The sequence below is a fragment of the Burkholderia sp. Bp8963 genome (assembly GCF_003854275.1).
In the GTDB taxonomy this organism is placed as follows: domain Bacteria; phylum Pseudomonadota; class Gammaproteobacteria; order Burkholderiales; family Burkholderiaceae; genus Burkholderia.
The window spans coordinates 1-56981 of the sequence record NZ_QTQP01000042.1; the positions used below are offsets into that span (position 1 = coordinate 1).

Sequence of the window (56981 nt, forward strand, 5' to 3'; positions counted from 1 at the left end):
CGCCGGGCGACCTGGACCTGATGGAAATCAACGAGGCGTTCGCGGCGCAGGCGCTGGCGGTGCACAAGCAGATGGGCTGGGACACGTCGAAGGTGAACGTGAACGGCGGGGCGATCGCGATCGGTCACCCGATCGGCGCGTCGGGCTGCCGGATCCTGGTGACGCTGCTGCACGAGATGGTCAAGCGCGATGCGAAGCGCGGCCTCGCGTCGCTGTGCATCGGCGGCGGGATGGGCGTCGCACTCGCGGTCGAACGTCCGTAATTCGTCTCTCGACGCCTGCCGGGCGTGCGTCCGGCAGGTGTCGCGTATAGTCAGAGGGCGCCGCTCGGCAACTCTCGAAACCAAGAAAATGGAGTGAGATTTATGTCTCAGCGAATTGCTTACGTAACGGGCGGGATGGGCGGCATCGGCACCAGCATCTGCCAGCGTCTGTTGAAGGACGGCTTCAAGGTGGTCGCGGGCTGCGGCCCGAATTCGCCGCGCCGCGTGAAGTGGCTCGAGGACCAGAAGGCGCTCGGGTACGACTTCGTCGCGTCGGAGGGCAACGTCGGCGACTGGGATTCGACCAAGGAAGCGTTCGACAAGGTCAAGGCGGAAGTCGGCGAGATCGACGTGCTGGTCAACAACGCGGGTATCACGCGCGATGTCGTGTTCCGCAAGATGACGCGCGAGGACTGGACCGCGGTCATCGACACGAACCTGACGAGCCTGTTCAACGTGACGAAACAGGTGATCGACGGGATGGTCGAGCGCGGCTGGGGCCGCATCATCAACATCTCGTCGGTGAACGGTCAGAAGGGGCAGTTCGGCCAGACCAACTACTCGACCGCGAAGGCCGGCATCCACGGGTTCACGATGGCGCTCGCGCAGGAAGTCGCGACGAAGGGCGTAACGGTCAACACCGTGTCGCCGGGCTACATCGGCACCGACATGGTCAAGGCGATCCGTCCGGACGTGCTCGAGAAGATTGTCGCGACGATTCCGGTGCGTCGCCTCGGCGCGCCGGAGGAGATCGGCTCGATCGTCGCGTGGCTCGCGTCGAACGAATCGGGCTTCTCGACGGGCGCCGACTTCTCGCTGAACGGCGGCCTGCACATGGGCTGAGCTCCCGGACCCGCGCGGGCCGGGCGGCCGCGCGGTCTGGCGTTTCCGAAAAGGGGCCCCGCCACCCGTCTTTCGGGCGGCGGGGGTTCGTCACTGCGCTACGCTGGCATTGAAAGGCGTTACATGTCTACTACAAAGAAAACGGCCGAGCGGCTCATCAAGAAGTATCCGAACCGCCGGCTCTACGATACCGAGACAAGCACGTACATCACGCTCACCGACGTGAAGCAGCTCGTGCTGGACCAGGAAGATTTCAAGGTCGTCGATGCGAAATCCAGCGAAGACCTGACCCGCAGCATCCTGCTGCAGATCATCCTCGAAGAGGAAAGCGGCGGCGTGCCGATGTTCTCGTCGTCGATGCTGTCGCAGATCATCCGTTTCTACGGGCATGCGATGCAGGGGATGATGGGCACCTACCTGGAAAAGAACATCCAGGCGTTCATCGACATCCAGAACAAGCTCGCGGACCAGTCGAAGAACCTGTATGAGAACAACGCGATGAATCCGGAGATCTGGTCGCAGTTCATGAACATGCAGGCGCCGATGATGCAGGGAATGATGACGAGCTACATCGAGCAGTCGAAGAACATGTTCGTGCAGATGCAGGAGCAGATGCAGAACCAGGCGAAGTCGATGTTCAGCACGTTCCCGTTCAAGCAACCGGGGTCGGAGCCCGAGAAGAAGTAACAGCGGGGCCCGGGCGGGAGAACGGCCGGGGTTCGCGCGGTACAATACCGGGTTGTCTCGGTCGGCGGCGTCTGCGTGCCGGCCGGCCGACGCGCTGCGTGACGCACCCGCCTGGGGGCCGCGCGCGGGTCATCCGATTGTCGTCACTCGCCGGATCATTGCTATGCCGCAAACTCCCACCGCCGCCGCGCCGAAAGTCGGCTTTGTCAGTCTTGGCTGCCCGAAAGCCCTCGTAGACTCCGAACAGATCATCACCCAGCTGCGCGCCGAAGGCTATGAAATCTCCGGCACCTACGACGGCGCCGACCTCGTCGTCGTCAACACCTGCGGCTTCATCGACGAAGCCGTGCAGGAAAGCCTCGACGCGATCGGCGAGGCGCTGACCGAGAACGGCAAGGTGATCGTCACCGGGTGTCTGGGCGCGAAGGCGAGCGCGAGCGGCTCGAACCTGATCGAGGAAGTCCACCCGAAGGTGCTCGCCGTCACCGGCCCGCACGCAGTCGGCGAGGTGATGCAGGCGGTTCATTCGCACCTGCCGAAGCCGCACGATCCGTTCGTCGATCTCGTGCCCGCGGCCGGCATCAAGCTCACGCCGCGCCACTACGCGTACCTGAAGATTTCCGAAGGCTGCAACCACCGTTGCACGTTCTGCATCATCCCGTCGATGCGCGGCGATCTCGTGTCGCGCCCCGTCGCCGAAGTGATGCTCGAGGCCGAAAACCTGTTCAAGTCGGGCGTCAAGGAACTGCTCGTGATCTCGCAGGACACGAGCGCCTACGGCGTCGACGTCAAGTACCGCACGGGCTTCTGGAACGGCAAGCCGATCAAGACGCGCATGACCGACCTGGTCGCCGCGCTCGGTGAGCTCGCCGCGCAGTACGGCGCATGGGTGCGCCTGCATTACGTGTATCCGTATCCGAGCGTCGACGAAGTCATTCCGCTGATGGCCGAAGGTCCGTTCAAGGGCCACGTGCTGCCGTATCTCGACGTGCCGTTCCAGCACGCACACCCTGAAGTGCTGAAGCGGATGAAGCGCCCGGCGAACGCCGAGAAGGTGCTCGAGCGCGTGCAGAAGTGGCGCGAGATCTGCCCGGACCTGACGATCCGCAGCACGTTCATCGCGGGGTTCCCCGGCGAGACGGAGGAACAGTTCGAGACGCTGCTCGACTTCATCCGCGAGGCGGAGCTCGATCGCGTCGGCTGCTTCGCGTATTCGCCGGTCGAAGGCGCGACCGCGAATGAGCTCGACGGCGCGCTGCCCGACGAGGTGCGCGAGGAGCGTCGCGCGCGCTTCATGGAAGTCGCCGAGGAGGTGTCGGCGAAGCGCATCGCGCGCAAGGTCGGCAAGACGCTCAAGGTGCTGATCGACGAAGTGAGCGACGAGGGCGGCATCGGCCGCACGGCCGCGGATGCGCCGGAAATCGACGGCGTCGTCTATGTCGAGCCCGCGCAGAAGGCGTCGAAGCGCTACAAGGTCGGCGATTTCGTGTCGGTGAAGATCACGGGCGCCGACGGCCACGATCTGTGGGGCGAGGTGTAAGCGATGACCGCGCAGTTTCCGGAGATCCTCGCGCTCGGCGAGGCAATGGTCGAATTCAATCAGTCGCGGCCCGGGCATCCGGAATTCCTGCAGGGCTTTGGTGGCGACACGTCGAACTTCTGCATCGCGGCCGCGCGCCAGGGCGCGTTCACCGGCTTCGTGTCGGCGGTCGGCAACGATCAGTTCGGCCGGCTGCTGACCGACCTGTGGCGCAGCGAAGGCGTCGACACCACGTACGTGCACATCGACCGCGCGGCGCCGACCGGCGTGTATTTCGTCACGCACGGCCCCGACGGCCACCAGTTCGACTATCTGCGCGCGGGCTCGGCCGCGAGCCGCTATGCGGCGGGCGACCTGCCGCTCGACGCGCTGGCCGCCGCGAAGGCCGTGCATCTGTCGGGCATCAGCCTCGCGATCGGCACGGCCGCGTGCGACGCCGCGTTCGCGGCGATCGAACACGCGCGCAAGCACGGCGCAAAGGTCAGCTTCGATACGAACCTGCGCCTGAAGCTGTGGCCGCTGCCGCGCGCTCGCGCGGTGATGCGCGAAGCGTTGTGCCAGACGGACATCTGCCTGCCCAGTTGGGACGATGTCACGGCGCTCACGGGCGCGGATGATCGCGATGCGATCGTCGACGCGATGCTCGAACTCGGGCCGCAGGTCGTCGCGCTGAAGCTCGGCAAGGAAGGCGCATATGTCGCGACGCCGCACGAGCGGCGCGTCGTGCCGGGCTTCACGGTCGAGGCGATCGACGCGACGGGCGCGGGCGACTGCTTCGGCGGCGCGTTCGTCGCGCGGATCGTCGCCGGTGACGATCCGTTTGCCGCGGCGCGCTACGCGAACGCGGCGGCGGCGCTGTCGACGACGGGCTATGGCGCGGTCGCGCCGATCCCGCGCCGCGACGCGGTGGAGCGGATGATGCAGGGCGCTCCATGAGTTGCAGTGCGTCGGCGGCCGCTATGCGCGCGTGACGATGTGTTTCGGCGGCGGGCACGGCATCGCCGCGATTTTCGAGCGAATCTGAAACAGGGAGTACATGTTGGTGGGTCGATATTCGGGATGGCAACGGGCGCTCGTCGTCGCATGCGCACTGGCTGCGGGCGTCGCAACACATGGCGCGTTAGCCGCACAGGCGGTCACGCCGGATGCGCAGCAGGTCGTGCAGCAGGACATGCCGCAGGACGATGCGGCGCCCGCACGACCGCTCAAGCCGAACCCCGAGTTCGACCGGCTGCCGCGCTACGAGGGCACGCTCGGCGATCGGCCGATCGTCGTGCATCTCGGCCCGAAGGAGAACGAAGCAGGCGTGCACGGCGAATACCAGTACACGGACACCGGAGAGGTGATCCTGCTCGCGGGCGATCGTGATGGCGACACGCTCGAGATCGAGGAATCCAGCGACGGCACCAATATCACCGGCGTGTGGATCGGCCGCTTCGACGCGTCGGGCGGCCTCAAGGCCGACCGGATGAACGCGGACGAATCGGATCCGCAGCCGGTCGTGCTGCGGCCGGCCCGCGGCACGCGCGCGGCACTCCAGGTGCGCAACGGCCGCGTGCAGCAGATCGAGACGGTAGGCGGCGCCGTCAACCTGCGCGCCGGCGACTGAGCCCGGCGCTGGCTCGGTGCGCGCGGCGCGCATTGTACCGGGCCAAACACGGCGGTTTTGGCTATGCTGACGGTTTGTTCCGCAACCGATCGGCCGTTTGTCCGGCCACATCGTCATGACTGCATCCCATTCCAAGCGCGCGCTGCAAACCCGTATCGTTCAACCGGACGACGTCATTCCGGAAGGCTACCGTTCGTTCGTCACGCCGGTCGAGCGTGCGTCGACGGTCGTATTCCCCGATCTCGCGACGATGCGCAATCTCGACTGGCGCCAGGACGGCCAGTGGCGCTACGGCCTGCACGCGACGCCGACCTCGCTCGCGCTCGCGCAGCGGCTCGCCGAGATCGAAGGCGGCACGCACGCGCTGCTGCAGCCGTCGGGTCTGTCGTCGATCATGAACGTCTACTTCGGCCTGGTGAAGGCCGGCGACGACGTGCTGATCCCGCACAACGTGTACGGCCCGAACGCCGATTTCGGCAACTGGCTCGCGAAGGATTTCGGCATCACCGCGCGGTTCTACGATCCGCTCATTGGCGCCGGCATCGCTGACCTGATCCAGCCGAACACGCGCCTGATCTGGATCGAGGCGCCCGGCTCGGTGACGATGGAAGTGCCGGACGTGGCGGCGATCACGGCGGTCGCGAAGGCGCGCGGCGTCGTCACCGCGATCGACAACACCTATTCGGCCGGGCTCGCGTTCAAGCCGTTCGAGCACGGCGTCGACATCTCCGTGCAGGCGCTCACGAAGTACCAGTCGGGCGGCAGCGACCTGCTGATGGGCGCGACGATCACGGCCGACGCGGCACTGCACGCGCACCTGAAGCTCGCGCGGATGCGCTGCGGGATCGGCGTGTCGGCCGACGACTGCTCGCTCGTGCTGCGCAGCCTGCCGAGCATGCAGGCGCGCTTCGATGCGCACAGCAAGAGCGCGCTTGCGCTCGCGCACTGGCTGAAGGCGCGGCCGGAAATTGCCGCGGTGCTGCATCCGCAGTTGCCGGATTGCCCGGGGCATGCGTCGTTCGTTCGCGATTTCACGGCGGCAGGCGGCCTGTTCTCGGTGATCTTCGACGAGCGTTACAGCGCGGAGCAGGTCGACCGTTTCGTCGAGGCACTGGAGCTGTTCGCGATCGGCTGGAGCTGGGGCGGTGCATGCAGCCTCGCGATGCCGTACGACGTCGCGTCGATGCGTCCCGAGTGGCCGCATCGCGGCACGCTGGTGCGGTTCTATGTCGGCCTCGAGGATGAAGCCGACCTGCGCGCGGATATCGAGCGCGCGATGCGCGCGACGCTCGGCTGAGCACCGCGCACGCGAGCAGCACGCCGGCACGACGCAAGGTCGTGCCGGCGTTTTTGTTTCAGAACAGGTGCAGCAGGCCGTCGAGGCCGACGTGATCGAACGCGACCGTTGCGGCTTCGCGCACGACCGGCTTCGCGTGGAACGCGACCGACAGGCCGGCTTCCGCCATCATCTTCAGGTCGTTCGAGCCGTCGCCCATCGCGATCGCCTGGCTCGGTGCGATGCCGAGCGCCACGCATGTGTCGCGCAGCGTGCGCGCCTTCACGTCCGCGTTGACGATCTCGCCGATCACCTTGCCGGTCAGCTTGCCGTCGACGATCTCGAGCGTGTTCGCGTGCGTGAAATCGAGGCCGAGCCGGGCCTTCAGCCGCTCGGTGAAGAACGTGAAGCCGCCCGACACGAGCAGCGTCTTGAGGCCTGCGGCCTTCGCGCCGGCGAGCATCGTTTCCGCGCCCGGCGACAGCCGCAGCCGTTCCTCGTACACGCGCTCGAGCGCCTGGGCGTCGAGCCCGGCGAGCAGCGCGACGCGGCGTGTCAGGCTTTCGTTGAAATCGCGGATCTCGCCGCGCATCGATGCTTCGGTGATGGCCGCGACCTCCGCCTTCAGGCCGCAGAAATCCGCGATCTCGTCGATGCATTCGATCGTGATCAGCGTCGAATCCATATCCATCACGACGAGCCCGAAGTCGCCGAGCTTGCGGTCCGCGTCGACGAACGCGAAGTCGAGTGCGTGCGTGCCGCAGTACGCGTCGATGTCGAGCCGCTGCGCCGGATTGGCGTCCTCGATGCGCAGCACGCTTTCGTCGACCTGCACGACGCGGGCGCCGCGTGCGAGCGCGAGCAGCGGTTTGTGATGCGCGTCCGACAGCGGCGCGAGGCTCTGGATGACGAGATTCTGGGTCATGGCGGGTTGGTAGCGATGCGATTGGAATGCGTGGGCGGCCGGGGCGCGGCCGCCTGCTGGCGCGGCACCGGGCCGTTTGCGGCGGCGGCGGGCGGTGGCGCCGCAGACGCGACATTGTAGCCGGTCGGGTTCCGCTGGGGGCGGGCAGCGGCGGCGATCGGATCGCCGCAGGCGGCCCGATCGCAGTCGGCAATGCTGGTTACTTCGCGTCGATGCGGTCCCAATATGGCGGATCGCCGAAATGCTCGGCGAGAAACGCAATGAACGCGAGCGTCTTCAGCGGCACATGCGCGCGGCTCGGATAGACGGCCCAGATCGCGACCTCGTCCGCGAGCGGATAGTCGTCGAGCACGCTGACGAGTGCGCCGCTCGCGAGGAGCGGGCCGACGTCCCAGGTCGACTTGATCGCGATCCCGAAGCCGTCGACGAGCGCCTCGCGGATCGCCTCACCGTTGCTCGCGACGAGCCGGCCGCCGACGCGTAACGTGAGCGGCCCTTGCGGCGTGACGAACGACCAGTCCCGCTGGTCGCCGAGGATCACGCATTCGTGCTGGGCGAGATCGGCCGGATGGCGCGGCGTGCCATGCTCAGCGAGATAGCGGGGCGAGCAGCAGACGACGCGCCGGTTCACGGCGAGCCTGCGCGCGACGAGCGTCGAATCCTTCAGCGCGCCGAGGCGGATCGCGACGTCGAAGCCTTCGTCGACCAGGTCGACGATTTCGTCGGACAGCCGCAGGTCGAGCGACACCGACGGATAGCGGCGCAGGAACGCAGGAATCACCGGCGCGACATGCTGACGGCCGAACGACGACGACATCGACACCTTGAGCCGCCCGTATGGCTCGGTGCGCCCTCGGCCGACCGACGCGCGCGCGGCATCGGCGGCCGTTAGCAGCGCTTCGGCCCGGGCCATGAAGATTTCGCCATCCTGCGTGAGGCTGATGCGGCGCGTGGTGCGATGCAGCAAACGGGCGCCGAGCTGGCGTTCGAGTTGTGCGATGCGTGCACTCGCGACCGCGGCCGACACGCCGAACTCCCGGCCCGCGGCCGTCACGTTTGCGAGCAGCGCTGCGCGGACGAACAGGCCGACGTCGAGCAGGTCGAGCGGCTTGTCGGGACCGGGGATCAGGGCGGGAATCTGGCCGGGGATTGTGGCGAAAATCGGGTCGGAAATCGGGGCGGAAAGCGGGCCGGGCGGCGTGGTATCGGACGACATTGTTCGGAAATTCAAGAGAATGTTTCAGGAAATATAGCGGTTTTCACAAATGATCGTGAGGCCTACGATGCGGTGTCACGGGGCCGCGGTCGCGACCCGATTGAATCCCTGCAAGGAGCCGAATGATGAAAGCCGTTGGACTGACCCGTTACCTGCCGATCGACGATCCGCAGGCGCTCGTCGACGTGGAACTGCCGCAGCCCGTGCCCGGTCCGCGCGATCTGCTCGTCAAGGTCGAAGCGATTTCCGTGAATCCCGTCGATACCAAGGTGCGGGCGCCGAAGCCGCAGATCGAGACGGCGCCGCGCGTGCTCGGCTGGGATGCGGCCGGCACCGTCGTTGCGGCGGGTCCCGACGTGACGCTGTTCCGGCCCGGCGACGAAGTGTTCTACGCGGGCAGCATCACGCGGCCGGGTGCGAACAGCGAGTATCACGTGGTCGACGAGCGCATCGTCGCGCTTAAGCCGCGCACGCTCGACTTCGCGGCCGCTGCCGCGCTGCCGCTCACGGCGCTGACTGCGTGGGAGGCGCTGTTCGACCGTTTGCGCGTGTCGCCGCAGGGCGCGGATGCCGGCAAGTCGGTGCTGATCGTCGGCGGCGCGGGCGGCGTCGGTTCGATCGCGATCCAGCTCGCGAAGCGGCTCGGCAAGCTGCACGTGATTGCCACCGCGTCGCGGCCCGAGTCCGCGCAGTGGGTGCGCACGCTTGGCGCCGACCAGGTGGTCGACCACTTCGGCGATCTGGCCGCGCAACTGCGCGACGCGGGGCATGCGCAAGTCGACTATGTGCTGATCTTCAACGACACGGACCGGCACTTCCCGGCAGCGGCCGACGTGATCCGGCCGCAGGGCGGCATCTGCACGATCGTCGAGAACGCGCAGCCGGTGCCGGTCGAGTTGCTGAAGGTGAAGAGCGCGGCGTTTCACTGGGAATTCATGTTCACGCGCGCGATGTTCGAGACGCCCGACATGATCGAGCAGCACAAGATCCTGACCGAAGTCGCGCGGCTCGTCGACGGCGGCGCGCTGCGCACGACGCTCGGCGAGCACCTCGGCGCGATCAACGCGGAGAACGTGCGGCACGCGCATCGGCTGCTCGAGGCGGGGCGGGCGATCGGCAAGCTGGTGCTGGCCGGCTTCTGAGCGCCGCGCGCGGCATGCGCGGCGCCGCGAAAGCAAGCGGGGTAACACCCGATGCGATCGGGACACATCGCGCGCCGCTTGGCGGTAGACTGACAACGCGTCATGCATCGAAAACCGCGCGGTGCGCGCCAGCGCCGCCGCATTACAAGGAGGTCAGCATGAGCCAACGCAGCTTGTCGGTTGCCGTGTCGTGGTCGGTCGCGCTCGCGGCGGCGTGCGTCAGCGCGGGCGTATTCGCGGCGCCGCCGGTCAAGGGCAGCCTGAAGGGCGGCGGCACGGGACAGCTCGAGTACACCGTCAAGGTCGACTCGAAGACGTTCGGCAATACGCAGGAGACGCGCAAGATCCGCTCGGGCGAGACGGACGACTTCAACTGGAAGTCGGTGCCGCCCGAAGGCGCGATTGCGATGCCGGATGCGTGCCCGAACGCCGACAACCTGCCGCGCGACGCGAACGGCGCGATGGTCCGCCAGACGCAGGTCCGGCTCGCGCCGTCGATCGACGCGAAGGGCATCGCGAACGTGCAGATGAGCTTCCAGGCGGCCGCGCCGAAAGGCACGCGCAGCGTGACGGTCGGCGGCAAGTCGCTGGAGTGTCCGAACGTCGTGTCGGTGAGCCAGGTGAAGTGGCTGACGATCTCGACGAACGGCGGATCGAAGGCCGTCACGATGAGCGACGGCACGAAGGTATCGGTGTCGATCAAGCGCTGAGCGGGGCGCGCCGCGCTTGAACGGTCCGGCGCGCGCGACGCAGCGGCGCGCGGCCGGATGACCGGAGGCGGTGGTGCGGTCGATGCGGCCACGCATACGCGCGCCGAGGCCGGGCATCCGCGTGATTCGACGCCACACGGAACGTGGCATCGGCGTGACGCCACGCAAGCGTCACGCTATCCTGCGCGGCATCAGCCACTCTCCCGAACGGAATTCCCATGAACGACCGGATGCGCGTGCTGCTCGCCGCCGCAGTGCTCGTCACGTCGTCCGCACGCGCGGCCGACGATTGCAGCTTCACGAAGAAAGTCGACCTGCCGTCGCGCCAGCAGGCGATCGTCGTGTCGAGCGGCGCGCTCGAACCGTGCTCGACCGGCAGCTATGCGGTGCGCGTCTATTCGACCGCGCACACGGCGCCCGGCTTCGACACCGATGACTATGTGACGGGCATCCTGCATGCGCGCGATGGCACCGTCGCCGACGCATTCACGGCCGACCTCGGCACGCGTGCGCCGCAGGCGCTCGTCGTGACGACGCGCTCGGCGGGCAGCGGCGGGTATCTCGGCGCCCAGGCCTATGTGACGGCGCCGCGCACCGTGCGGCTCGTCGCGTCGGTCGACGGGCTCGCGCCCGACACCGACATCACGGCCGCGCTGCGGCAGGCGCTCGGCAAGCGCCGCGCACGCTAGGGCACGCTCCCGAAACGCAAAAGACATTCTTTGGGCCAGCGCAAGCACGCCATTCGCAGGAACAGGCGCTCGCTACGCGAAGCGGCAGTCCGCGCGCGGCGCCGGCCGCACGTCAATGCGCGCGCTCCTCGAGCCGCGCGGCGAGAAAGCGGTGATCGGCGGAGAACAGCCGGCGATAGGTCAGCAGCACCGCGCCGACCGTGCCGAGCGCGGACGCCGCGGCGATCAGGAACATGATGACGATCTGATAGCGCACGGCCTGCAGCGGCGACTGGCCGGCCAGCACCTGGCCCGTCATCATGCCCGGCAGGCTGACGACGCCGACGACGGCCATCTGGTTGAGCGTCGGCAGCATCCCCGCGCGCACGGCCTGGCGCGCGGCATCCTGCGCGGCTTCCCAGCGCGTCGCGCCGAGCGCGAGCGCAGTCTCGACGCGGTCGCGCCGCGCGGTGAGTTCCTCGGTCATCCGCTCGACGCCGAGCGACACGCCCGTCAGCGTATTGCCCAGAATCATGCCGAGGATCGGGATCGCGTACTGCGGCGCATACCACGGATGGATGCGGATCACGACGAACAGGCCGATCGCCGCGACGAACCAGCTGCTGAACCAGATCGACAGGATGCTGTCGACGCGCTGTCCGCGATACGTGCGCTTGCCGCGCCCGGCACCCGCGAAGCCGGCGATCAACGTCATCAGCGCGGTGAGCGGCAGCACGACGTACCAATGCGCGTGGCCGAACACCCAGCCGAGCACGTAGCCGATCGCGAGCAACTGCACGACGGTGCGCACGGCCGCGAGTGCGAGCTTGCGGCCGAGCCCGAGCGACAGCGCGGCCGAGATCGCGCCGTTGACCGCGACGAGCGCGGCCGCGATGCCGACGTCGACGAGGCTCAAATCCTGCAGTACCGAGTTCATCGCACGACCTCCGCGGCCGGTGCCGTGCTCAGCACGCCGGCCTGCATCGTCATCCGCGACGTACTGATGCGCGCGGCCTGCGCGGGATCGTGCGAGATCCACATGCAGGCGCGCGCATCGGGCGATGCGTCGAACCACGCGCCGACGAGCGTTTCGATCGCGCGCGTCGATTCGGGGTCGAGCGCGGACGTCGGCTCGTCGAGCAGCAGCACGTCGGGATCGAGCTGCAGCACGCGCAGCAGCGCGGCGATCTGTGCCTCGCCGCCTGACAGCTCGCTCGAGCGCCTGTCGAGGAAGTCGGCGCCGCGGCCCGCGCGCGCAGCGAACTGCTCGGCGCGCGCGCGATCGAACGTCAGGTCGCGATAGACCGCGAGCGTGTACGGATAGCGCAGTTGCGATTCGACGGTGCCGTCCATTTGCGCGGGACGCTGGCGGACATATGCGATGCTGCGCCGGTAGCGCGGAATCGCGCTGCGCCGGATCGGCTTGCCGCGCCAGAGCACGTGGCCGCCGTCGAGCGGATCGAGCAGCGCAAGCGCACGCAGCAGCATGCTCTTGCCGGATCCCGACGGTCCCGTAATGGCAATGCGTGCGCCTGCGGGCAGGCTGAAATCGGTCGGCGCCAGCAGGATCCTGCCGCTGCTGGCGTCCCGCCGGGTCATACCCCGCGCGTCGATGAGGCCGATGGCTGTCATGTCACAAATGAAAAAAAGCGTTAATGGCGCCGAAGCGACGCGGAAGCGTGCGTCATAATAACCAGTGAAAAGCTCGCGCGGGTGTCGTGCGCCGTTCGTCCACGCAACACGCAAGCGGCCCGGCATGGCGCGACTAGCATCGAGAACAACAACGGAACCGCCATGACGCTTACCCGAGCCATCGGCAAATCGGCTGCTTGGATCGTCGGTGTCGTCGCGGTCGTGATCGCGGCGGCCGGCGTGTTTGTCTTCACGTTCGACTGGAACCACGTGAAACCGTGGGTCAACGAACAGGTGAGTGCGGCGCTCGGCCGCCCATTCGCGATCAACGGCGACCTCAAGGTCGACTGGCGTCGCCCGGACGGCGAAACCGGCTGGCGCGCGTGGGTGCCGTGGCCGAGCCTCTCCGCGACGCGGATCGAGATCGGCAACCCCGATTGGGCGAAAACCCCCAAGTTCGTCACGCTCGACGCCGCGCACTTCGATCTCGCGATCCTGCCGCTGCTTGCGCATGAAATCGTCATTCCGTCGATCGACGTCGTCAATCCCGCTGTGGATCTCGAACGGCTCGCCGACGGCCGCAATACGTGGACCTTCCAGTTCAAGCAGTCGAACCAGCCGTCGCCGTGGAAGGTGCGGCTCGACAGCTTCGGATTCGGTAACGGTACCGTCACGTACCGCGATGCGATCGCGAACGCTGATCTCACGATCGCAATCGATACGCTCGGCCAGTCGATTCCGCTCGGCGACGTGATGAAGGAGCAGGAAGAAACGTCGCGCGCCGCGTCCGAGCAGCGTGTCGGCAAGCGCGGCGCCGCGCAGTTGAGCGCGAAGGCAAGCGCCGAGGCGGCGTCGAGCGCGTCGGCCGCGCAGGCGGCGAGTGCTGCTAGCGCTGCTAGTGCGACGAGTGCGACGGGTGCGACGGGTGCGACGGGTGCGGCAGGCGCAGCAAGTGCAACGGTTACGTCTGCATCGTCGGCGCGTTCGGCGCCGGCGGCAATTCCTGCGTCAGGTGCGCGCGCGGCCACCGCCACCGGCACCGCGAAGGCGGCCGGCCCGACCTACGCATTCGGCCTCAAGGTCGCCGGCAGCTACAAGAACGTGCCGATCTCGGGCACCGGCAAGCTCGGCGGCGTGCTCGCGCTCGAGGACGCATCGCGGCCGTTCCCGCTGCAGGCCGACGTGAAGGCGGGCGACACGCGGCTCGCGATCGTCGGCACGCTGACCGACCCGCGCCAGCTCGCCGCGATCGACCTGCGGCTGTGGCTGCAGGGTACGACGATGTCGCACCTGTACGCGCTGACCGGCATCACGTTGCCCGACACGCCGCCGTATGCGACCGAAGGGCGCCTGATCGGCAACTTCAAGCCGCACGCGAGCACGTTCCGTTACGAGAATTTCAACGGGCGGGTTGGCAGCAGCGACCTGAGCGGCACGCTGGCGTATGCGCAGCGCGAGCCGCGTCCGCTGCTGTCGGGCGAGCTCGTGTCGAACCTGCTGCGCTTCTCCGATCTCGCGCCGGTGATCGGTGCGGATACGGCCGCCAGCAAGGCGCAGCGCGGCGACACGACGCGCCAGCCACCGGGCCGTGTGCTGCCGGTCGAGACGTTCCGTACCGATCGCTGGCGCGCGCTCGACACCGACGTCAAGTTCACCGGCCGCAAGCTGCTCAAGAGCGCGAACCTGCCGATCACCGACCTGTACACGCATATCGTGATGCAGGACGGCGTGCTGTCGCTCGAGCCGCTGAAGTTCGGCGTCGCGGGCGGGTCGCTCGCGACCACCGCGCATCTCGACGGCAGCGGCACGCCGCTCAAGGGCCGCTTCACGGTTGCCGCGCGGCACCTGAAGCTCAAGCAACTGTTCCCGACGCAGAAAGTGATGCAGTCGACGCTCGGCGAGATCAACGGCGATGCGTCGCTGTCGGCGACCGGCAACTCGCCGGCCGCGCTCGCCGCGACGTCGAACGGCGAAGTGAAGGCGATCGTGACCGACGGCGCGATCAGCCGGCTGCTGATGGAAGCGGCCGGCCTGAACGTCGCGAACGTCGTCTATGAGAAGATGTTCGGCAATCGCGACGTGAAGATCAATTGCGCGGCGGTCGATTTCCAGGCGACCAACGGCGTGCTCGACACGAAGGTATTCGCGTTCGACACCGACGACGCGCTGATCAACGTCGACGGCCCGATCAGCCTGCGCGACGAGTCGATGAACCTGAAGATCCACCCGCACACGAAGGGCTTCCGAATCTTCTCGCTGCGCTCGCCGCTGTACGTGAAGGGCACGTTCAAGAACCCGGACGTCGGCGTCGATGCGGGCGCGCTCGCGCTGCGCGCGGGCGCGATGGTCGGCCTCGGGCTGCTCAACCCGTTCGCGGCGCTGATTCCGCTGATCGCGCCGAGCAACAACAAGGACGTGCCGTGTTCGGAGCTGTTCGCGCAGCTGAAGGCACCGGCGAAGATCCCGGTCAAGGCCGGCCGGTGACGCGGCCGCGGGGGCTTGCGGCCCGCGTGGGCCACCCGAGGGCCGCCCGAGGGCCGCCCGAGGGCCGCCCGAGGGCCGCGTGCGGCACTGCTGCGCGGCTTCGGTGAAAGTGCGATTCGCCCCCGTTTATCGGCGTGCCGAACGTGGCGTAGCCCAGCAATTCACCGACTCCTGCTAAAATACCCGGTTTTCCGTCGATCTATCTCCTAACGGGATCTGCCGTGCTTTCTACTGCCAACATCACGATGCAATTCGGGCCGAAGCCCCTGTTCGAGAATATCTCGGTCAAATTCGGCGAGGGCAACCGCTATGGTCTGATTGGCGCGAACGGTTGCGGCAAGTCGACGTTCATGAAGATCCTGGGCGGCGACCTGGAGCCGAGCGGCGGCAATGTCGCGCTCGAGCCGAACGTGCGCCTCGGCAAGCTGCGCCAGGACCAGTTCGCGTACGAAGACGTGCGCGTGCTCGACGTCGTCATGATGGGCCACACCGAAATGTGGGCCGCGATGAGCGAGCGTGACGCGATCTACGCGAACCCCGAAGCGACCGACGACGACTACATGCACGCGGCCGAACTCGAGGCGAAGTTCGCCGAGTACGGCGGCTATGACGCCGAAGCGCGCGCGGGCGCGCTGCTGCTCGGCATCGGCATCGAAGAGAAATTCCACAGCGGCACGATGAGCGACGTCGCGCCGGGCTGGAAGCTGCGCGTGCTGCTCGCACAGGCGCTGTTCTCGAAGCCGGACGTGCTGCTGCTCGACGAACCGACCAACAACCTCGACATCAACTCGATCCGTTGGCTCGAAGACACGCTCAACGAGTACAACTCGACGATGATCATCATCTCGCACGATCGTCACTTCCTGAACTCGGTGTGCACGCACATGGCCGACATGGACTTCGGCACGCTGAAGGTCTGGCCGGGCAACTACGACGACTACATGCTCGCGTCCGCGCAGGCCCGCGAGCGCCAGGCCGCCGCGAACGCGCGCGCGAAGGAGCGCGTTGCCGAGCTGCAGGACTTCGTGCGCCGCTTCTCGGCGAACAAGTCGAAGGCCCGCCAGGCGACGAGCCGCGCGAAGCAGATCGACAAGATCAAGATCGAGGAATTCAAGCCGTCGTCGCGCCAGAACCCGTTCATCCGCTTCGAGTACGAGAAGAAGCTGCACAACGTCGCGGTCGTCGCGGAGGAGATCACGAAGAAGTACGAGCGCACGATCTTCCAGAACTTCAACCTGTCGGTGCAGCCGGGCGAGCGGATCGCGATCATCGGCGAGAACGGCGCGGGCAAGACGACGCTGCTGCGTTCGCTGCTGGGCAACCTGGCTCTCGAGCACGGCACCGTGAAGTGGGCCGAGAACGCGAACGTCGGCTACATGCCGCAGGATACCTACGAAGAGTTCCCGAACGACATCACGCTGATGGACTGGATCGACCAGTACCGCAAGGACGGCGACGACGAGACGATGGTGCGCGGCACGCTCGGCCGCCTGCTGTTCTCGGCGGACGACATCAAGAAGTCGGTGAAGGTGCTGTCGGGCGGCGAGAAGGGCCGCATGATCTGGGGCAAGCTGATGCTCGGCCGCCACAACGTGCTGCTGATGGACGAGCCGACCAACCACATGGACATGGAATCGATCGAGTCGCTGCAGATCGCGCTCGAGAAGTTCGAAGGCACGCTGATCTTTGTTTCGCACGACCGTGAATTCGTCAGCGGCCTCGCGAACCGGATCATCGAAGTGACCACGCACGGCACGCTGAACGACTTCGGCGGCAACTACGAGGAATTCCTCGCGAGCCAGGGTCAGGCGTAAGCGGGGCAGGCGTAAGCATTACGCGCCGTTCCAGGCCAGCGTGTCGAAAAAGCCCATCCGGGGTGTCCCCGGATGGGCTTTTTGTCGTATCGGGATTCTTGGATGACGACCGATCCGGCATCCGTCGGCGCGCGGTCGCGCACCACTGAGGCGGGCGATCGCAATACGCGACCGCCCGCCGACCTGCATATCACGCACATCACGCGATGGCGACGCGTTCCTCCTGCGTCCGGTATGCGTCGAGCAGGCGCGCCCGCTTGCTCGCGACCGCCGCGATGTTCCGTTCCTTCACATGACCGAAGCCGCGGATCTCGTCCGGCAATCCGGCCAGTTGCACGGCGGCGGGCAGGCGTGCTGCATTGAGCGTCGCGCAGAACTCGTCGACGAGCGCGACATAGTCGGCGATAAGCTGCCGCTCGCCGCGTCGTTCCGCCGTTTTGCCGAACGGGTCCAGCGACGTGCCGCGCAGCCCCTTCAGGCGGGCTAGCATCCTGAACGCCGGCAGCACCCACGGACCGAAGCGTGCCTTGCGCAAATGGCCATGTTCGTCGCGTTTCGCGAACATCGGCGGCGCGAGATGGAAGCTCAGCGTGTAGTCCCGGCCCGGCTCGCCTTCGAACTGCTGCCTTAGCTTGTCGAGATAGGCCGGATCCGCATAGAGGCGGGCGACTTCGTATTCGTCCTTGTACGCCATCAGCTTCGCGAGGTTCGCGGCGACTGCGCGCGTCAGCGGCAGTGCCGGATCGCCGCCGAGCTGCGCTTCCTTCGCGCGGATCCGGTCGACCGTGCGGCGATAGGCGTGCGCGTAGCCGTCGTTCTGGTACGCGCTCAGCAGCGCTTCCCGCGCGGCGATCAGCGTGTCGAGCGGTTCGGCAGCCGGCGCGGCCGTCGGCTGCGGCGCGGCAGCGGGCCGCGCAAATGCCTGGACCGACGCTGCGCCGTGATGCGCGATGTGGCGGCCCCAGTGGAACGCGAGCCGGTTCTTGTCGACCGCGACCCCGTTGAGTTCGATCGCGCGCAGCAGCGCCGGCAGCCCGAGCGGCAGCCAGCCTTTCTGCCACGCGAAACCGAGCAGCAGCGGGTTGCTGTAGATCGTGTCGCCGAGCAGCGCGAGCGCGAGCGCATTGGCGTCGACGAACGAGCAGCCGTCGCCGATGCTGTCCAGCAATGCGGCTTCCGTTTGCACGCCCGGGAACGTCCATTTCGGGTTCTTCACGAAATCCGCGGTGGGTGTTTCGCCGCTGTTGATCGCGGCAACCGTCACGCCACGCTGCGTGCGCGACAGCACGTCGGCGGACGCCGACACGATCGCGTCGCAGCCGATCACGAGCCGGGCTTCGCCCGTCGCGATGCGGGTCGCATGCAGCGCGTCGGGCGCGGCGGCGATCTGCACGTGGCTCAGCACCGCGCCGCCTTTCTGCGCGAGGCCTGCCATGTCGAGCACGGTGACGCCCTTGCCCTCGAGGTGCGCGGCCATCCCGATCAGGCCGCCGATCGTCACGACGCCCGTTCCGCCGACGCCGGTGACGAGCACGCCATACGGCCTCGCGATTTCAGGTAGCGACGGGATCGGCAACGCGTCGGCATCCGGGCCGCCGGAGCCGGCGGTGCCGACGGTGCGTGCGGCTTGCGGCTTGCGCAGCTGCGCGCCTTCGGCGATCACGAAGCTCGGACAGAAGCCGTTCACGCACGAGAAGTCCTTGTTGCAGGACGACTGGTTGATCTTCCGCTTGGTGCCAAGCGGGGTCGGCAGCGGCTCCACGGACAGGCAATTCGACTGCACCGAGCAATCGCCGCATCCCTCGCACACCGCGTCGTTGATGAACGCGCGCCGCGCCGGGTCGGGATAGGTGCCGCGCTTGCGGCGGCGGCGCTTCTCGGTCGCGCAGGTCTGGTCGTAGATCAGGACGGTCGTGCCGGGCGTGTCGCGCAACATGCGCTGGATTTCATCGAGCCGGTCGCGATGGTGAACGTCGACGCCCGCCGGCAACACGACGCCGGCATCGTACTTGTGTGGCTCGTCGGTCACGATGACGATCCGCTTCGCGCCCTCGGCATGCACCTGATGCGCGATCTGCGGGACGGTCAGCACGCCGTCGACGGGCTGGCCGCCCGTCATCGCGACGGCGTCGTTATAGAGGATCTTGTACGTGATGTTCGCGTCGGCGGCGATCGCCGCGCGGATCGCCAGCAGCCCGGAGTGAAAATAGGTGCCGTCGCCGAGGTTCACGAACACGTGCCGGTCGCCGGAGAAGTGCATCTGGCCGATCCACGCGACGCCTTCGCCACCCATCTGGCTGAACGTCTCGGTGTTGCGGTCCATCCACATCGACATGTAGTGGCAGCCGATGCCCGCCAGGGCGCGCGAGCCTTCCGGAACGCGGGTGGACGTGTTGTGCGGGCAGCCGGAGCAGAACCACGGCTTGCGTTCGACCGACACGCGCGGCTTCGACGCTTCCCGTTCCTTAGCTTCGATGACGGCGACGCGCGCGAGCATGCGCGCGCGCACGTCGTCGGGCAGGTCCGCACGCATCAGGCGGCGGGCGATGGCTTTCGCGATCAGCGCGGGCGACAGCTCGTAATGCGCGGGCAACAGCCAGTTGCCGCGCGGCACCGACCATTCGCCGCCTTCGTTGTCGCGCTCGTCGAACTTGCCGTAGATCTTCGGGCGAACGTCCTCGCGCCAGTTGTACAGCTCCTCCTTCAGCGCGTACTCGAGAATCTGCCGCTTCTCCTCGACGACCAGGATCTCTTCCAGCCCCGTCGCGAACGCACGCGCATCCTGTGCATCCAGCGGCCACACACAGCCCACTTTCAGCACGCGCACGCCGATCTGCGCACAGATGTCGTCGTCGAGGCCGAGGTCGCTGAGCGCCTGGCGCACGTCCAGATATGCCTTGCCCGCCGTGATGATGCCGAAGCGCGGCGTCGGCGAGTCGATCACCACGCGATTGAGCTTGTTCGCGCGCACGTAGGCGAGCGCCGCATACCATTTCTCGTCGAGCAGCCGCGCTTCCTGCGCGAGCGGCGCATCGGGCCAGCGGATATTGAGGCCGCCGGCCGGCAGCGCATGGTCGGCCGGCGTGACGATCTGCACGCGGTCCGGATCGAGATCGACCGACGCGGTCGATTCGATCACGTCGGTCACGCACTTCATCGCGACCCACAGGCCCGAGTAGCGGCTCATCGCCCAGCCGTGCAGCCCGTAGTCGAGGTATTCCTGCACGTTCGCCGGATACAGCACGGGCATGCCCGCCGCGATGAACGCGTGCTCGGACTGGTGGGCGACCGATGACGACTTGGCCGCATGATCGTCGCCGGCAAGGACGAGCACGCCGCCGCGCGCGTCGCTGCCCGCGGAGTTCGCGTGCTTGAACACGTCGCCGGTCCGGTCGACGCCCGGCCCCTTGCCGTACCACATGCCGAACACGCCGTCGCGCTTGGCGCCCGGCCACAGGTTGATCTGCTGCGTTCCCCATACGGCGGTTGCGGCCAGGTCCTCGTTGACGCCGGGCTGGAACACGACATCGTTGGCCTCGAGGTGCTTCTTCGCCTTCCACAGCGACTGGTCGAGCGCGCCGAGCGGGGAGCCGCGGTAGCCGGAGATGAACCCGGCGGTATCGAGCCCGGCCTTGCGGTCGCGTGCCTTCTGCAGCATCGGCAGCCGCACGAGGGCCTGCGTGCCGCTGATATAGACGCGGCCTTTTTCCAGCGTGTACTTGTCGTCGAGGGATACGGCGGCGTCGTGCAGCGCGGACGCGGCAGCGACGCTCGGGGCGGGGGCGTTCATGGCGATCTGTCTCCGGTCGTACTATTTTTCGCCGAGTATAGGAAGCCGATTTGCTATCGTAAAATCACAAATAGCAAACTCTGGTATGCGAAAAACAGATGGCATTCGATCTCACGCTCCGGCAGCTCCGGTACTTCGTGGCCGCCGCACAAACCGGGCAGTTCTCGATGGCGGCGGCCAACGAGCACGTATCGCAGTCCGCGATCACGAACGCGGTGCTCGCGCTGGAAAACGGGCTCGGCATGCGCTTGTTCGAGCGATTGCCGCAGGGTGTCGCGCTGACGCCCGACGGCCAGGATTTCTACAACCACGCACGGCGCGTGCTGGATGCCGCGCGCGATGCCGTGCACAAGCCGCCGTTCCGTTCGCACGACCTGCGCGGCACGGTGCGGATCGCGGCGTCGTACACGCTGCTCGGCTATTTCCTGCCGGAACTGCTCGCGCGCTTTCGTACGACCTATCCGTACATCGAGTTCGACCTGCGCGACATGGAACGGGCGGATATCGAGGCGGCGGTCCTCGATGACGCGGTCGACATGGGGGTCGTGCTGCTGTCGAACGTCGAGCGGCCGGGCCGGTTCGACAGCCAGGTGCTGATCCGGTCGCGGCGGCAGCTGTGGGTCGCGCCGTCGCATCCGCTCGCGCAGCTGCGGGCACCGTCGCTGGCGGATATCGCCGGCTATCCGTACATCCTGATTACCGTCGACGAAGGCGAGCAGTCGACGCTACGGTACTGGCGGGAGGCCGGCGTCGCGCCGAACATCGCGTTTCGCACGTCGTCGATGGAAGCGCTGCGCGGACTCGTCGCGCACGGCTTCGGCGTGACGATCCTGTCGGACATGGTGTTTCGCCCGTGGTCGCTCGAGGGCAAGCGCATCGAAGCGCGGCCCGTGCACGACGCGGTCCCGCAAATGGACGCGGGCATGATCTGGCGGAAGAAGGGCAAGCTCCCGGAGCCGGCGATGGCGTTGCAGCAGTTCCTGATCCACGCGTGCGGGACCTGAAGCACGGGACCGGAAGCACGCGCGGCGGCCCGCGCTCGTCAATCCGTCGTCAATCGGCGAGCCGCTGGTCCGCGAGCGCCTTGCAGCAGTCCTCGTACACCCACTGCACGAGCTTCGCCTGATAGTTCAGGTCGTCGGTATCGACGATTTCCTCGACCGCGTCGCGCGCCCAGGACGCGTCGACGAACCCTGCATGGCGCTTCGCGATGTCCTGTGCGATTGCCGACAGCTTCGCGATCGCGAGCCAGTCAGCCTGCCGATGGTGGCGGTCGAGCCAGCGATGCGCGGCCTGGACCGCGAACGCCGCATCCGGCCACGCTTCGTTCAGGTAAAACGCGCCGAGATTGCCGCAGGTGAGCCAGCAAAGGAGTTCGAGGCGGTCGTGCGAACTGAGGGTAGGGTGTGCGTCAGTCATGGCAGCGCTCGCGAAATGCGTCGATTCCGGGTGGCGCCGGGCGCAACGGGCCGGTGCCGATAATAAAAACATAGCACGATGCGGGCCATGTCGCGCACCCGGGCTGTTGCGGATCCCGCCGCGTCGCGCGTGCCGGACGGGAAAGCGTGCGGGCCGTCACGCTTTGCCGTGCACTCGCTAAAATGTCCGCTTCCATGGAGACGGAACACGACGATGAAAACCTACGAGCAGTTCTATATCGACGGCGCGTGGCGCCAGCCGGCGGGCGCCGGCACGATCGACGTGATCGACTCGGGCACCGAAGCCGTGATCGGCCGGATTCCGGAAGGCCAGCCCGCTGACGCGCAGGCAGCGATCCGCGCGGCGCGCACCGCATTCGACAGCTGGGCGGCGACCCCGCCCGCAACCCGCGCCGCTTACCTGCGCAAGATCGCCGAGCACCTGCAGGCGCGCAGCGAGGACCTGGCCCAGGCGATCACGGGCGAAGTCGGGATGCCGATCAAGCTGTCGCGCGCGATCCAGGTCGGCGGGCCGATCTACAACTGGAACGCCTACGCGAAGCTCGCGGAGTCGTTCGAATTCGAGGCGAAAGTCGGCAACTCGCTCGTCGTGCGCGAGCCGGTCGGCGTCGTCGCGGCGATCACGCCGTGGAACTACCCGCTCAACCAGGTCACGCTGAAGGTCGCGCCGGCGCTCGCGGCCGGCTGCACGGTCGTCCTCAAGCCGTCGGAAGTCGCGCCGCTCAACGCGTTCATGCTCGCCGAAGCGATCCATGAGGCAGGGCTGCCGGCCGGCGTGTTCAACCTCGTGTGCGGCTACGGGCCGGTCGTCGGCGAAGTGCTCGCGACCGATCCCGACGTCGACATGGTGTCGTTCACGGGCTCGACGCGCGCGGGCAAGCGCGTGGCCGAGCTGGCCGCGGCGAGCGTGAAGCGCGTCGCGCTCGAACTCGGCGGCAAGTCGGCATCGGTGATCCTCGACGACGCCGACTTCGCGGCGGCGGTGAAGGGCACGGTCAACGCGTGCTACCTGAACGCCGGCCAGACCTGCTCCGCGCACACGCGGATGCTCGTGCCGGAAGCGCGCTATGACGAGGCGCGCGCGCTCGCGAAGAGCGCGGCCGAAGCGTATGTCGCGGGCGACCCGCGCGAGGACGCGACGCGCCTCGGCGCGCTCGCGTCGGCGGTGCAGCAGCAGCGCGTGCAGGCATACATCCAGCGCGGCATCGACGAAGGCGCCGAACTCGTGACGGGCGGGGTCGGCCTGCCGGACGGCATCGCGAAGGGCTTCTTCGTGAAGCCGACCGTGTTCGGCCGCGTCGATCCGAAATCGACGATCGCGCAGGAGGAAATCTTCGGGCCCGTGCTGTCGATCATCACGTATCGCGACGAGGACGAAGCGGTGCGCATCGCGAACGATTCGCCGTACGGCCTCGGCGGCGCGGTCTGGGCCGGCAGCGACGAGCATGCGATGGCCGTCGCGCGGCGCATCCGCACCGGGCAGGTCGACATCAACGGCGGCACGTGGAACATGGCCGCGCCGTTCGGCGGGTTCAAGCAGTCGGGGCACGGCCGCGAGAACGGCGTGTACGGGCTCGAGGAATACCTCGAATACAAGTCGCTGCAGCTCAAGACGCAAAAGCAGGCCTGAGCGGCTCGCCGCGGCGCACTCGGAACGGCACGCATTGCGCGTGCCGTTTTTTTTATTGACGCCGCGCAAGGTGCGCGCCAGCGGATCGTCGATCATCGCGGTTCCCGCCGTTCGATGAGGTTTCCGATGTCCGCACGCTGTTCCTTTCCGCCGCTCGTGATCCGCGGCCGTTCGTTGCTGCCGATCGTGCAAGGCGGCATGGGCGTGGGCATTTCCGCGCACCGTCTCGCGGGCAGCGTCGCGCGCGAAGGCGCAATCGGCACGATCGCGAGCATCGACCTGCGCCATCACCACGCGGACCTGCTCGCGCGCTGCCGCGCGCAACCGGACCGCGCGACGCTCGAAGCCGCGAACCTCGACGCGCTCGCGCGCGAGATCCGTCTCGCGAAGACCTACGGCGAAGGGCGCGGGATGATCGCCGTCAACGTGATGAAGGCAGTCAGCGCGCACGCGGACTACGTGCGCGTTGCGTGCGACGAGGGCGCGGACGCGATCGTGATGGGCGCGGGGCTGCCGCTCGACCTGCCGGATCTGACGCACGGGCACGACATCGCACTGATTCCGATCCTGTCGGACAGCCGCGGCATCGCGCTCGTGTTGAAGAAATGGATGAAGAAGGGCCGCTTGCCGGACGCGATCGTGATCGAGCATCCCGCGCACGCGGGCGGCCATCTCGGCGTCACGCAGCTCGACGACATGCACGACGCGCGCTTCGATTTCGCGCGCGTGCTCGACGAGACGTCACAGGTGATCGCGTCGCTCGGGCTCGCGCGCGAGCAGATCCCGCTGATCGTCGCCGGCGGGATCAACAGCCATCACGCGGTGCGCGATGCGCTCGCCGCCGGCGCGAATGGCGTGCAGGTCGGCACACCGTTCGCCGTGACCGAGGAGGGCGACGCGCATCCGAATTTCAAGCGCGTGCTCGCCGATGCGCAGCCCGACGACATCGTCGAGTTCGTCAGCGTGACGGGCCTGCCGGCGCGCGCGGTGAACACGCCGTGGCTCGCGCGCTATCTGCGCAACGAGAAGCGCATTCGCGACAAGCTCGGCGCGCTGAAGCAACGCTGTCCGACCGCGCTCGAATGCCTGAGCGTATGCGGGTTGCGCGACGGCATCGAAAAATTCGGCCACTTCTGCATCGATACGCGTCTCGCCGCCGCATTGCGTGGCGAGGTGTCGAACGGCCTGTTCTTCCGTGGTCGTGAAGCGCTGCCGTTCGGCCGCGCGATCCGCAGCGTGCGCGATCTGCTCGACCTGCTGCTGACGGGCAACGCAGCCGAGCCTGCGACAAACCGTCCTGCGTTTACGCTGGCTTGACGGATATCAAGATGCGGGAAAGACCCTACATACAAAATGGAGTCCATTCATTGGGGGTCCATAAGATGCAAGACACGATTCGAAAATTTGTCACTGCCGCGGCGTGCGCCGCAAGTCTCGTTGCGATGCCGTCGCTGTCGCACGCGGCGTCGCCGGGCGACGGGATCAACCAGGGCGATGTGCTCGTGCGGCTGCGCGCGATCAGCATCCAGCCGAACGAGCGCGCCAGCGACACGCTCGGCGCGCTCAACGTCGGCGTGAACAACGCGATCGTGCCCGAGCTCGATTTCACGTACATGATTCGCGACTATCTCGGCGTCGAACTGATTCTCGGCACGTCGCGGCACCAGCTCACGTCGAGCCTCGGCAATCTTGGCGGCGTGAACGTGCTGCCGCCGACGCTGCTGCTGCAATACCACTTCAACCATGCCGGCAAGGTGCGTCCGTATGTCGGCGCAGGCCTGAACTACACGTACTTCTACAACAACGGGATCAACGTCGGCGGCGAAGGCGTGTCGATCAACAAGAGCAGCTTCGGTCCCGCGCTGCAGTTCGGCGTCGACGTGCAACTGACGAAGCGGACGTTCGTGAACTTCGACATCAAGAAGCTCTGGATGAGCACCGATGCGACGCTCGGCGACAAGGGCATCGGCACGCTGCACATCGATCCGCTGATCGTCGGTGTGGGCGTCGGGATGAAGTTCTGAACGCGCAATAGAACAGAGTTGGGGTTGGGCGGCATGGCGGTACGCATGCCGCTTTTTTTTGCCCGGCGGATTTACAGCTTGTCGTACTGAAAGCGCATTGCCGTGCCTTCGCGGGTGATGCGTTCCCACACCGCGCGCTTTTCGTCTTCGCTCAGGAACACCCAGTTCGAGACTTCGCCGGCCGTGCGGCCGCAACCCTTGCAGACTTCGTCGAAGAGGGTCGAGCAGACGCCGATGCAGGGGCTGTCGGGGAGGTCGTGGAGATTGGAGGCCATCGGGAAGGTTCGCACGGGAAAAACGTCAGGCGCCCATTTTAATGCAATGCGGCCCGTGACTTCCGGCAGCTTGCATCCGCGGGCCGGCACCCGTCCATTTTTCCGCATTTTCCGGATGGACACGCGCGAATTACCCGATAGAATTTCCCCCGGAATGCCCCGCAGCGCAGGCCGCCACGACGCCGGACGAAAGGAATCTGTTCCGTTTGCGCGACATCGGCATGATTTTTTTGTGACGGACGGCGAATAGTGGTAGCGTTCGGGGTTTTCGAGGGGCGGAGCGGGCCAACACGCGCCGCCATGGCGAGGCAGACGACAGCCGGACAAGGGTTCCGGCCGGATGGGGAGAACGGGATGAAAGCAAAAGTGGCGGGCCGGTTCGCGGCGCTCGCGCTGTGCGTGGGCGCATCGGCGGCAGCAGCGAAGGATACGCAACTCAATGTTTACAACTGGTCGGACTACATTGCGAAGGACACGATCCCGAACTTCGAGAAGCAGACCGGCATCAAGGTCCGCTACGACAACTACGACAGCGACGACACGCTGCAGGCGAAGCTGCTGACGGGCAGCTCGGGCTACGACATCGTCGTGCCGACCAGCAACTACGCCGGCAAGCAGATCGCGGCCGGCATCTTCACGCCGCTCGACAAGTCGAAGCTGCCGAACCTCAAGTATCTCGACCCGCAGCTGATGGCGCTCGTCGCCGGCGCCGATCCGGGCAACAAGTTCGCGGTGCCCTGGGCGTACGGCACGACGGGTCTCGCTTACAACGTCAACAAGGCACAGCAGGTCCTCGGCAAGGTGCCGCTCGACAACTGGGACATCCTGTTCAAGCCGGAAAACATCTCGAAGCTGAAGACCTGCGGCGTGTCGGTGCTCGACGCGCCGGACCAGATGTTCGCGGCGGCGCTGCACTACATCGGCAAGGATCCGATGAGCACGAACCCGGCCGACTACCAGGCCGCGATGCAGGTGCTGAAGAAGATCCGCCCGTACATCACGCAGTTCAACTCGTCGGGCTACATCAACGACCTGGTCGGCGGCGACATCTGCTTCGCGTTCGGCTGGTCGGGCGACGTCGTGATCGCGAAGCATCGCGCGATCGAAGCGAAGAAGCCGTACAAGGTCGAGTACTACATCCCGAAGGGCGGCGCGCCGGTCTGGTTCGACGTGATGGCGATCCCGAAGGACGCGAAGGACAAGGATGCCGCGCTGCAGTGGATCAACTACATCGAGGATCCGAAGGTGCACGCGGCGATCACGAACGCGGTGTACTACCCGAGCGCGAACGCCGAAGCGCGCAAGTACGTGAAGCCCGACGTCGCGAACGACCCGGCCGTCTACCCGCCGGCCGACGTCGTGAAGACGCTGTTCCTGCTCAAGCCGCTGCCGCCCGAGATCCAGCGTCTGCAGACGCGTCTGTGGACCGAGCTGAAGTCGGGCCGCTGACGCGAACCGCAGTTGCGCAAGCAGTCATGAAGCCCCTGGCAACCCCGGGGGCTTTGTTCGTCAAACGCAGGAGAGAAGCAGCACATCATGAATAGCCAGTCGAGTGCGCCGGTTGCGAGCGCGCCGTCCTTCGTTCCTTCGTCCGGAGCCGATCCGCGCGCCGAGAACTTTGTCCAGATCATCGACGTCGTCAAGAAATTCGGCGAGACCGAAGCGGTGCGCAGCGTCAACCTGACGGTGCGCAAAGGCGAGCTGTTTGCGCTGCTCGGCAGCTCGGGCTGCGGCAAGTCGACCCTGTTGCGGATGCTCGCGGGCCTCGAGACGGTCACGTCGGGCAAGATCCTGATCGACGGCGAGGATCTCGCGCAGATGCCGCCGTACAAGCGGCCCGTGAACATGATGTTCCAGTCGTACGCGCTGTTCCCGCACATGACGGTCGAAGCGAACGTCGCGTTCGGCCTGAAGCAGGAAGGCGTGCCGAAGGCCGAGCTGAAGGAGCGCGTGCACACGGCGCTCGAGCTCGTGCAGATGGGCAAGTTCGCGAAGCGCAAGCCGCACCAGCTGTCGGGCGGCCAGCAGCAGCGCGTCGCGCTCGCGCGCTCGCTCGTGAAGCGCCCGAAGCTGCTGCTGCTCGACGAGCCGATGTCGGCGCTCGACAAGCAGATCCGCCAGCGCACGCAGATCGAGCTCGTCAACATCCTGAACAAGGTCGGTGTCACCTGCATCATGGTCACGCACGACCAGGAAGAGGCGATGACGATGGCGAACCGGCTCGCGGTGATGAGCGAAGGCCAGATCGTCCAGATCGGTACGCCGAACGAAGTCTACGAATACCCGAACACGCGTTTCTCGGCCGAGTTCATCGGCTCGACCAACCTGTTCGACGGCATCACCGTCGAGGACGAGCCCGATCACGTGTTCATCGAGTCGCCGGGCCTGCCGTGCCGGCTGTACGTGAACCACGGCATCACCGGCCCGCTCGGCATGCCGGTCACGGTGTCGGTGCGCCCCGAGCGCATCGCGCTCACGCGCAAGCCGCCCGAAGGCGCGTTCAACTGGGCGCGCGGCCGGATCTCGAACGTCGCGTACATGGGCGGGTATTCGCTGTATCACGTGAAGCTCGACGGCGGCAAGACGGTGATCGCGAACGTATCGAGCCTCGCGATCTCGGAGCTCGAGACGCCGGCGCTCGGCGACGAGATCTACGTGCGCTGGAGCGCATCGGCGGGCGTGGTGCTGACCTCATGATCGCGCTCAAGTCCCTGCTCAACTGGCCCGTGAAGCGTTTCAACCTGACCGGCCGCACCGCGGTCGTAGCGGGCCCGTTCACGTGGCTCGTGCTGTTCTTCCTCGTGCCGTTCGTGCTGGTCGTCAAGATCAGCTTCGCGGAGCTGCAGCTCGGCATCCCGCCGTACTCGGAACTTACGACGTACACCGACGGCGTCGTGCACATCGCGCTGAACCTGTCGCACTACGCGTTCCTGCTGACCGACAGCCTGTACTTCGCGACCTACGTGAACTCGGTGCTGGTCGCCGCGATCACGACGCTGCTGTGCCTGCTGATCGGCTATCCGATGGCGTACTACATCGCGCGCTCGAACCCGGCGACCCGCAACCTGCTGATGATGGGCGTGATGTTGCCGTTCTGGACGTCGTTCCTGATCCGCGTGTATGCGTGGATCGGCATCCTGAAGAACAACGGTCTCCTGAACAACTTCCTGATGGGAATCGGCCTGATCCATACGCCGATCGAGCTGTACCGCACGAACTATGCGGTCTACATCGGGATGGTGTATTCGTACCTGCCGTTCCTCGTGATGCCGCTCTATGCGCACCTCGTGAAGATGGACCTGCGCCTGCTCGAAGCCGCGTACGACCTCGGCGCGAAGCCGTGGAAGGCGTTCGTGCAGATCACGCTGCCGCTGTCGAAGAACGGGATCATCGCGGGCTGCCTGCTGGTGTTCATCCCGGCGGTCGGCGAATACGTGATTCCGGAACTGCTCGGCGGCGCGAACACGCTGATGATCGGCCGCGTGATGTGGAACGAGTTCTTCAATAACGCGGACTGGCCGATGGCGTCAGCGGTCACGTGCGCGATGGTGCTGCTGCTGCTCGTGCCGATGGCGATGTTCCAGCGTTTCCAGGCCAAGGAGCAGGAGGGCCGCGGTCAATGAAGCCGAATCGTTTCCTGCAGTTCGCGGTGCTGTTTGCCGGTTTCGCGTTCCTGTACATCCCGATCGTCAGCCTGATCGTCTATTCGTTCAACGAGTCGAAGCTCGTCACAGTGTGGTCCGGCTTCTCGTTGCGCTGGTACTCGGCGCTCGTCGACGACGACGAGCTGCTCACCGCCGCGTGGCTGTCGCTGAAGATCGGCCTGATGACCGCTACCGCGTCCGTGGTGATCGGCACGTGGGCGGGCTTCGTGCTCGCGCGGATGGGGCGCTTCCGGGGCTTCGCGCTGTTCAGCGGGATGATCAACGCGCCGCTCGTGATTCCGGAGGTGATCCAGGGGATCTCGCTGCTGCTGCTGTTCATCGAGCTCGGCAAGTGGATCGGCTGGCCGGCCGAGCGCGGCATCTTCACGATCTGGCTCGGCCACGTGATGCTGTGCATCTCTTACGTCGCGATCATCGTGCAGTCGCGCGTGCGCGAGCTGAACCCGTCGCTCGAGGAAGCCGCGCTCGATCTGGGTGCAACGCCGCTCAAGGTGTTCTTCATGATCACGCTGCCGCTGATCTCGCAGGCGCTGATCGCCGGATGGCTGCTGTCGTTCACGCTGTCGATCGACGACCTCGTGCTGTCGGCGTTCCTGTCGGGCCCCGGCTCGACGACGCTGCCGCTCGTGGTGTTCTCGCGCGTGCGGCTCGGCCTGAATCCGGAGATGAACGCGCTGGCGACGCTGCTGATCGTCGCGGTGACGGCCGGCGTCGTGCTCGCGAACTTCGTGATGCTGCGCCAGGAGCGCAAGCGGTTGGCGTTCGCGACCTGACGCGCAGCGCTGCTGCCGTAATGAAAAACGCCCGGTGCCGACGACGAGTCGGACCGGGCGTTTTGTTTGGGTGCCGCCGCGCCGCGTGCGGGGCAGGCCCGCACCCGCATCATGCGTCGAACGCCGCCTTCGCGAGCAGCCCGAGCGCGACGCATACGAGCGCCGACGCGAAGCCGACCTGCACGTGGCGAGCAGACAGGTGGCGCGACACGCCGCGGCCGGCCGCCATCCCGAGCGCGGTGGTCGCGGTGAACCACAGCGTCACGTCGAGCGGCGCGTGCGTGCCGGCGACGAGCGTCGCGAACACGCCGCCCGTACCGACGAGCGCGATCACCATCAGCGACGTCGCGACGATCCCGTGCATCGACACGTCGGTGAACTTGCGCAGCATCGGGACGATCACGAAGCCGCCGCCGACGCCGAGCAGCCCCGTCATCAGGCCGGTGACCGCACCGGTCGACGCGAGCGCGAGCCCGGCCGGCCACGACCAGGCGATCCGGCCGGTGTCGGGGTTCACGCGGCCGACGCACAGCGGCGACTCGGCGGGCGTGCCGTGCGCCGGGCCGAGCGCTTGCCACAGCAGCCGGCCCGCAACGATGAGCATCGTCAGCGCGAACAGCGTCAGCAGCACGCGCTGCGGCAGCACGTGCGCGAGCCGCACGCCGAGCGTCGTGAGCGGCACGCCGGCCGCGGCCATCAACAGCGCGGCGCGATAGCGCACGAGCCCGCGGCGAAAGCCCTCGAGCGCGCCGAGCAGCGCGCTGCCCGCGACCGCGACGAGCGCGACGGGCGTCGCCTGCTGCATCGGCCAGCCCATCCCGACGACGAGCGCGGGGACCGCGAGGATCCCGCCGCCCGCGCCCGTCAGCCCGAGCACCGCGCCGACGATGCCGCCCAGCACGAGAGAAATCAGCATGTTGTCATCCGTTCCTTCTATCGGTTGGCGAGGGCGGTAGTCAGCCGGTGATCTCGGGCTTCGCCAACCATTCGCGGCCCTTGAGCATCGCCTTCCAGTACAGCGGCGGCAGCACCCGTTCCTTCAGCAGCCACGCGAGCCGCGACGGCCGTTTGCCGTCGATCAGCCACGCGGGGAAAGACGGCGCGACCTTGCCGCCGTACAGGAACTCGGCGAGCACGATCCGGCCGCGCTCGACCGTCAGCGGGCACGAGCCGTAGCCGTCGTAGGTGGCGGCGCCGTCCGCGCGGCCGAGCGCCGCGAGCACGTTGTGCGCGACGACGGGCGCCTGCTTGCGCGCGGCGGCGGCGGTTTTCGCGTTGCTCGTGTTGGTGGCATCGCCGAGCGCGAAGATGTCCGCATGGCGCTTGTGCCTGAGCGTCGCCGGATCGACGTCGATCCAGCCGGCCGAATCGGCGAGCGGGCTCGCGCGCACGAAGTCGGGCGCGCGCTGCGGCGGCACGACGTGGATCATGTCGAAGTCGCGCACGACGGTTTCCGCGCTGCCGTCGCGCAGCGTGCGCCGGAACGTCGCGCGGCGCGCGGGGCCGTCGATCGCGACGAGGTTGTGGCCGAACGACAGCCCGATGTCGTAGCGCTTCACGTATTCCATCAGCGCGGGCACGTAGTCGGCGACGCCGAACAGCACGGCGCCCGCATTGAGAAACTCGACGTCGGCCGCGCCGAGCCGGCCCATGCGCTGCCAGTGGTCGCATGACAGGTACATCGCCTTCTGCGGCGCGCCCGCGCACTTGATCGGCATCGGCGGCTGCGTGAACAGCGCGCGGCCGCCGCGGAATTCGCGCACGAGCTGCCACGTGTACGGCGCGAGGTCGTAGCGGTAGTTCGACGTGACGCCGTTGCGGCCGAGCGTCTCGGGGAGCCCGTCGATCGCGTGCCAGTCGAGCTTGAGCCCCGGGCAGACGACGAGCTGCCGGTAGCCGATGCGCCGGCAGCCGTCGAGCACGACCGCGTGCGCGTCCGGCTCGAACCCGGCGACCGCGGCCCGGATCCAGTGCACGCCGCGCGGCAGCACGGCGCCCATCTGCCGCACGGTCGTTTCGGGCTGGAACACGCCCGCGCCGACCATCGTCCAGCCCGGCTGGTAGTAATGGACGTCGGCGGGGTCGATCACCGCGATGTCGAGCGACCGGTCGCGCGCGAGCAGGCTCGACGCGACCGCGAGGCCGGCGGCGCCCGCGCCGACGATCACGATGTCGTGCCGCGCTTCGATGGTCGGCGCCGGCTGTCCGCCACGCTGCGCGATGCGCTGTGCGAGTGCATTCAGGTCGTAGCCGGCGGCGCCGGCGGTCGCGACGATGTCGTTCAGCGGCCGCAGGCCGGCCTGCGACAGCGCCCACAGCGTCGCGGATCGGGTGCCGGTGCGGCAGTACGCGAGTGCGGGGCCGTCGAGCGACGCGACGAGTGTGCCGAACTGTGCAGCCTGGTCGTCGGTGACCTTGCCGGAATCGACCGGCAGGTAATGGACGGCGATGCCGAGCGGCGCGGCCGCCGCGCGGATCTCGGCCACGGTCGGCTGGTCGGGGCCTTCGCCGTCCGGGCGGTTGCAGACGATCGAGCGGATGCCGGCGTCGCGCAGCGCGGGCAGGCTGGCGGCCGTGATCTGGGGCGAGACCGACAGCGTGCCGGTCAGCTTGCGGATGTTCATGTCGGGGATTCTCCGGTCGGGGCGGGGCGGCGTGCTCAGATCGCGTCGAGCGGGATCTTCAGGTAGCGCACGCCGTTGTCTTCGGGTTCGGGCAGGCGGCCGGCGCGCATGTTGACCTGCACCGACGGCAGCATCAGCACCGGCATGTCGAGCGTCGCGTCGCGGGCCGTGCGCATCGCGACGAAATCGTCCTCGGTCACGCCGTCGCGCACGTGCACGTTCGCGCGGCGCTGGTCGGCGACGGTGCTCACGTACTGCAGGTCACGCCCGCCCGGCTGGTAGTCGTGGCACATGTAGAGGCGCGTGTCGGGCGGCAGGCCCAGCACGCGCGCGATCGACCGGTACAGCACGCGCGCGTCGCCGCCGGGAAAGTCGCAGCGCGCGGTGCCGTAGTCGGGCATGAACAGCGTGTCGCCGACGAAGGCCGCGCGCTCGCCGCTGCCTTCAACGCCGCCGTCGACACCGCTATCGACGTAGTAGGTCGTGCAGGCGGGCGTATGGCCCGGCGTATGCAATGCACGGATCGACAGCGCGCCGAGGGCGAGCACGTCGCCGTCGGCGAGCAGCCGGTCGAACTGGCTGCCGTCGGGCGTGAAGCCGGGGCCTGCGTTGAACAGCCGGCCGAACACGTGCTGCACGCGCTGCACGTGCGTGCCGATCGCGATCTGGCCGCCGACGTGCGCCTTCAGGTACGGCGCCGCCGACAGGTGATCGGCGTGCACGTGCGTTTCCAGCAGCCAGCGCACCGTCGCGCCGAGTTCGGCCACGCGCGCGATCAGCCGGTCGGCGCTCGCCGTATGCGTGCGGCCCGACTTCGGGTCGTAGTCGAGCACGCTGTCGATCAGCGCGCATTCGCGGCTCGCCGTATCGAGCAGGAGGTAACTGATGGTGCTGGTCGCCCGGTCGAAGAAACCTTCAACCGACATCACGGACGCGTTGCTCACGGGGAAACTCCTCGATCTGGTTCTGCAGTTTTTGCGATTGGCACTCTGGAATTCAAGAAGCGTGCCAGCTCGCGTCGATGCTCGCGTAAAGACGCCAGCGCATTGATTCATCTCGTCTTTCTGGCGGCGGATGCGCATCGCGCGGGAGCGTGCGCGGCCCGGCGTCAGCGATGTCGCTGCCATATCTGGCAGTGACATGGCAGAATTGGCAGCCACCGTGACAGTCACTCTCCGGACCCGCCTCATGAGCCAGCACGACATCATTCCGATCGTCCCCGAAGCTTCGCGCGACGCCGCGCCCGACGTGAGCGCGCTCGTCGCGTATCTCGAGCAGGACCCGCAGCCGATGATCGTCGTCGATCCCGACTACCGGATCCTCGCGGCGAACGGCGCGTACCGGCGCCAGTTCGGCGTCGCCGGCGTCGAGCACGTGGGCCGGCATTGCTATCGGGTGTCGCATCACTACGACGTGCCGTGCGACCAGGCCGGCGAACACTGCCCGATGAAGCAGGCGCTGGAGTCGCGCAGCCTGAACCGCGTGCTGCACATCCATCACACGCCGCGCGGCCCCGAGCACGTCGACGTCGAGCTGCGCCCGATCTTCGACGCGGCGGGCCGCGTGATCGCATACGTCGAGCGCCTGACGACGGTGCGCAGCGCGTCCGCGCAGCCGAGCGCGGACGGGCTCGTCGGCGGCTCGGACGCGTTCAACGCGGCGCTCGGCGCGCTGCAGCGCGTCGCGCCGTCGATGCTGCCGGTGCTGCTGCTCGGCGAGTCGGGCACCGGCAAGGAGCTGTTCGCGCGCGCGCTGCACGAGGCGAGCGCCCGCGCGATGGGGCCGTTCGTCGTCGTCGATTGTTCGGGGATCGCCGAGACGCTGTTCGAGAGCGAGCTGTTCGGCTACGAGAAGGGGGCGTTCACCGGTGCGGCGGCGCGCAAGCCGGGGCTCGTCGAGACCGCGCAGGGCGGCACGCTGTTTCTCGACGAGATCGGCGACGTGCCGCTGCCGATGCAGGTGAAGCTGCTGCGGCTGATCGAATCGGGCACGTTCCGGCGCGTCGGTGGCGTCGAGGCGCTGCGCGCGGATTTCCGGCTCGTCGCGGCGACCCACAAGCCGCTGCGCGAGATGATCGACGACGGACGCTTTCGGCAGGATCTCTACTACCGGATCAGCGCGTTTCCGATCCACCTGCCGGCGCTGCGCGAGCGGCACGGCGACATCGCGCTGCTCGCCGCGTCGATCCTGCAGCGGATCGCGAACGCGCGCGCCGGTGTGCGCGACACGTCGTTCACGCTGACCGACACGGCGCGTGCGTGCCTCGACGCCTATGCGTGGCCGGGCAATATTCGCGAGCTGCGCAACGTGCTCGAGCGCGCATGCCTGTTCGCGGACGACGGCGCGATCCGTGTCGAGCACCTGCCCGACGAAGTCGCGCAAGCAGGTGACCCGGCGCGGCAGCCGGATGCCGGGGGAACGCTGTCCGACGACGCGCTCGCGCGCATTGCGCGCACGTTTCGCGGCACCCGGCGTGCGCTCGCCGGGCACGTCGGGATCAGCGAGCGCACGTTGTACCGGCGGCTGCGCGCGCTCGGAATCGCGACGCGGGACGCGTGACGGCAACCGCTGAAGTTCGTTCCCGGCGTCGTGCCGACACGCAGGCAACGCGCGTGCCGACACGTCCGGCAGACGGGGCGAAACAGTCAGTGCGTACGGAGCCTGTCATGCCTGAGGCTGCCGCTGCGAAATGCGGCGAACGCGGCCCGGCGGATGCGCGATTGCCCGATGTCGACTGGCGGCGCGATCTGGATGCGATCGGCCCGCCGCGCCGATTGCCGGAGCGAGTATGCGGGGATGGGCCTGCTCGCGATTCCGGCACTCGCGCTCGACTCGGTGCGCGATGCCGGCTGCCGGTGGTGACACATGAAAGCGCGCCGCGCGGCCGGATGCCTGCCGATCAGTGCTGCGGCTTCAACTGCGCCATCGCTTCGCGCATGAACCCGAGCAACGTGTCGTCGGCCCAACCGTCCTTCGTCAGCGCAGGTTCGTTCATCATCGCATGGCGAAATTTCGCGTGCGTCGCGGGATCGTCGCCCGCATAGCTGCGGAACAGGTCGAGCCAGCGCAGCGCGAGCGCTCGGCCTTCCGGGGAGTCGGGCCGGGCGCCGGCATCGATCACGTCGCGCGCATCGGCCATCAGCTGCGGCCATTCCTTGGCCCGTTCGCCATAGTGCGCGCGCATGAAGCGGATCTCGTCCGGCGCGAGGTACTTCTCGAAGATCCGCATCTTCGTTTCGGCGACCGCGCGCAGCACGTAGTCGCGCAGGGCCGTCGAAATGCCGATCTGCGCCTGCATCGACGGCTCGCTTTCGTGCATCAGGTTCAGCTTCGTGAGTAGCCGCGGGTCGCCGTTCGTGTCGCGCACGAGCAGCGCCATCCAGCGATCGGCGAGCGCGCGCACGCGATCGTCCTCGGGCGCGACGCCGCCATCCATCAGCGCGCGCACGTCGCTGACAAGCGCGGTCCATTCCGCATCGCCTGTCTGGCTCTTGCGGTACATCGGCATGCGCGCGAGTTCTTCCTCGGAAAAGTATTGGTCGTACACAGTCATCAACTCCAGCGTGGTGAGCCAATCGGCCAGCTCCGGCTCCGCGCCGCCGGCGAGCTGCTCGTGCAGGTGCACGAGTCGCTCGCGCAGCCGCGCGGCCTGCTCGATTTCGCGGTCGAGCATCGCGATCTGCTTCGCGACGATCCCGACGAGCGGCGTGCCGGGCTGGTTCAGGTAAGCGCCGATCTCGGCGAGCGACAGGCCGAAGCGACGCAATGCCTGGATCTGGTGAAGCCGGGCGATGTCGTTGCGGTCGTACAGCCGGTAGCCGTTGTCGGCGCGCGCCGAAGGGGTCAGCAGACCGATCGCGTGATAGTGGTGCAGCGTGCGGACGGTCAGTCCGCTGCGTTTTGCCAGGTCTCCCACTTTCAGTCGCATTCGAGCCTCCGTTTAGTGCGCACGCTGAAGTCTCGAACGTTACGCTACGTGAGGGTCAAGCGGAAAGAGGCGGGTGCGCCGAACAGGCTCGCGCGCGCCCGTCGAACGAACCGGACGACCGCGCAACGGGCGCGGCCCGACGGAGGTTCAAGTGTCGCTGCGTGGCGGGTACGGCCCGCAGGAGGCGCAAGCGTCACTGCGTGGCGGATGCAGCAGTCGCATCGGCGGTGCGGGCCTGCGGCACTGGTTGCCTGGCGGACTGCTCATTTGACTGCTCAGTCGGCTGCATAGTCGGCCGCTGATTCGGCGAGCCCCCGACGGGCGGCGTGCCCATCGCCTGGTACAGCCGTGCGGTGTCCGACAGGCGCGCGCCCGTCGCGCGAATCTCGTCGAGCTGCGCATTACGGTACTGCAGTTCGCTCGCTCGCGCGGACGCCCGTGGCAGCGCGCCGAGCCGCGTGCGCGCGGCCGTGTCGTCGTACGCGCCGCGTGCGGCGCTGGCGGCGCGGCCCGACGCGTCGAGTGCCTGCGCGTCGTGCTCGAGCGCCGCGAGCGAATCGGCGACGTTCTGGAACGCGCCGAGCACGGTCTGCTTGTATTGATCGACCGCGGCCTCGTAGTTTTCCTTCGCCGCGCGGCGCTGCGCGAGCAGCGCGCCGCCGTGGAAGATCGGCTGGCTGAGCGACGCGCCAATGCTCCAGATCGCGCCGGCGCCCGACAACATCGTCGGCCAGCTGAAGCCGCCTTGTCCCATCGACGCCGACAGCGACAGCTGCGGGAACAGCTGCGCGGTCGCGACGCCGACCTCGGCCGCGGCCGCCTTCAGCGCCGCGTCGGCCGCGCGGATGTCGGGCCGGCTCTGCAGCAGGTCCGACGGCACGACGACCGGCACCTGCTGCGGCAGATGCAGGTCGGCGAGCGCGAGATCGGCGGGCGGCTGGTCCGGTGTGCGGCCGACCAGCACCGCGAGCGCATGGCGCGCCGAATCGCGCTGCTGGCGCAGCACGGGCAGGCTGGCCGCGAACGTGGCCGCGCTCTGCCGCGCGTTCAGCGCGTCGGTGCGCGACCCGGCGCCGAGCGCGTAGCGGCGCTCGGCATCGTGCGCCTGCGCGTCGGCGAGCGCGACGAGCCGCTCGGTCGTGTCGATCTGCGCGTTCAGGACCGACGCGGTGATCGACGCGGTGACGATGTTCGCGGCGAGCGCGCGCCGCGCGGAGTCGAGCTGGAACGCGCTGACGTCGACGCGTTTCGCGAGCGCGCGGTTCGCGAAGCGCGCGGCGCCGAACAGGTCGATCGTATAGCGCGCTTCGATCTGGCCGACGAACGTGTCGTACAGCAACGTCGGTGCGCCGAGCGCGGGAATCGGCACGCCGAGCGCGCGCTGGCGCGCGGCCTGGCCGCCCGCGTCGATCGACGGCAGCAGCGAACTGCCGATCTGCGCGCGCAGCTGCTCGCGCGCGGCGTTCAGCGTGTGCGATGCGGCACTGAGCGTCGGGCTGTTGCGCAGCCCTTCGTCGACGAGCGCGTTCAGCGCATCGGAGCGGTACTCGCGCCACCAGTCGGGCACCGGCTGCGCGCCGACCTCGAACTGCTGCGCGACGCCTAGCGCGGCAATCGTCTGCTCTGCTTGCGGCGCCACGCCGTAGTGCGCGGGGGACGGCATCGCGGGCGGCTCGCCGCTCGGGCCGAACCACGCGCAGCCGGCGAGCGACACGAGGCCGGCGGCTGCCATCGCGCGCGCGGTCTGGGTCATCAGGTTCATCGACAGTTTCATGATCAGGCTCCCGACGGCGTGGCGGGCGGCGTGCCGCCTGACGGACCACCGTCGCCGTCGTGCGGCGGATGGCTGTCCGGTGCATCGCGCTCGCCGCTCTTCACGCGGAACCACGCGGCGTACAGCGCCGGCAGGTAGAACAGGGTCAGCACGGTCGCGCTCGTGATGCCGCCCATCAGCGCGGTCGCCATCGGCCCGAAGAAGTTCGAGCGCAACAGGGGGATCAGCGCGAGCACGGCGGCTGCGGCCGTCAGCGTGATCGGCCGGAAGCGCCGCACGGTCGCGCCGACGATCGCGTCGAAGCGTCCGTGGCCGGCCGCGATGTCCTGCTCGATCTGGTCGACGAGGATCACCGAGTTGCGCATGATGATCCCGAACATCGCGATCACGCCGAGCATCGCGACGAAGCCGAAGGGCTGGCCGAACAGCAGCAGCGTGCCGACGACGCCGATCAGCCCGAGCGGCGCGGTCAGCACGACCATCAGCACGCGCGAGAAGCTCTGCAGCTGGATCATCAGCAGCGTGAACACGGCGATCGCCATCAGCGGCATCTGCGCGTTGATCGAATTCTGCCCCTTCGCGCTTTCCTCGACCGGGCCGCCGATCTCGATCCGGTAGCCGACCGGCAACTGCGCGCGCAGCGCATTCAGCTTGCCGTCGATTGCATGCGTGACGTCGATGCCCTGCGCGCCCGCGCGCACATCCGACTGCACGGTGATGGTCGGCTGGCGGTCGCGCTCCCAGATCACCCCGTATTCGAGCGTCGGCTTGAAGCGGCCGAGCGAGCCGAGCGGCACGGGGCCGTTCGGCGTCGGCAGCGCGAGGCCCGCGAGCTTCGCGGGATCGACGCGGTCGGCCTGTGGCGCGCGCAAGTCGACCGCGATCAGCTTGTCGCGCTCGCGGTATTGCGTGACCGTGATGCCGGACAGCGTCATCGCGAGGAAGCTCGATACGTCCTGCGACGTCACGTTCAGCTCGCGCGCCTTCTTCTGGTCGAGCTCGAAGCGCACCGAGCGCTCGGCCGGCTCGTCCCAGTCGAACTGCACGTTCACCGTGCGGGCGTCGCCGCGCGTCGCCGCTGCGACCTTTTCGGCGATGCCGCGCACGGTCGCGATGTCGTCGCCGCTCACGCGGAACTGCACGGGATAGCCGACGGGCGGCCCGTTCTCGAGCCGCGACAGGCGCCAGCGCACGGCCGGGAACCGTTCGCGCATCGTGGTTTCGAGCCAGCTCGCGAGCTTCTCGCGTTCCTTGACCGATTTCGCGGTGATCACGAACTGCGCGAAGTTCGGCAACTGCAGCTGCTGGTCGAGCGGCAGGTAGAAGCGCGGTGCGCCGCTGCCGACGAAATTGACCGAGTGATCGATCTCGGGGCGTCCGGCGATCGTCTGTTCGAGGCGCTCGGTCTCGCGCAGCGTCGCCGCGAACGACGCGCCTTCGGGCAGCCGCAGGTCGACCAGCAGCTCGGGGCGGTCGGAGCTCGGGAAGAACTGCTGCGGCACCAGCGAGAAGCCCAGCAGCGACACGACGAAGAGGGCGCCCGTGATCAGCAGCACGACGAAGCGCCGCTCGATGCACCAGTGGATCCAGCCGCGCAGCCGCGTGTAGAAGCGCGTGTCGTAGATGTCGTGCTCGTGGTCGTCGGGCAGGTGCGCTTCGTGCGCGTGCTTCTTGCGCTCGGGCAGCAGGTGGAAGCCGAGCAGCGGGATCAGCACGACCGCCGCGAACCACGACGCGATCAGCGCGATCGCCGACACCTCGAAGATCGAGCGCGTGTACTCGCCGGTGCTCGATTTCGCGAGCGCGATCGGCAGGAAGCCGGACACGGTGACGAGCGTGCCGGTCAGCATCGGGAACGCAGTGCTGGAGTACGCGAACGCGGCCGCGCGTGCGCGGCTGTAGCCTTGCTCGAGCTTCACGGCCATCATCTCGACCGCGATGATCGCGTCGTCGACGAGCAGGCCGAGCGCGAGCACCAGCGTGCCGAGCGACACCTTGTGCAGACCGATGTCGAACAGGTACATGAAGAGCGCGGTGACGGCGAGCACGACCGGGATCGAGATCACGACGACCATCCCGGTGCGCAGGCCGAGCGACACGAGGCTCACGACCAGCACGATCGCGACGGCTTCGGCGACGGCTTCCATGAAGTCGTCGACCGACCGCGCGACCGCGTGCGGCATGCTCGACACTTCGGTCAGCTTGAGGCCGGCCGGCAGTTGCGCCTGCAGCGCCTTCGATTGCCCGTCGAGCGCCTTGCCGAGGCGGATCACGTCGCCGCCCGGCTGCATCGTGATGCCGATCCCGAGCACGGCCTTGCCGGCCGCACCTTGGCCGGCCGCGCCTTCGCCGGTAGCACCTTGGCCGGTAGCACCTTGGCCGGCCGCGCGCATCTGCGTGACGGTCGGATCGTCGTAGCCGCGCCTCACGGTCGCGAGATCGCCGAGCCGGAACGTGCGGCCGTTGATGCGCAGCAGCGTGTCGGCGATCGCGGCGACGTTGTCGAACTGGCCGCTCGGCCGCACGAACACGCGGTCGTCGGTGGTCGTCAGCACGCCGCCCGACGACACGTCGTTCTGTGCGTTGATCGCCTGACCGAGCTGCTGCGGCGAGATGCCAAGGCGCGTGAGTTGCGCGTTGTTGACCTCGATGAAGATCCGCTGGCCGGGGTCGCCGAAATAGTCGACCTTGCCGACGCCCGGCACGCGCAGCAGCACCGTGCGCAGCTGGTCCGCGTAGTCGTGCAGCTGCGCGGGCGAGAAGCCGTCGCCTTCGAGCGTGTAGATGTTGGTGTAGACGTCGCCGAATTCGTCATTGAAGAACGGGCCCTGCACGCCGGGCGGCAGCGTGTAGCCGATGTCGCTGACCTTCTTGCGGATCTGGTACCAGGTCTCCGGCACGTCCTTGACCGGCGCCGAATCCTTCATCGTGAAGAAGATCAGCGATTCGCCGGGGCGCGAGTAGCTGCGCTGGAAGTCGATCGCCGGCGTTTCCTGCAGCTTGCGGCCGATCCGGTCGGTGACCTGTTCCTGCACCTGCCGCGCGGTCGCGCCCGGCCAGAACGTGCGGATCACCATCACGCGGAACGTGAACGGCGGGTCTTCGGATTGCGCGAGGCGCGTGTACGCGAGGATGCCCGCAAGCGTCGCGAGCACGATCAGGTAGACGACGAGCGCCTGGTGGCGCAGCGCCCACGCGGACAGGTTGAAGCCGCTATGGCTTTCTTCGCGAAACGAGCTCATGACGCGAAGTCCTCCGGGTGCAGCGGCGCGATCGCGCGGACCTTCTCGCCCGCGCTGACCGTGTGCACGCCCTGCAGCACGACGCGCTCGCCCGGCTGCAGCCCGTGCGTGGCGCTGAACACGGTGACGGTGCGCTCGTTGAAGCGCGCGACGTCGACGCGGCGCAGCTCGAGCGTATCGTCCTTCGCGCGCACGACCCACACGGCCGGATGCTGGCCGTCGTGGAACAGCGCGGTCGCGGGCAGCGTGATGGTCGCGGCGTCGTTGTCGGCCGGCAGGCCGTCGAACGCGACGTCGGCCGTCATCCCGAGGCGGATCGCCGGATCGGGCCGTCCGAGCGACAGCTTCACGCGGTAGGTGCGGCTTTGCGGATCGGCGGCCGGCGCGACTTCGCGGACCTTCGCGGCGAACTGCCGGCCCGGCAGCGACGGCAGCGTGACGGACGCCCCGTGGCCCGGTGCGAGCGACGCGAGCGCGGCTTCCGGCACGTCGCTGACGACGTCGACGTCGCCGGCCCACGCGAGCTGGTAGACGGGCTGGCCGGCGGACACGTTCTGGCCCGTGTCGGCCTGCTCGGCCGTGATGTAGCCGTCGTGATCGGCAACGAGCGTCGCGTAGCGGAGCTGGTTCTTCGCGAGCGCGAGCTGCTGCTGCGCCTGGTCGCGCTGCGCGAGCGCGGACGCATACGCGTCTTCGGTCTGCTCGAGCTGCGCGGTCGCGATCAGGTTTTCACGGGCCTGCGCGCGGTCGCGGTCGAGTTGCTGTTTCGCATATGCGAGGCGGTGCGACGCGGCGTCGAGCTGCGCCTGCGCGCTCGCAGCGTTCTTCTCGACGTCGGACGGATCGAGCAGCGCGACGACCTGGCCGGCCTTCACGGTGTCGCCGAGCTGCACCTTGCGCTCGACGATCTTGCCTGCGATGCGGAACGACAGCGGTGTCGCGTAGCGCGGCTGGATTTCGCCGGGCAGCGTGCGGGCGACGGCGGCGCCGTCGGCATGGGCCGGCAGCGCGACGACGGGGCGCGGCGCGGGCGGCGCGGATTCTTTCGGATGACAGGCGGAGAGGACGAGCGCAGCGCCGATCAGCAGCACGGCGCGGAAACCGAAGCGATTCACGAAACCCCCAGACGAAGAAACAGGGACACAGCGGAACGAAGCCGGCAAGCGTCGGGCGCTTGCCCCGAGCGGCGCGACACGATGCGCGCGGACAAGATCTTTCGGATACTGAGGCGGATTCTAATACACGTCTGTATTTGAATGCAAAGATGAATTTGAAAGGGAATTGGTGCTAGACTTCGCGCCATGAAACCAACGCGCTTGACACGGGAGCAGAGCAAGGACCAGACGCGAGAGCGTCTGCTGAATGCTGCACAGTCGATTTTTCTGAACAAAGGCTTCGTCGCCGCGAGCGTCGAGGACATTGCCGCGGCGGCCGGCTATACGCGGGGCGCGTTCTATTCGAATTTCCGCGGCAAGGCGGAGCTGCTGCTCGAACTGCTCGAGCGTGACCATGCGTCCCTGCTGGAGGACCTGAAGCAGATTTTCGAGGGCGGCGGCACGCGCGAGCAGATGGAGGCGACCGCGCTCGCCTATTACCGGCGCATGCACCGCGACGACCGCTGTTTCCTGATGTGGGTCGAGGCGAAGCTGCAGGCGGCGCGCGACGCGAAGTTCCGCGCGCAGTTCAACCAGTTCCTGCAACAGACGCGCGCGCGAATGGCCGAGACCATCCGCGCGTTCGCGGAGCGCTCGGGCACGCCGCTGCGGCTGCCGGCCGAGACGCTCGCGCTCGGGCTGATGAGCCTGTGCGATGGCGTGCAGTCGTATTACACGGCCGATCCGCAGCAGGTGTCGGCCGATGCGGCCGAGGCCGTGCTCGCGGGCTTCTTCTCTTGGGTGGTGCTCGGACGCGCGCCGGACTGATGCGCGCGGCTAGCGGCGCCGCGCACCAGGCGCGTCAGCGCTCGCCGGTCATCCGCCGGTACGCGTCGAGCAGCGACGTCTTGTAGACGACGCCGGCGAGCGTCGGCTCCGCCTCGCTTTCGATCACCGGCAGCCGTTCGCCCTGGAAGCACATGAAATGCTCGAGCGCGGTGCCGAGCGGCATGTCGGGCGTGAGCAGCGGGAAGGGCGTGTGCACGTAGTGCGCGGCCGTCTTGTCGGCCGTTTCGCGCTTGTCGAGCAGGTCGCAGGTGATGTCCTTCAGCGCGACCGCGCCGCGAAAGCGCCCGGCGTCGTCGGTCACGTACAGGTACTTCACCGGGTATTCGAGGAACACGCGGGTCATGTCGGCGACGCTCGCGGTGAGCGGCACGACCGTCTGCGCGGGCTGGATCAGCTCGCGCATCTGGGTGGTCCGGATCCGCAGGCGTTCCTGCGCATCCTGGTGGTGGCGCAGCGTGATCTCGTACATCGACGTCGTGCCGGTCGCGCGCGCGACGAAATACGCGACGACGCACGACACCATCAGCGGCAGCACGACCTGGTAGCTGAGCGTCATCTCGAAGAGCATCAGGATCGCCATCAGCGGCGCCTGCGTTGCGCCGGCCATGAACGCGCCCATCCCGACGATCGCGTACGCGAAGTACGCGGACGTGTGCCCCGGCCACAGCGCCTGCATACCGAGCCCGAACAGCGAGCCGAGCACCGCGCCGACGAACAGCGTCGGCGTGAAGACCCCGCCGATCGCGCCGGAGCCGGCGGTGGCCGCCGTCGCGAGCACCTTGAACACCAGCACCGCGACGAGCGCCTGCCAGGTCCACGGTGAATGCAGGATCTGGTTGACGACGCTGTAGCCGTTGCCCCACACGTCCGGAATCCACACCGAGATCACGCCGACGATCAGGCCGCCGATCGCGAGCCGCACCGGCAGCGGCACGGGCAGCCGCTTGAACTGGTTCTTCGACGCGTCGAGCAGGTGCAGGAACTGCGGCGCGAGCACGCCGCACAGCAGGCCGAGCACGACGAACAGCAGCACCTCGGGGCCCGCGACGGCCGGGAACACCGGCATCTCGTACGGCGGCCGGTAGCCGGCGAATTCGCGCATCACGATGTTCGCGACCACCGACGCGACCACCATCGGGCCGAAGCTCTCCATCGCGATCGCGCCGAGCACGATCTCCGACACGAAGAACGCGCCGGCGATCGGCGCGTTGTACGCGGACGTGATGCCGGCCGCCGCACCGCACGCGACGAGCAGGCGCAGCCGCGGCGGGTCGAAGTGCGCGAAGCGGCCGACGAGCGACGCGGCGAGCGCGGCGAGCTGCACCATCGGGCCTTCTCGGCCGATCGAGCCGCCGGTGCCGATCGTCAGCAGCGACGATACGCTGCGCCACAGGCTCTGCCGCACCGGCACGACACCGTTGCCGAGCGCGACCGACTCCATGTAGTCGGTCTTGCGCGCTTTCGCGTCGCTGCGGGTCGCGAGCAGCAGCACGCAGCCGGCGAGGAAACCGCCCGCGGCGGGCAGCCAGACGCGCATGTACCACGGCAGGCGCTTCGCCATCTCGACGAAGCTGCCGCTGCTGCCTGAGACCACGTGCTGCACCAGCGCGATGCCTTCGCGGAATGCGATCGTGGCGAATGCACCGCCGATCCCGACGATCACCGACCAGATCAGCATCGTATGGGCGTCGGACAGGCGGAACAGCGTTTGGGCGCGGGTGCGCAGCTTCAGCAGGAACGAGAGCACGACTGAGCGGGGACCGTGGAAAACGACGCGAAGCATAGCACTGCGCCGCGCCCGCGGGAGAACCTTCCCGGCGGGCGCGGCGCGTGCGGTGGAATGGCGCGGATCAGCCAAGCCAGTGCTGCACGGCCCAGGTGATGCCGTAGCCGCCGGCGATCAGCCACACGTACAGGATCAGGCCGGTGGTCAGCGCGCGGGGGCCGGCCTCGCGGATCTGCGACACGCGGGTCTCGATGCCGAGCGCCGTCATCGCCATCGTCAGCGCGAACGTGTCGAGCACGTTGAGCGTATGCGTGACGTCGGCCGGCAGCACGTTCAGCGAGTTCACGATCACGAAGCCGAGGAAGCCGAGCGCGAACCAGGGCACCGCGATCTTGCGCTTGCCTTGCGCGCCGTCGGCCGTCGCCTTCGCCGAGCGGGCGAGCCACCCGCCGAGCACGAGCAGCACGGGCACCAGCAGCATCACGCGGGTCATCTTCACGATCGTCGCGATGTGCGCGACCTGCGGGCTCACGTCGCTCGCCGCGCCGACCACCTGCGCGACCTCGTGGATCGTGCCGCCGAAGAACAGGCCGAGGCCGGCCGGGTCGAGGTTCAGCAGCCCGGCGTGGTACGCGAGCGGGTACATGAACATCGACAGCGTGCCGAACAGCACGACGCTGCCGACCGCCATCGCGCTCTGATGCGGCTTCGACTGCAGCGTCGATTCGAACGCGAGCACGGCGGCCGCGCCGCAGATGGCGCTGCCGGCCGCGGTCAGCAGTGCCGAATCGCGGTCGAGCTTCATCAGCTTCATGCCGGCCCAGGTGCCGATCACGAGCGTGCTGACGACCACCAGCACCGACACGGTCAGGCCCGGCAGGCCGACCTGCGCGATTTCCTGCAGGCTCACGCGCAACCCGAAGAACGCGACGGCGATGCGCAGCAGCTTGCGCGCGGAGAAGTTGACGCCGGCCGCCCAGCTGGCCGGCATGCCGTCGCGCAGTGCGTTGCCGTACAACGCGCCGGCGACGATGCCGACGATAAGCGGAGAGAGGCCGAGCCCGGCGATCGCGGGCAATTGCGACACGCTCGTGACGGCGGCGGCGAACAGCGCGACGAACAGCACGCCGTTCAACTGCCCGCGCATCGACGGCGCGGCGTGGCTGAGATGGGGAGTCGGAGCAGTAGACATGATGGAACCCGGATCGGATCGTCATTTCAATGCCCTAATCCTAATTTGGTTATATCGATATGAAAAATTGTGATTTGTGACGTAAACTATCCGGAAATCCGATAATTCACGCCCATGACCCCGGATCAACTGATAACTTTCGCGGCCGTTGCCGAGCACCTGAACATCAGCCATGCGGCGCTCGCGCTGCATCTGTCGCAGCCGGCGGTGTCCGGCCAGCTGCGCCTGCTGCAGGACGAGTTCGGCGAGCCGCTGTACCAGCGCGACGGCCGCGGCATTCGTCTGACGCCGGCCGGCGAGCAGCTCGCGGAGTACGCGAAGGCGCTGCGCGACACGTTCGCGCAGGCGCGTGCGTTTCGCGATGCGGTACGCGGGCTCGAGGCCGGCACGCTGCGGATCGGCGCGAGCACGACGCCCGCGAGCTATCTGCTGCCGTACCTGATCGCCGAGTTCCAGCCGCGCGCGCCGCGGGTCGCGATCCAGACGATGAGCGGCAACACCGCGGACGTGGTCGCCGCGCTGCCGTCGCTCGACATCGCGATGATCGAAGGCCCGCCCGGCGAGGCGCTGCCGCCCGGCACGGCGGTCCATGCGTGGCATGAGGACGAGATCGTCGCGATCGTGCCGGCCGGGCATCCGCTCGCCGAGCCGGCGCACGAAGGCGGTGTGACGCTCGATGCGCTCGCGCCGTATCCGCTCGTGCTGCGAGAAGAGGGCTCGGGCGTGCGGCAGCTCGTCGAACGGGCATTCGCGCACGCGGGCGCACCGATGCGCGTCGCGTTCGAGATCGCCGGGGTCGAGGCCGTGAAGGAGGCCGTGCGGGCCGGGATGGGCGTCGGCTTCGTGTCGGCGATGTCGCTGCGGCACGACGATGCGGCGCTCGTGATGCGCCCGTTCGCGCCCGCGCCGCTCACGCGTCATTTCTCGATCCTCGTGCCGCACGGCGGCGCGCCGTCGCGGGTCGCCGCGCAGTTCCTCGCGCTGAGCCTCGCGCAGAACGCTGCCTGAGCGGTCGATCCCGCAACGCGGCCAATCCTAGGGATTGTCTCTATGGCGCGCGTCCGTAGCGAAGCGCACCATCCGTCTCACGTAAATGGAACCGGTTCCATTCCGGTCAAAAAGGGCAAAATGGCAGACATCGTGATCGTGGCGAGCGCATTCGGGATGGACCGCGTGCGTCAGGAGGGCCACCGGGCATTCGTCGCGACCGCCGCGCAGGCGGGCGCAGCCGGGTTCGAGGTGCGGCGCGAGCTGTTCGCGTCCGACGCGGACGCGGCGCATGACGCGCTGACGGCGCTCGGCGCGCAACTCGCGGCGCACGGGCTCTGGTCGGTCTATTCGACGCCGGCGACGCTGTATACCGACGCGGGTGCGCTCGATGCCGACGCACTGCGCGACACGCTCGCCGAAGCCGACGCGCTCGGCGCGCGCTTCGTGAAATTCCAGCTCGGCGGCTTTGCCGGCGATGCGCACGCGGCCGACATCGTCGCGCTGTCGCGGCAGGCGCGCGCGCGGGTCGTCGTCGAGAACGGCCAGCTGGCGGTTGGCGGCGCGCTCGCGCAGTTCCGCGACCTGTTCGCGGCGCTCGACGCGGCGGGCGCGCCCCGCGCGCTCGGCATGACGTTCGACATCGGCAACTGGCAATGGCCGGGCGAAGCGCCGCTCGAATGCGCGCAGGCGCTCGCGCCGCATGTCGAATACATTCATTGCAAGGCCGTCGTGGGCGAGGGCGCGCGCCGTTTCGCGGTGGCGCCCGCCGCGCACGATCCGCTCGTTGCCGCGGTGCTGGCCGTGCTGCCGCAACATGCGCCGCGCGGGATCGAGTTTCCGTTCGATGCGGCGGACCCGGCGGGCGACGCGCGGCATCGCGTCGCGTGGCTCGTCGCCGCTTGAAGCGTGAACAAGCGTGAACGAAAGCGCCAAGGACAGCGCGCAGGATCCGGAGGAATTCCACACATGCACAAGCAAATCGATGTCGTCACCTACGGCGAAGCAATGGCGATGTTCGTCGCCGCCGAACCGGGCCACCTCGCGCTGGCATCGCAATTCACGAAGCGGATCGCGGGCGCCGACCTGAACGTCGCGATCGGTCTGTCCCGTCTCGGCTTTCGCGTCGGCTACATGAGCCGCGTCGGCCGCGATTCGTTCGGCGGCTACGTGCTCGACACGCTCGAGCGCGAAGGCATCGACGCGTCGTGCGTCGCGGTCGACCCGCGCTATCCGACCGGCTTCCAGCTGAAGTCGCGCAACGACGACGGCAGCGATCCGACCGTCGAATATTTCCGCAAGGGCTCGGCGGCGAGCCACCTGTCGTGCGACGACTATGTGGCCGACTACGTGCTCGGCGCGCGCCACCTGCACCTGACAGGCGTCGCGCCGGCGATCTCGGCGTCGTCGTGCGAGCTGGCGTTTCATCTGGCCCGCGAGATGCGCGCGGCCGGCAAGACGATTTCGTTCGATCCGAACCTGCGCCCGACGCTGTGGCCGTCGGCCGACGTGATGGCGAAGACGCTGAACGCGCTTGCGGCGCTCGCCGACTGGGTGCTGCCGGGCCTCGCCGAAGGCCGGCAGCTGACCGGACACGATGCGCCTGCCGATATCGCGCGCTTCTACCTCGACCAGGGCGCGCGCGGCGTCGTGATCAAGCTCGGCGCGGACGGCGCGTACTTCATGACCGCCGACGGCCACGCAGGCACGGTGGCGGGCGAGCGCGTCGAGAACGTGGTCGACACGGTCGGCGCCGGCGACGGCTTTGCGGTGGGCGTGGTCAGCGCGCTGCTGGAAGGCCGGGCCGTCGAGCAGGCGGTCGCGCGCGGCAACCGGATCGGCGCGCTCGCGATCCAGGTGATCGGCGACTCGGAAGGGCTGCCGACCCGCGCGCAGCTCGACCGGCTCGAAAACGTCAGCAATCCGTCCGATCGCGTAGAGGAAGCCTTCGCCGCGCAATGAGAGGCCGGACACGGCACAATCCGCGGACTCCTTTTCCCCTTATCGTGCATTCGCACAGCCTTGCATGGGACCGGAGCAAGCGCCAACGCGCCAGGTCAGGTCGACATCCGGTCAACACAGGAGACACTAATATGGCAGCCATTCTCTCCCCGCGACGCTGGTGGACGATCATGCCGATCGTCTTCATCACGTACAGCCTCGCCTATCTCGACCGCGCGAACTACGGGTTCGCAGCGGCGGCCGGCATCAACCAGGATCTCGGGATCGGCAAGGGCCTGTCGTCGCTGATCGGCGCGCTGTTCTTCCTCGGCTACTTCTTCTTCCAGATTCCCGGCGCGATCTACGCGGAGCGCCGCAGCGTCAAGACGCTCGTGTTCTGGAGCCTCGTGCTGTGGGGCGCGTGCGCGGCGCTCACGGGCGTCGTCAGCAACATCCCGTCGCTGATGGCGATTCGGTTCGTGCTCGGTGTCGTCGAGGCGGCCGTGATGCCGGCGATGCTGATCTACATCAGCAACTGGTTCACGAAGAGCGAGCGCTCGCGCGCGAACACGTTCCTGATCCTCGGCAACCCGGTCACGGTGCTGTGGATGTCGGTCGTGTCGGGCTATCTCGTTCATGAATTCGGCTGGCGCCACATGTTCATCGCCGAAGGCGTGCCGGCGATCGTCTGGGCCGTGTGCTGGTGGTTCCTCGTGCAGGACAAGCCCGCGCAGTCGAGCTGGCTCACCGACCAGGAAAAGCGCGACCTCGACGCCGCGCTCGTGGCCGAGCAGGCGGCGATCAAGCCGATGCGCAACTACGGCGAGGCATTCCGCTCGCCGGCCGTCATCAAGCTGTGCGCGCAGTATTTCTGCTGGAGCATCGGCGTGTACGGCTTCGTGCTGTGGTTGCCGTCGATCGTCAAGAACGGTTCCGCGCTCGGGATGGTCGCGACCGGCTGGCTGTCCGCGCTGCCGTACCTCGCGGCGACGATCGCGATGCTCGTGGCGTCGTGGGCGTCCGACAGGCTCGGCTCGCGGCGCGGCTTCGTGTGGCCGTTCCTGCTGGTCGGCGCGGCCGCGTTCGCCGCGTCGTACGCGCTCGGCTCGACGCACTTCTGGATCTCGTATGCGCTGCTCGTCGTCGCGGGCGCCGCGATGTACGCGCCGTATGGCCCGTTCTTCGCGATCGTGCCGGAGCTGCTGCCGAAGAACGTCGCGGGCGGCGCGATGGCGCTGATCAACAGCATGGGCGCGCTCGGCTCGTTCGTCGGCTCGTATTTCGTCGGCTACCTGAACGGCGCGACCGGCTCGCCCGTTGCATCGTATGCGTTCATGAGCGCGGCGCTCGTCGTCGCGGTGATCCTCACGCTGTCCGTCAAACCCCAGGCGCGCGATGCGCATCCGCTCGCCGCGCCGCTGCAAGGAAAATAAAACGATGAAGCCTCGTATCGTCGCCTACAAGCCGTTGCCCGACGACGTCCTCGCGTACCTGCGCGAGCACGCCGACGTCGTCCAGGCCGACGGCGCCGAGGCGCTCGCGGACGCGCTCGAGCACGCCGACGGCGCGATCGGCGCGAGCGTCAGGATCCCGCCGGCGATGCTCGACCGCGCGCCGCGGCTGAAGGCGTGGTCGACGATCTCGGTCGGCTACGACAACTTCGACGTCGCGGACCTGACCCGGCGCGGCATCGTGCTCGCGCACACGCCGGACGTGCTGACCGAGTCGACCGCCGACACCGTGTTCTCGCTGATCCTCGCGTCCGCGCGGCGCGTGGTCGAGCTGGCGGAATGGGTGAAGGCAGGCCACTGGCACCGCAGCATCGGGCCGGACCTGTACGGCACCGACGTGCAGGGCAAGACGATCGGCATCGTCGGGCTCGGGCGGATCGGTGCGGCGGTCGCGCGCCGCGCGGCGCTCGGCTTCCGGATGCAGGTGCTGTACGCGAACCGCAGCGTGCACGCGGACGCGCAAGCGCAATACGGCGCCCGCCGCGTGACGCTCGACGAACTGCTCGCCAAATCCGATTTCGTGTGCCTGCAGGTGCCGCTGTCTGACGAGACGCGCCACCTGATCGGCGCGACCGAACTCGCGAAGATGAAGCGCGGCGCGATCCTGATCAACGCGTCGCGCGGGCCGGTCGTCGACGAGGCTGCGCTGATCGACGCGCTGCGCGCAGGCACGATCCGCGGCGCGGGCCTCGACGTGTTCGAAAAGGAGCCGCTCGCGGCCGATTCGCCGCTGTTGCAGATGAAGAACGTGGTCGCGCTGCCGCATATCGGTTCCGCGACGCACGAGACGCGGCACGCGATGGCGCGCTGCGCCGCCGAGAACCTGGTCGGCGCGCTGGCCGGCACGCTGCGCGGGAATCTCGTGAATCCGGACGTGCTGGCGTCGGCGCGCGCGGGCTGAGCGGACCGCCCGTGGCCGGGCAGGGAGGGCAGCGACGGGCGCCGCGAACGGATTCGGGGGCCGTTAGAATCGATGGTCTTGGTGCCGGACCGCAGGCTGCGTTATGATCGCCCGCTCGTCGCATCGAAGCCTGGGGCACCGCTGCCGCCGGTTCCGATGTGGCTCCTCTGGTCGACCGCTTTGCGTGGAACCAGGGGGAGGCGCTGAAGCGTCAACCGCTTTGCATGGGACAGGACTGAGCGCCGAAGCGCCAAGTCCCGTCGACATCTGGTCGACAGGAGAGACCGCCCGTTGGCTTCCTTGACCAACAACAAAGGTTCGTCCGCTCACGAAGCGGCGCGGGCCGCATGTCGCGAGGCACGACAGTGACCGAATCGCAATCCTCCACGGCGCGTCCCGCGACGATCAGCGACGTTGCGCGCGAGGCCGGCACCGGCAAGACCAGCGTGTCGCGCTATCTGAACGGCGAGACGCGCGTGCTGTCCGCCGATCTGCGCCAGCGTATCGAAGCGGCGATCGCGCGCCTGAACTACCGGCCGAACCAGATGGCGCGCGGCCTGAAGCGCGGCCGCAACCGGCTGCTCGGCATGCTCGCGGCCGACCTGACCAATCCGTATACCGTCGAAGTGCTGCAGGGCGTCGAGGCCGCGTGCCATGCGCTCGGCTACATGCCGCTCATCTGTCACGCGGCGAACGAAGTCGAGATGGAGCGCCGCTTCCTGCAGCTGCTCACCACGTACCGGGTCGAAGGCCTGATCGTCAACGCGCTCGGCGCCGAGGAGGACGTGCTGCGTCCGCTGCGCGGCGGCGGGATTCCGGCGGTGCTCGTCGACCGCACGGTCGAGGGCTTCGAAGCCGACCTGATCGGCCTCGACAATGCCGATGCGGTCGAGATGGTTGTCGCCCACCTGGTCGAGCGTGGCTTCGACGCAATCCATTTCGTCGTGCAGCCCTACGCGCACGTCAGCTCGCGGCGCTTGCGCGAGGCGGCGTTTCATGCGGCGCTCGCGGCGCGTGGCCGGAACGCATCGGCGACCGTCGTGCTCGACCTGAACGCGCCGGACGCGACCGCGGCCGCGCTCGCGGAACTCGACGCGCGTGTCGATGCCGCCACGCAGCGCGGCACGCGCGCGGCATTGTTCGCCGCGAACGCGCCGGTCGCGCTCGCGATCGCACGGCACCTGCGTGCGCGTTTCGGTGCGGCGTGGCAGCAGCACGCGGCGCTCGTGTCGATCGACGATCCGGAGTGGGCGGAGCTGATCGGCATCACGACGATTCGCCAGCCGACCTACGAAATCGGTTACCAGGCGGTCGAATTCGTCCACGCGCGGATCGACGGCGCGGCGGGCGACGTGCGCGTCGCGATGCTGCCCGGCGAGCTGATCGCGCGCGCGTCGACCGCAAGCTGAGTATCATTCGGGGCACGCAGCGCGCCAGTGCGCTGCCCCGAACAAGGAAATACATGACTGTCGCTCCCGTCACGCTGGCGGTGCTGATTGCCGCCACGCTGATCATCGCACTGCTGCCGCTCGTTCTCTTCCGTTGGCTACGCAAGCCGCTGTCGCTCGACCGGCGCGACACGATCGTCGGCGTCGCGGTGTTCACGCTGTTCGCGATGATCGTCGAGCGCGCGCTGCACGGCGTCGTGCTGAGCCACGCGTCCGAAGGCGGCTGGCTGACGCAGCCGGTGGTGTTCGTTGCTTACGGTGCGCTTGCGGCCGGCGTGTTCGAGGAGGTCGGCCGCTATCTCGGGATGCGCTTCCTGAATCGCCGCTACGGCGTGACGGCCGGCGATGGCCGTGCAATCGGCTACGGGATCGGTCACGGCGGTGTGGAAGCGTGGTTCGTCGGCGTGCTCGTGTGGGGGCAGTGGGTGTATCTCGCGTGGCTCGCGAACCGGGGGCAACTCGACGCCCAGCTCGCGGGCCTGCCGGGCGAGACCGTGCTGCGCCTCCACGTGATGCTGGCGACGCTGTCGGTGCCGTCGATCGCACTGCTGCTGCTCGAGCGCTGCGCAGCGTTCGTGCTGCAGGTCGCATTGTCGGTGCTGATGTGGCGCGGCGTGCGCGCCGGCCGGCTCCGCATGCTGCCGCTCGCGATCGTGCTGCACGCGCTCGCCGACGTGCCGGCGATGCTGTATCAGCTCCGCATGCTGTCTGCCGCGTGGGTCGAGGCCGTGTATTTCGTGCTGGCCGCGGCGCTCATTGGCGTACTGGTGAAGACGTGCCGCCCGGCGCGCGCGGCAGCCTGACGGGAGGCAAGAAATGGAAGACTATCTGATCGAATGCGCGAGCGCCGAATTCGACGCGCTCGCACGCGTGATCTGCGACCTGTTTCCGGAGCAGACCCGTTTCGTCGAAAGCAGTGACGAACGCGGCCGGTTCCTGTCGGTGCTCTGGGTCGCGATGCGTTTCGGCGCGACGCCGAAACGCATGACGCTCGACGTGCGCATCGCGCCCGCCGCGTTCGCGCGCTATCTCGCGATGAAGCCGATGCAGCGCGCGCGCAGCCATGCGGTGCTGCATGCGTATGTGGAAGCGACGCTCGGCTCACTCGAGGAGCGTCATGCGGCGGGCGAAGCGGTGCCGCGCGAAGAGGAACTCACGCTCGCCGACGACTTCGCGTGAGTGGGGCCGTCGGCGCTGTCGGCGGGGCGGCCGGTCAGCCCGCGTCGCGGTAGACCTGCGCGAAACGCTGCGCCTGCACGACGCCGTAATCGCCGGGTGCGTACTGCATCACCCAGTCGCCCGCGGCGCCGCGCAGCGTGTCGCCGTTTTCGGAGCGCGCGATCGAGAACGGTTCGTCCATCCGCTTCGCGAGCACCACGGCAGGACGGTTCCGGTATGCGCCCGGTTCGCCGTGCGCAAGCGCCGGATCGGCGGGCAGATACTTGGCGTCGAAGCGCGCGCGCGACACGACCCAGCGGTCGCCGGTCGAGCCGGTGATCAGCGCGTCGCCGGCGACATAGCGGTTCGGGCCTTCGAGGCTCATCAGTTCGCCGTCCGCGGCCGCGAAGGCGACCGTGACGGTCTCGTCCTTGACGACGCGCCGGGCCTGCGGGTCGGTGCTGAGATCGGGTTGCTTGAGTTCGAGCATGGCGAGGAAGTGCGGGAAAAGCGTGGAGCTTATCCCGAAAGTGGCGCGCTGTGAAACCGGTGCCGTTCGCCGGGGCATCGCGCTGCCGCCCGGTGCCGCGAGGGCGGGGCGGCAGCGCGTCACGCGTCAGGGCTTCGCGGGTGCGCTGGCTGCAGCGCCGGCCGCGGCCTTGCCCTTGCCGCGCCGTTCGCCGTCATGATGCATCCAGCTGCGGAATGTCGTGTCGGCGATGGCCTTCTGGTCGGCCGGGAAGCTCGCGTAGAGCGGCCCGAAGGCGTCGGCGAGCTTCTTCGCGCCGTCCGCGTTGGCCTGCGCGAGTTCTGCGTACTGCTTCATGTCGTCGATCGCGGACGCGCTGTGGCTTTCCATCCGTGCGTGATACAGGCGGCCCATCGTTTCGCCGTTCTCGCGCATCGTGTCGGCGAACGTCTTCCATTGCGGCTCCTGCGCCGGCGTGATCTTCAGCTGGTTGTGCAGGTACGTGATGCGTTCCTCGATCCGTGCTTCGTGGCCGGCCGCGCGTTGCGCGGCGCTCGGCGCCGACGCCGTGGCAGCGGCCGGCTGCGCGGACGTCTGCGGCTGCGCTTGCGGTTGCGTTTGCGCGAATGCGCTGGCCGCAAACGCGAGCGCAGCGAGGGTGAGCGAAATTTTCTTCATGGTGGCTCTCCGGGGTGATGTCGTACGAGCGGGTGCGGGCGCTTCTGCGGCGCACGCACGACTCGCGTCGCAGCGTATTAGTAGCATGCTGCGCGCTGCGCGGCATCGAATACGACACTTGCTTACAACCGATACGAATCGAAATCGATGCGGATACATTTGTCTGCATCGTCGGGCCTGGCGTTTGGGGGCGCGCGCGATCGGCGCTATCATCGCGTCACGTTCAATTCCGCTCCCGCGTCTCAAGCCTCATGCGTCCACCCCGACTCGACCAGCTCGACGAGCTCGACCGCCAACTCGTCGCGCTGCTGCAAGCCAATGCGCGCGCCAGCGTCGCGGATCTCGCGCGCCAGCTCGACGTCGCACGCACGACGGTGATCGCGCGTATCGCGCGTCTCGAGCGGACCAACGTGATTGCCGGCTACAGCGTGCGGCTCGGGCAGGACGTGCTCGATGCGAGCATCTACGCATACGTCGGCATCATCCTCGCGCCGAAATATGGCAAGGACGTGCTGAGAAAGCTCGACCGGATGCCCGAAGTGCAGTTGCTCTGCGCGGTGAGCGGCGAGTACGACTACGTCGCGTGGCTGCGCGCCGATTCGCCGGAACGGCTGAACGACCTGCTCGACCAGATCGGCGCGCTCGAAGGTGTCGAGCGCACGACGACGTCGATCATCCTAGCGCGCAAGATCGATCGCGGGACGATCGGCGGCTGACGCACGCGCTCAGCGTGCGTGGCCTGACGGAATCCTCAACATCACGCGCAACCCCCGGCGAAGCGGTTCGTCCGCATAGGCGAGCGTGACTTCGGCGCCCATCCGGTCGGCGATCGTCTTCACGATCGACAGGCCGAGCCCCGAGCCGATCTGCTCGTTGCCGGGCACCCGATAGAACGGATCGAACACGCGCTCGCGTTCGCGCGGCGCAATGCCTGGCCCAGTGTCGGCGATCATCACGCACACGTGCGATGCGGCCGCATGGGTCGACAGGTCGACGCGGCCGCCGTGCGGCGTATAGCGGATCGCGTTGTCGACGAGATTCTTGACCAGCGACG

The 56981-nt window shown here is 68.0% G+C and carries 50 protein-coding genes and 1 pseudogene (1 of these 51 running past the window's edge); 32 read left to right on the plus strand and 19 right to left on the minus strand.

The annotated features are described in order from the left end of the window. From DID96_RS27785 to DID96_RS27820, 7 genes and pseudogenes are all read left to right on the plus strand, one after another. Positions 1 to 263, plus strand: a pseudogene (locus DID96_RS27785) (acetyl-CoA C-acetyltransferase); the annotation flags it as partial. Between the two features lie 102 nt (positions 264 to 365). Further along, positions 366 to 1106 (plus strand): 3-ketoacyl-ACP reductase, encoded by a 741-nt coding sequence (locus tag DID96_RS27790; protein ID WP_124602443.1) that lies wholly within the window; start codon positions 366 to 368, stop codon positions 1104 to 1106. 123 nt (positions 1107 to 1229) lie between these two features. After that, a complete protein-coding gene (phaR, locus tag DID96_RS27795; RefSeq protein WP_124602444.1) occupies positions 1230 to 1793 on the plus strand; it encodes a polyhydroxyalkanoate synthesis repressor PhaR in 564 nt (187 codons plus the stop codon). A 163-nt stretch (positions 1794 to 1956) separates the two neighbouring features. Further along, the gene (gene rimO / locus DID96_RS27800; RefSeq protein WP_124602445.1) at positions 1957 to 3333 is read left to right on the plus strand and encodes a 30S ribosomal protein S12 methylthiotransferase RimO; all 1377 of its coding nucleotides are present in this window, start codon (positions 1957 to 1959) and stop codon (positions 3331 to 3333) included. A gap of 3 nt (positions 3334 to 3336) precedes the next feature. Beyond that, positions 3337 to 4269 (plus strand): sugar kinase, encoded by a 933-nt coding sequence (locus DID96_RS27805; RefSeq protein WP_124602446.1) that lies wholly within the window; start codon positions 3337 to 3339, stop codon positions 4267 to 4269. A gap of 106 nt (positions 4270 to 4375) precedes the next feature. After that, positions 4376 to 4942 carry a hypothetical protein gene (locus DID96_RS27815; RefSeq protein ID WP_124602447.1) on the plus strand — a complete coding sequence of 189 codons (567 nt, stop codon included), beginning with the start codon at positions 4376 to 4378 and terminating at the stop codon, positions 4940 to 4942. 115 nt (positions 4943 to 5057) lie between these two features. Next, positions 5058 to 6239 (plus strand): cystathionine beta-lyase, encoded by a 1182-nt coding sequence (locus DID96_RS27820; protein WP_124602448.1) that lies wholly within the window; start codon positions 5058 to 5060, stop codon positions 6237 to 6239. Between the two features lie 58 nt (positions 6240 to 6297). Here the strand turns inward: DID96_RS27820 and serB are convergent, their stop codons facing one another. Further along, positions 6298 to 7143, minus strand: a complete 846-nt coding sequence (gene serB / locus DID96_RS27825; RefSeq protein WP_124602449.1) for a phosphoserine phosphatase SerB — start codon at positions 7141 to 7143, stop codon at positions 6298 to 6300. A 199-nt stretch (positions 7144 to 7342) separates the two neighbouring features. Then, positions 7343 to 8269, minus strand: a complete 927-nt coding sequence (locus DID96_RS27830; protein ID WP_185732380.1) for a LysR family transcriptional regulator — start codon at positions 8267 to 8269, stop codon at positions 7343 to 7345. Between the two features lie 215 nt (positions 8270 to 8484). Between DID96_RS27830 and DID96_RS27835 the strand changes: the two genes are divergently transcribed. The 3 genes from DID96_RS27835 to DID96_RS27845 all read left to right on the plus strand — a co-directional run bounded on the left by DID96_RS27835 (position 8485) and on the right by DID96_RS27845 (position 10900). Further along, entirely contained in the window at positions 8485 to 9501 is a 1017-nt protein-coding gene (locus tag DID96_RS27835; RefSeq protein WP_124602498.1) for a zinc-binding alcohol dehydrogenase family protein, read from the plus strand. Between the two features lie 158 nt (positions 9502 to 9659). Further along, positions 9660 to 10211 (plus strand): DUF6013 family protein, encoded by a 552-nt coding sequence (locus tag DID96_RS27840; protein ID WP_124602450.1) that lies wholly within the window; start codon positions 9660 to 9662, stop codon positions 10209 to 10211. 218 nt (positions 10212 to 10429) lie between these two features. After that, positions 10430 to 10900, plus strand: a complete 471-nt coding sequence (locus DID96_RS27845) for a PliI family lysozyme inhibitor of I-type lysozyme (RefSeq protein WP_124602451.1) — start codon at positions 10430 to 10432, stop codon at positions 10898 to 10900. A gap of 112 nt (positions 10901 to 11012) precedes the next feature. Here DID96_RS27845 and DID96_RS27850 read toward each other — a convergent pair whose 3' ends face one another. After that, entirely contained in the window at positions 11013 to 11816 is an 804-nt protein-coding gene (locus DID96_RS27850) for an ABC transporter permease (protein WP_124602452.1), read from the minus strand. Continuing rightward, positions 11813 to 12511, minus strand: coding sequence for an ATP-binding cassette domain-containing protein (locus DID96_RS27855; RefSeq protein WP_124602453.1), 699 nt, complete (start codon positions 12509 to 12511; stop codon positions 11813 to 11815). The genes DID96_RS27850 and DID96_RS27855 overlap by 4 nt, the downstream gene beginning before the upstream one ends. A 162-nt stretch (positions 12512 to 12673) precedes the next feature. On the opposite strand from DID96_RS27855, the gene DID96_RS27860 reads away from it, so the two are divergent. Together DID96_RS27860 and DID96_RS27865 are read left to right on the plus strand one after the other, a co-directional pair. Further along, positions 12674 to 14995, plus strand: coding sequence for an AsmA family protein (locus DID96_RS27860; protein ID WP_124602454.1), 2322 nt, complete (start codon positions 12674 to 12676; stop codon positions 14993 to 14995). A gap of 221 nt (positions 14996 to 15216) precedes the next feature. Next, positions 15217 to 16809: an ABC-F family ATPase gene (locus tag DID96_RS27865; RefSeq protein ID WP_124602455.1), complete on the plus strand. Its 1593-nt coding sequence runs from the start codon at positions 15217 to 15219 to the stop codon at positions 16807 to 16809. A 199-nt stretch (positions 16810 to 17008) separates the two neighbouring features. Here the strand turns inward: DID96_RS27865 and DID96_RS27870 are convergent, their stop codons facing one another. Next, positions 17009 to 20599 (minus strand): indolepyruvate ferredoxin oxidoreductase family protein, encoded by a 3591-nt coding sequence (locus tag DID96_RS27870; protein ID WP_124602456.1) that lies wholly within the window; start codon positions 20597 to 20599, stop codon positions 17009 to 17011. Positions 20600 to 20697: 98 nt separating this feature from the next. On the opposite strand from DID96_RS27870, the gene DID96_RS27875 reads away from it, so the two are divergent. Next, positions 20698 to 21603: a LysR family transcriptional regulator gene (locus tag DID96_RS27875; RefSeq protein WP_124602457.1), complete on the plus strand. Its 906-nt coding sequence runs from the start codon at positions 20698 to 20700 to the stop codon at positions 21601 to 21603. Positions 21604 to 21652: 49 nt separating this feature from the next. On the opposite strand, the gene DID96_RS27880 is transcribed toward DID96_RS27875, so the two are convergent. Continuing rightward, a complete protein-coding gene (locus tag DID96_RS27880; RefSeq protein ID WP_124602458.1) occupies positions 21653 to 22018 on the minus strand; it encodes a hypothetical protein in 366 nt (121 codons plus the stop codon). Positions 22019 to 22231: 213 nt separating this feature from the next. On the opposite strand from DID96_RS27880, the gene DID96_RS27885 reads away from it, so the two are divergent. From DID96_RS27885 to DID96_RS27895, 3 genes are all read left to right on the plus strand, one after another. Next, positions 22232 to 23668, plus strand: coding sequence for an aldehyde dehydrogenase family protein (locus DID96_RS27885; RefSeq protein WP_124602459.1), 1437 nt, complete (start codon positions 22232 to 22234; stop codon positions 23666 to 23668). Positions 23669 to 23794: 126 nt separating this feature from the next. Continuing rightward, on the plus strand, positions 23795 to 24985 hold the full coding sequence (locus DID96_RS27890) for a nitronate monooxygenase family protein (RefSeq protein WP_124602460.1): 1191 nt from the start codon (positions 23795 to 23797) through the stop codon (positions 24983 to 24985). A gap of 65 nt (positions 24986 to 25050) precedes the next feature. Beyond that, complete coding sequence (locus DID96_RS27895; protein ID WP_124602461.1) at positions 25051 to 25692, plus strand: OmpW family protein; 642 nt, start codon at positions 25051 to 25053, stop codon at positions 25690 to 25692. Between the two features lie 71 nt (positions 25693 to 25763). Here DID96_RS27895 and DID96_RS27900 read toward each other — a convergent pair whose 3' ends face one another. Next, positions 25764 to 25967 carry a DUF1289 domain-containing protein gene (locus tag DID96_RS27900; RefSeq protein WP_124602462.1) on the minus strand — a complete coding sequence of 68 codons (204 nt, stop codon included), beginning with the start codon at positions 25965 to 25967 and terminating at the stop codon, positions 25764 to 25766. 354 nt (positions 25968 to 26321) lie between these two features. Between DID96_RS27900 and DID96_RS27905 the strand changes: the two genes are divergently transcribed. From DID96_RS27905 to DID96_RS27920, 4 genes are all read left to right on the plus strand, one after another. Beyond that, on the plus strand, positions 26322 to 27416 hold the full coding sequence (locus DID96_RS27905) for a polyamine ABC transporter substrate-binding protein (RefSeq protein WP_124602463.1): 1095 nt from the start codon (positions 26322 to 26324) through the stop codon (positions 27414 to 27416). A gap of 87 nt (positions 27417 to 27503) precedes the next feature. Beyond that, the gene (locus tag DID96_RS27910) at positions 27504 to 28664 is read left to right on the plus strand and encodes an ABC transporter ATP-binding protein (RefSeq protein WP_124602464.1); all 1161 of its coding nucleotides are present in this window, start codon (positions 27504 to 27506) and stop codon (positions 28662 to 28664) included. Continuing rightward, the gene (locus tag DID96_RS27915; RefSeq protein WP_124602465.1) at positions 28661 to 29590 is read left to right on the plus strand and encodes an ABC transporter permease subunit; all 930 of its coding nucleotides are present in this window, start codon (positions 28661 to 28663) and stop codon (positions 29588 to 29590) included. The genes DID96_RS27910 and DID96_RS27915 overlap by 4 nt, the downstream gene beginning before the upstream one ends. Next, entirely contained in the window at positions 29587 to 30405 is an 819-nt protein-coding gene (locus DID96_RS27920; protein WP_124602466.1) for an ABC transporter permease subunit, read from the plus strand. Before DID96_RS27915 ends, DID96_RS27920 begins: the two co-directional genes overlap by 4 nt. A 109-nt stretch (positions 30406 to 30514) precedes the next feature. Here the strand turns inward: DID96_RS27920 and DID96_RS27925 are convergent, their stop codons facing one another. From DID96_RS27925 to DID96_RS27935, 3 genes are read right to left on the minus strand one after another with little or no spacing between them, the layout of a single operon-like run. Then, positions 30515 to 31321 carry a sulfite exporter TauE/SafE family protein gene (locus DID96_RS27925; protein WP_124602467.1) on the minus strand — a complete coding sequence of 269 codons (807 nt, stop codon included), beginning with the start codon at positions 31319 to 31321 and terminating at the stop codon, positions 30515 to 30517. 40 nt (positions 31322 to 31361) lie between these two features. Further along, positions 31362 to 33029: a bifunctional protein tyrosine phosphatase family protein/NAD(P)/FAD-dependent oxidoreductase gene (locus DID96_RS27930; RefSeq protein WP_124602468.1), complete on the minus strand. Its 1668-nt coding sequence runs from the start codon at positions 33027 to 33029 to the stop codon at positions 31362 to 31364. A 35-nt stretch (positions 33030 to 33064) separates the two neighbouring features. Continuing rightward, positions 33065 to 33955 carry an MBL fold metallo-hydrolase gene (locus tag DID96_RS27935; RefSeq protein WP_409333822.1) on the minus strand — a complete coding sequence of 297 codons (891 nt, stop codon included), beginning with the start codon at positions 33953 to 33955 and terminating at the stop codon, positions 33065 to 33067. Positions 33956 to 34217: 262 nt separating this feature from the next. Between DID96_RS27935 and DID96_RS27940 the strand changes: the two genes are divergently transcribed. Together DID96_RS27940 and DID96_RS39115 are read left to right on the plus strand one after the other, a co-directional pair. After that, the gene (locus DID96_RS27940) at positions 34218 to 35588 is read left to right on the plus strand and encodes a sigma-54-dependent Fis family transcriptional regulator (protein WP_124602470.1); all 1371 of its coding nucleotides are present in this window, start codon (positions 34218 to 34220) and stop codon (positions 35586 to 35588) included. Between the two features lie 168 nt (positions 35589 to 35756). Then, complete coding sequence (locus tag DID96_RS39115) at positions 35757 to 35891, plus strand: hypothetical protein (RefSeq protein WP_260464027.1); 135 nt, start codon at positions 35757 to 35759, stop codon at positions 35889 to 35891. Between the two features lie 37 nt (positions 35892 to 35928). On the opposite strand, the gene DID96_RS27945 is transcribed toward DID96_RS39115, so the two are convergent. From DID96_RS27945 to DID96_RS27960, 4 genes are all read right to left on the minus strand, one after another. Further along, positions 35929 to 36957: a MerR family transcriptional regulator gene (locus tag DID96_RS27945; protein WP_124602471.1), complete on the minus strand. Its 1029-nt coding sequence runs from the start codon at positions 36955 to 36957 to the stop codon at positions 35929 to 35931. 193 nt (positions 36958 to 37150) lie between these two features. Next, on the minus strand, positions 37151 to 38731 hold the full coding sequence (locus tag DID96_RS27950) for an efflux transporter outer membrane subunit (RefSeq protein WP_124602472.1): 1581 nt from the start codon (positions 38729 to 38731) through the stop codon (positions 37151 to 37153). 2 nt (positions 38732 to 38733) lie between these two features. Continuing rightward, positions 38734 to 41973, minus strand: coding sequence for an efflux RND transporter permease subunit (locus tag DID96_RS27955; RefSeq protein ID WP_124602473.1), 3240 nt, complete (start codon positions 41971 to 41973; stop codon positions 38734 to 38736). Further along, complete coding sequence (locus tag DID96_RS27960) at positions 41970 to 43088, minus strand: efflux RND transporter periplasmic adaptor subunit (protein ID WP_124602474.1); 1119 nt, start codon at positions 43086 to 43088, stop codon at positions 41970 to 41972. The genes DID96_RS27955 and DID96_RS27960 overlap by 4 nt, the downstream gene beginning before the upstream one ends. Before the next feature lie 186 nt (positions 43089 to 43274). Between DID96_RS27960 and DID96_RS27965 the strand changes: the two genes are divergently transcribed. Next, positions 43275 to 43895: a TetR/AcrR family transcriptional regulator gene (locus tag DID96_RS27965; RefSeq protein WP_124602475.1), complete on the plus strand. Its 621-nt coding sequence runs from the start codon at positions 43275 to 43277 to the stop codon at positions 43893 to 43895. Between the two features lie 34 nt (positions 43896 to 43929). Here the strand turns inward: DID96_RS27965 and DID96_RS27970 are convergent, their stop codons facing one another. Beyond that, positions 43930 to 45663, minus strand: coding sequence for a ClcB-like voltage-gated chloride channel protein (locus tag DID96_RS27970; protein ID WP_221624617.1), 1734 nt, complete (start codon positions 45661 to 45663; stop codon positions 43930 to 43932). Positions 45664 to 45766: 103 nt separating this feature from the next. Beyond that, entirely contained in the window at positions 45767 to 46834 is a 1068-nt protein-coding gene (locus DID96_RS27980; RefSeq protein ID WP_124602478.1) for a YeiH family protein, read from the minus strand. Between the two features lie 114 nt (positions 46835 to 46948). Here DID96_RS27980 and DID96_RS27985 point away from each other — a divergent pair, with 114 nt between their 5' ends. The 8 genes from DID96_RS27985 (at position 46949) to DID96_RS28020 (ending at position 54801) form a co-directional block, all read left to right on the plus strand. After that, positions 46949 to 47842: a LysR family transcriptional regulator gene (locus DID96_RS27985; protein ID WP_124602479.1), complete on the plus strand. Its 894-nt coding sequence runs from the start codon at positions 46949 to 46951 to the stop codon at positions 47840 to 47842. Positions 47843 to 47962: 120 nt separating this feature from the next. Further along, complete coding sequence (locus DID96_RS27990; protein WP_124602480.1) at positions 47963 to 48727, plus strand: sugar phosphate isomerase/epimerase; 765 nt, start codon at positions 47963 to 47965, stop codon at positions 48725 to 48727. A gap of 63 nt (positions 48728 to 48790) precedes the next feature. Further along, positions 48791 to 49783, plus strand: coding sequence for a sugar kinase (locus DID96_RS27995; RefSeq protein WP_124602481.1), 993 nt, complete (start codon positions 48791 to 48793; stop codon positions 49781 to 49783). A gap of 131 nt (positions 49784 to 49914) precedes the next feature. Continuing rightward, positions 49915 to 51195, plus strand: coding sequence for an MFS transporter (locus DID96_RS28000; protein ID WP_124602482.1), 1281 nt, complete (start codon positions 49915 to 49917; stop codon positions 51193 to 51195). Between the two features lie 4 nt (positions 51196 to 51199). Then, positions 51200 to 52174 (plus strand): NAD(P)-dependent oxidoreductase, encoded by a 975-nt coding sequence (locus DID96_RS28005; protein WP_124602483.1) that lies wholly within the window; start codon positions 51200 to 51202, stop codon positions 52172 to 52174. A gap of 365 nt (positions 52175 to 52539) precedes the next feature. After that, positions 52540 to 53583: a LacI family DNA-binding transcriptional regulator gene (locus DID96_RS28010; RefSeq protein ID WP_124602484.1), complete on the plus strand. Its 1044-nt coding sequence runs from the start codon at positions 52540 to 52542 to the stop codon at positions 53581 to 53583. 53 nt (positions 53584 to 53636) lie between these two features. Next, on the plus strand, positions 53637 to 54425 hold the full coding sequence (locus DID96_RS28015; protein WP_124602485.1) for a YhfC family intramembrane metalloprotease: 789 nt from the start codon (positions 53637 to 53639) through the stop codon (positions 54423 to 54425). A 13-nt stretch (positions 54426 to 54438) separates the two neighbouring features. Then, positions 54439 to 54801 (plus strand): DUF3022 domain-containing protein, encoded by a 363-nt coding sequence (locus DID96_RS28020; protein ID WP_124602486.1) that lies wholly within the window; start codon positions 54439 to 54441, stop codon positions 54799 to 54801. Positions 54802 to 54835: 34 nt separating this feature from the next. Here DID96_RS28020 and DID96_RS28025 read toward each other — a convergent pair whose 3' ends face one another. Together DID96_RS28025 and DID96_RS28030 are read right to left on the minus strand one after the other, a co-directional pair. Further along, complete coding sequence (locus DID96_RS28025) at positions 54836 to 55270, minus strand: PGDYG domain-containing protein (RefSeq protein ID WP_124602487.1); 435 nt, start codon at positions 55268 to 55270, stop codon at positions 54836 to 54838. Between the two features lie 126 nt (positions 55271 to 55396). Continuing rightward, entirely contained in the window at positions 55397 to 55927 is a 531-nt protein-coding gene (locus DID96_RS28030; protein ID WP_124602488.1) for a Spy/CpxP family protein refolding chaperone, read from the minus strand. A gap of 251 nt (positions 55928 to 56178) precedes the next feature. On the opposite strand from DID96_RS28030, the gene DID96_RS28035 reads away from it, so the two are divergent. Further along, positions 56179 to 56643 (plus strand): Lrp/AsnC family transcriptional regulator, encoded by a 465-nt coding sequence (locus DID96_RS28035; protein ID WP_124602489.1) that lies wholly within the window; start codon positions 56179 to 56181, stop codon positions 56641 to 56643. Between the two features lie 9 nt (positions 56644 to 56652). On the opposite strand, the gene DID96_RS28040 is transcribed toward DID96_RS28035, so the two are convergent. Further along, a protein-coding gene (locus DID96_RS28040; protein WP_124602490.1) for a HAMP domain-containing sensor histidine kinase crosses the window boundary here: on the minus strand, positions 56653 to 56981 show its 3' portion. Its footprint extends 1036 nt past the window's final position; the window shows 329 of its 1365 coding nt (coding positions 1037-1365); its start codon lies beyond the right edge, outside the window; it ends in the stop codon at positions 56653 to 56655.

Excerpts from the sequence above, each read along its gene's own strand:
- DID96_RS27790 (WP_124602443.1), top strand. The coding sequence starts at position 366 with ATGTCTCAGCGAATTGCTTACGTAACGGGCGGGATGGGCGGCATCGGC.
- phaR (WP_124602444.1), top strand. The coding sequence starts at position 1,230 with ATGTCTACTACAAAGAAAACGGCCGAGCGGCTCATCAAGAAGTATCCG.
- rimO (WP_124602445.1), top strand. The coding sequence starts at position 1,957 with ATGCCGCAAACTCCCACCGCCGCCGCGCCGAAAGTCGGCTTTGTCAGT.
- DID96_RS27805 (WP_124602446.1), top strand. The coding sequence starts at position 3,337 with ATGACCGCGCAGTTTCCGGAGATCCTCGCGCTCGGCGAGGCAATGGTC.
- DID96_RS27820 (WP_124602448.1), top strand. The coding sequence starts at position 5,058 with ATGACTGCATCCCATTCCAAGCGCGCGCTGCAAACCCGTATCGTTCAA.
- serB (WP_124602449.1), bottom strand. The coding sequence starts at position 7,143 with ATGACCCAGAATCTCGTCATCCAGAGCCTCGCGCCGCTGTCGGACGCG.
- DID96_RS27835 (WP_124602498.1), top strand. The coding sequence starts at position 8,485 with ATGAAAGCCGTTGGACTGACCCGTTACCTGCCGATCGACGATCCGCAG.
- DID96_RS27840 (WP_124602450.1), top strand. The coding sequence starts at position 9,660 with ATGAGCCAACGCAGCTTGTCGGTTGCCGTGTCGTGGTCGGTCGCGCTC.
- DID96_RS27845 (WP_124602451.1), top strand. The coding sequence starts at position 10,430 with ATGAACGACCGGATGCGCGTGCTGCTCGCCGCCGCAGTGCTCGTCACG.
- DID96_RS27850 (WP_124602452.1), bottom strand. The coding sequence starts at position 11,816 with ATGAACTCGGTACTGCAGGATTTGAGCCTCGTCGACGTCGGCATCGCG.
- DID96_RS27855 (WP_124602453.1), bottom strand. The coding sequence starts at position 12,511 with ATGACAGCCATCGGCCTCATCGACGCGCGGGGTATGACCCGGCGGGAC.
- DID96_RS27860 (WP_124602454.1), top strand. The coding sequence starts at position 12,674 with ATGACGCTTACCCGAGCCATCGGCAAATCGGCTGCTTGGATCGTCGGT.
- DID96_RS27870 (WP_124602456.1), bottom strand. The coding sequence starts at position 20,599 with ATGAACGCCCCCGCCCCGAGCGTCGCTGCCGCGTCCGCGCTGCACGAC.
- DID96_RS27875 (WP_124602457.1), top strand. The coding sequence starts at position 20,698 with ATGGCATTCGATCTCACGCTCCGGCAGCTCCGGTACTTCGTGGCCGCC.
- DID96_RS27880 (WP_124602458.1), bottom strand. The coding sequence starts at position 22,018 with ATGACTGACGCACACCCTACCCTCAGTTCGCACGACCGCCTCGAACTC.
- DID96_RS27885 (WP_124602459.1), top strand. The coding sequence starts at position 22,232 with ATGAAAACCTACGAGCAGTTCTATATCGACGGCGCGTGGCGCCAGCCG.
- DID96_RS27890 (WP_124602460.1), top strand. The coding sequence starts at position 23,795 with ATGTCCGCACGCTGTTCCTTTCCGCCGCTCGTGATCCGCGGCCGTTCG.
- DID96_RS27895 (WP_124602461.1), top strand. The coding sequence starts at position 25,051 with ATGCAAGACACGATTCGAAAATTTGTCACTGCCGCGGCGTGCGCCGCA.
- DID96_RS27900 (WP_124602462.1), bottom strand. The coding sequence starts at position 25,967 with ATGGCCTCCAATCTCCACGACCTCCCCGACAGCCCCTGCATCGGCGTC.
- DID96_RS27905 (WP_124602463.1), top strand. The coding sequence starts at position 26,322 with ATGAAAGCAAAAGTGGCGGGCCGGTTCGCGGCGCTCGCGCTGTGCGTG.
- DID96_RS27910 (WP_124602464.1), top strand. The coding sequence starts at position 27,504 with ATGAATAGCCAGTCGAGTGCGCCGGTTGCGAGCGCGCCGTCCTTCGTT.
- DID96_RS27915 (WP_124602465.1), top strand. The coding sequence starts at position 28,661 with ATGATCGCGCTCAAGTCCCTGCTCAACTGGCCCGTGAAGCGTTTCAAC.
- DID96_RS27920 (WP_124602466.1), top strand. The coding sequence starts at position 29,587 with ATGAAGCCGAATCGTTTCCTGCAGTTCGCGGTGCTGTTTGCCGGTTTC.
- DID96_RS27925 (WP_124602467.1), bottom strand. The coding sequence starts at position 31,321 with ATGCTGATTTCTCTCGTGCTGGGCGGCATCGTCGGCGCGGTGCTCGGG.
- DID96_RS27930 (WP_124602468.1), bottom strand. The coding sequence starts at position 33,029 with ATGAACATCCGCAAGCTGACCGGCACGCTGTCGGTCTCGCCCCAGATC.
- DID96_RS27935 (WP_409333822.1), bottom strand. The coding sequence starts at position 33,955 with ATGTCGGTTGAAGGTTTCTTCGACCGGGCGACCAGCACCATCAGTTAC.
- DID96_RS27940 (WP_124602470.1), top strand. The coding sequence starts at position 34,218 with ATGAGCCAGCACGACATCATTCCGATCGTCCCCGAAGCTTCGCGCGAC.
- DID96_RS39115 (WP_260464027.1), top strand. The coding sequence starts at position 35,757 with ATGTCGACTGGCGGCGCGATCTGGATGCGATCGGCCCGCCGCGCCGAT.
- DID96_RS27945 (WP_124602471.1), bottom strand. The coding sequence starts at position 36,957 with ATGCGACTGAAAGTGGGAGACCTGGCAAAACGCAGCGGACTGACCGTC.
- DID96_RS27950 (WP_124602472.1), bottom strand. The coding sequence starts at position 38,731 with ATGAAACTGTCGATGAACCTGATGACCCAGACCGCGCGCGCGATGGCA.
- DID96_RS27955 (WP_124602473.1), bottom strand. The coding sequence starts at position 41,973 with ATGAGCTCGTTTCGCGAAGAAAGCCATAGCGGCTTCAACCTGTCCGCG.
- DID96_RS27965 (WP_124602475.1), top strand. The coding sequence starts at position 43,275 with ATGAAACCAACGCGCTTGACACGGGAGCAGAGCAAGGACCAGACGCGA.
- DID96_RS27980 (WP_124602478.1), bottom strand. The coding sequence starts at position 46,834 with ATGTCTACTGCTCCGACTCCCCATCTCAGCCACGCCGCGCCGTCGATG.
- DID96_RS27985 (WP_124602479.1), top strand. The coding sequence starts at position 46,949 with ATGACCCCGGATCAACTGATAACTTTCGCGGCCGTTGCCGAGCACCTG.
- DID96_RS27990 (WP_124602480.1), top strand. The coding sequence starts at position 47,963 with ATGGCAGACATCGTGATCGTGGCGAGCGCATTCGGGATGGACCGCGTG.
- DID96_RS27995 (WP_124602481.1), top strand. The coding sequence starts at position 48,791 with ATGCACAAGCAAATCGATGTCGTCACCTACGGCGAAGCAATGGCGATG.
- DID96_RS28000 (WP_124602482.1), top strand. The coding sequence starts at position 49,915 with ATGGCAGCCATTCTCTCCCCGCGACGCTGGTGGACGATCATGCCGATC.
- DID96_RS28005 (WP_124602483.1), top strand. The coding sequence starts at position 51,200 with ATGAAGCCTCGTATCGTCGCCTACAAGCCGTTGCCCGACGACGTCCTC.
- DID96_RS28015 (WP_124602485.1), top strand. The coding sequence starts at position 53,637 with ATGACTGTCGCTCCCGTCACGCTGGCGGTGCTGATTGCCGCCACGCTG.
- DID96_RS28020 (WP_124602486.1), top strand. The coding sequence starts at position 54,439 with ATGGAAGACTATCTGATCGAATGCGCGAGCGCCGAATTCGACGCGCTC.
- DID96_RS28025 (WP_124602487.1), bottom strand. The coding sequence starts at position 55,270 with ATGCTCGAACTCAAGCAACCCGATCTCAGCACCGACCCGCAGGCCCGG.
- DID96_RS28030 (WP_124602488.1), bottom strand. The coding sequence starts at position 55,927 with ATGAAGAAAATTTCGCTCACCCTCGCTGCGCTCGCGTTTGCGGCCAGC.
- DID96_RS28035 (WP_124602489.1), top strand. The coding sequence starts at position 56,179 with ATGCGTCCACCCCGACTCGACCAGCTCGACGAGCTCGACCGCCAACTC.